48 protein-coding genes (1 of these 48 only partly in view) are annotated in these 56,427 nt (G+C 64.3%); 21 read left to right on the plus strand and 27 right to left on the minus strand.

The window, feature by feature from the left end:
• Positions 1–129 precede the first annotated feature (129 nt).
• The 4 genes from recJ to ARC39_RS11250 form a co-directional block, all read right to left on the minus strand.
• On the minus strand, positions 130–1,872 hold the full coding sequence (recJ, locus tag ARC39_RS11235) for a single-stranded-DNA-specific exonuclease RecJ (RefSeq protein WP_068114488.1): 1,743 nt from the start codon (positions 1,870–1,872) through the stop codon (positions 130–132).
• Positions 1,873–1,880: 8 nt separating this feature from the next.
• Positions 1,881–2,843, minus strand: a complete 963-nt coding sequence (gene glpX, locus ARC39_RS11240; RefSeq protein ID WP_068114490.1) for a class II fructose-bisphosphatase — start codon at positions 2,841–2,843, stop codon at positions 1,881–1,883.
• A 123-nt stretch (positions 2,844–2,966) separates the two neighbouring features.
• Positions 2,967–4,253 carry a homoserine dehydrogenase gene (locus ARC39_RS11245; protein WP_068114492.1) on the minus strand — a complete coding sequence of 429 codons (1,287 nt, stop codon included), beginning with the start codon at positions 4,251–4,253 and terminating at the stop codon, positions 2,967–2,969.
• A gap of 74 nt (positions 4,254–4,327) precedes the next feature.
• On the minus strand, positions 4,328–4,660 hold the full coding sequence (locus ARC39_RS11250) for a hypothetical protein (protein WP_068114494.1): 333 nt from the start codon (positions 4,658–4,660) through the stop codon (positions 4,328–4,330).
• Positions 4,661–4,766: 106 nt separating this feature from the next.
• Between ARC39_RS11250 and ARC39_RS11255 the strand changes: the two genes are divergently transcribed.
• Positions 4,767–5,447: a TetR/AcrR family transcriptional regulator gene (locus ARC39_RS11255; protein ID WP_078059241.1), complete on the plus strand. Its 681-nt coding sequence runs from the start codon at positions 4,767–4,769 to the stop codon at positions 5,445–5,447.
• Here ARC39_RS11255 and ARC39_RS11260 read toward each other — a convergent pair.
• The 5 genes from ARC39_RS11260 to ARC39_RS11280 all read right to left on the minus strand — a co-directional run bounded on the left by ARC39_RS11260 (position 5,428) and on the right by ARC39_RS11280 (position 11,441).
• Positions 5,428–6,339, minus strand: coding sequence for a pirin family protein (locus ARC39_RS11260; RefSeq protein ID WP_068114496.1), 912 nt, complete (start codon positions 6,337–6,339; stop codon positions 5,428–5,430). The genes ARC39_RS11255 and ARC39_RS11260 overlap by 20 nt on opposite strands.
• A gap of 107 nt (positions 6,340–6,446) precedes the next feature.
• Positions 6,447–7,052, minus strand: a complete 606-nt coding sequence (locus ARC39_RS11265; RefSeq protein WP_068114498.1) for a TadE/TadG family type IV pilus assembly protein — start codon at positions 7,050–7,052, stop codon at positions 6,447–6,449.
• Positions 7,053–7,068: 16 nt separating this feature from the next.
• Positions 7,069–7,653, minus strand: coding sequence for a TadE/TadG family type IV pilus assembly protein (locus ARC39_RS11270; protein WP_068114501.1), 585 nt, complete (start codon positions 7,651–7,653; stop codon positions 7,069–7,071).
• 267 nt (positions 7,654–7,920) lie between these two features.
• On the minus strand, positions 7,921–9,591 hold the full coding sequence (locus ARC39_RS11275; protein ID WP_068114504.1) for a TadE/TadG family type IV pilus assembly protein: 1,671 nt from the start codon (positions 9,589–9,591) through the stop codon (positions 7,921–7,923).
• Between the two features lie 227 nt (positions 9,592–9,818).
• On the minus strand, positions 9,819–11,441 hold the full coding sequence (locus ARC39_RS11280; RefSeq protein WP_068114506.1) for a pilus assembly protein TadG-related protein: 1,623 nt from the start codon (positions 11,439–11,441) through the stop codon (positions 9,819–9,821).
• A 373-nt stretch (positions 11,442–11,814) separates the two neighbouring features.
• Here ARC39_RS11280 and ARC39_RS11285 point away from each other — a divergent pair, with 373 nt between their 5' ends.
• Complete coding sequence (locus ARC39_RS11285) at positions 11,815–13,245, plus strand: Glu/Leu/Phe/Val family dehydrogenase (protein ID WP_068115150.1); 1,431 nt, start codon at positions 11,815–11,817, stop codon at positions 13,243–13,245.
• Between the two features lie 284 nt (positions 13,246–13,529).
• Here ARC39_RS11285 and ARC39_RS11290 read toward each other — a convergent pair whose 3' ends face one another.
• Positions 13,530–13,826, minus strand: a complete 297-nt coding sequence (locus tag ARC39_RS11290) for an SH3 domain-containing protein (RefSeq protein WP_068114509.1) — start codon at positions 13,824–13,826, stop codon at positions 13,530–13,532.
• A gap of 198 nt (positions 13,827–14,024) precedes the next feature.
• Between ARC39_RS11290 and dnaG the strand changes: the two genes are divergently transcribed.
• From dnaG to ARC39_RS11305, 3 genes are all read left to right on the plus strand, one after another.
• Positions 14,025–16,013 carry a DNA primase gene (gene dnaG / locus ARC39_RS11295; protein ID WP_068114511.1) on the plus strand — a complete coding sequence of 663 codons (1,989 nt, stop codon included), beginning with the start codon at positions 14,025–14,027 and terminating at the stop codon, positions 16,011–16,013.
• 127 nt (positions 16,014–16,140) lie between these two features.
• Positions 16,141–18,141 carry an RNA polymerase sigma factor RpoD gene (gene rpoD, locus ARC39_RS11300; protein ID WP_068114512.1) on the plus strand — a complete coding sequence of 667 codons (2,001 nt, stop codon included), beginning with the start codon at positions 16,141–16,143 and terminating at the stop codon, positions 18,139–18,141.
• 269 nt (positions 18,142–18,410) lie between these two features.
• Positions 18,411–18,698 carry an HlyU family transcriptional regulator gene (locus ARC39_RS11305; protein WP_068114515.1) on the plus strand — a complete coding sequence of 96 codons (288 nt, stop codon included), beginning with the start codon at positions 18,411–18,413 and terminating at the stop codon, positions 18,696–18,698.
• 95 nt (positions 18,699–18,793) lie between these two features.
• Here the strand turns inward: ARC39_RS11305 and ARC39_RS11310 are convergent, their stop codons facing one another.
• From ARC39_RS11310 to ARC39_RS11325, 4 genes are all read right to left on the minus strand, one after another.
• Positions 18,794–19,789 carry a glycosyltransferase family 2 protein gene (locus tag ARC39_RS11310; protein WP_068114516.1) on the minus strand — a complete coding sequence of 332 codons (996 nt, stop codon included), beginning with the start codon at positions 19,787–19,789 and terminating at the stop codon, positions 18,794–18,796.
• Positions 19,790–19,822: 33 nt separating this feature from the next.
• Complete coding sequence (locus ARC39_RS26485) at positions 19,823–20,068, minus strand: putative quinol monooxygenase (RefSeq protein ID WP_368085972.1); 246 nt, start codon at positions 20,066–20,068, stop codon at positions 19,823–19,825.
• Positions 20,059–21,624: a glutamine-hydrolyzing GMP synthase gene (gene guaA / locus ARC39_RS11320; RefSeq protein ID WP_068114519.1), complete on the minus strand. Its 1,566-nt coding sequence runs from the start codon at positions 21,622–21,624 to the stop codon at positions 20,059–20,061. Before guaA ends, ARC39_RS26485 begins: the two co-directional genes overlap by 10 nt.
• Before the next feature lie 180 nt (positions 21,625–21,804).
• Positions 21,805–22,707 carry a LysR family transcriptional regulator gene (locus ARC39_RS11325; protein ID WP_149866397.1) on the minus strand — a complete coding sequence of 301 codons (903 nt, stop codon included), beginning with the start codon at positions 22,705–22,707 and terminating at the stop codon, positions 21,805–21,807.
• 116 nt (positions 22,708–22,823) lie between these two features.
• On the opposite strand from ARC39_RS11325, the gene ARC39_RS11330 reads away from it, so the two are divergent.
• Positions 22,824–23,801, plus strand: coding sequence for an NAD(P)-dependent alcohol dehydrogenase (locus ARC39_RS11330; RefSeq protein WP_068114523.1), 978 nt, complete (start codon positions 22,824–22,826; stop codon positions 23,799–23,801).
• Positions 23,802–23,942: 141 nt separating this feature from the next.
• Positions 23,943–25,481 (plus strand): trimethylamine methyltransferase family protein, encoded by a 1,539-nt coding sequence (locus ARC39_RS11335; RefSeq protein WP_068114526.1) that lies wholly within the window; start codon positions 23,943–23,945, stop codon positions 25,479–25,481.
• 50 nt (positions 25,482–25,531) lie between these two features.
• On the opposite strand, the gene ARC39_RS11340 is transcribed toward ARC39_RS11335, so the two are convergent.
• Complete coding sequence (locus ARC39_RS11340; RefSeq protein ID WP_068114528.1) at positions 25,532–27,994, minus strand: penicillin acylase family protein; 2,463 nt, start codon at positions 27,992–27,994, stop codon at positions 25,532–25,534.
• Between the two features lie 140 nt (positions 27,995–28,134).
• On the opposite strand from ARC39_RS11340, the gene ARC39_RS11345 reads away from it, so the two are divergent.
• Complete coding sequence (locus tag ARC39_RS11345) at positions 28,135–29,007, plus strand: NAD(P)-dependent oxidoreductase (RefSeq protein WP_068115151.1); 873 nt, start codon at positions 28,135–28,137, stop codon at positions 29,005–29,007.
• A gap of 183 nt (positions 29,008–29,190) precedes the next feature.
• Here ARC39_RS11345 and ARC39_RS11350 read toward each other — a convergent pair whose 3' ends face one another.
• The 7 genes from ARC39_RS11350 to ARC39_RS11380 all read right to left on the minus strand — a co-directional run bounded on the left by ARC39_RS11350 (position 29,191) and on the right by ARC39_RS11380 (position 38,572).
• Complete coding sequence (locus tag ARC39_RS11350) at positions 29,191–31,275, minus strand: bifunctional sulfate adenylyltransferase/adenylylsulfate kinase (RefSeq protein WP_068114529.1); 2,085 nt, start codon at positions 31,273–31,275, stop codon at positions 29,191–29,193.
• Between the two features lie 457 nt (positions 31,276–31,732).
• Positions 31,733–33,013: an amidohydrolase family protein gene (locus tag ARC39_RS11355; RefSeq protein ID WP_068114531.1), complete on the minus strand. Its 1,281-nt coding sequence runs from the start codon at positions 33,011–33,013 to the stop codon at positions 31,733–31,735.
• Complete coding sequence (locus tag ARC39_RS11360; RefSeq protein WP_068114533.1) at positions 33,013–33,957, minus strand: ABC transporter permease; 945 nt, start codon at positions 33,955–33,957, stop codon at positions 33,013–33,015. The genes ARC39_RS11355 and ARC39_RS11360 overlap by 1 nt, the downstream gene beginning before the upstream one ends.
• Positions 33,958–33,961: 4 nt before the next feature.
• A complete protein-coding gene (locus tag ARC39_RS11365; protein WP_068114535.1) occupies positions 33,962–35,008 on the minus strand; it encodes an ABC transporter permease in 1,047 nt (348 codons plus the stop codon).
• On the minus strand, positions 34,998–36,533 hold the full coding sequence (locus ARC39_RS11370; RefSeq protein ID WP_068114537.1) for an ABC transporter ATP-binding protein: 1,536 nt from the start codon (positions 36,531–36,533) through the stop codon (positions 34,998–35,000). Before ARC39_RS11370 ends, ARC39_RS11365 begins: the two co-directional genes overlap by 11 nt.
• Positions 36,533–37,564, minus strand: coding sequence for a BMP family protein (locus tag ARC39_RS11375; RefSeq protein ID WP_068114539.1), 1,032 nt, complete (start codon positions 37,562–37,564; stop codon positions 36,533–36,535). Before ARC39_RS11375 ends, ARC39_RS11370 begins: the two co-directional genes overlap by 1 nt.
• 183 nt (positions 37,565–37,747) lie before the next feature.
• On the minus strand, positions 37,748–38,572 hold the full coding sequence (locus ARC39_RS11380) for a MurR/RpiR family transcriptional regulator (protein WP_236545243.1): 825 nt from the start codon (positions 38,570–38,572) through the stop codon (positions 37,748–37,750).
• A gap of 138 nt (positions 38,573–38,710) precedes the next feature.
• Between ARC39_RS11380 and ARC39_RS11385 the strand changes: the two genes are divergently transcribed.
• The 7 genes from ARC39_RS11385 (at position 38,711) to ARC39_RS11415 (ending at position 46,361) form a co-directional block, all read left to right on the plus strand.
• A complete protein-coding gene (locus ARC39_RS11385) occupies positions 38,711–39,244 on the plus strand; it encodes a TRAP transporter small permease (protein WP_068114542.1) in 534 nt (177 codons plus the stop codon).
• The gene (locus tag ARC39_RS11390) at positions 39,244–40,527 is read left to right on the plus strand and encodes a TRAP transporter large permease (RefSeq protein ID WP_149866398.1); all 1,284 of its coding nucleotides are present in this window, start codon (positions 39,244–39,246) and stop codon (positions 40,525–40,527) included. The genes ARC39_RS11385 and ARC39_RS11390 overlap by 1 nt, the downstream gene beginning before the upstream one ends.
• A gap of 38 nt (positions 40,528–40,565) precedes the next feature.
• A complete protein-coding gene (locus ARC39_RS11395) occupies positions 40,566–41,603 on the plus strand; it encodes a TRAP transporter substrate-binding protein (protein ID WP_068114544.1) in 1,038 nt (345 codons plus the stop codon).
• A 67-nt stretch (positions 41,604–41,670) separates the two neighbouring features.
• A complete protein-coding gene (locus ARC39_RS25595) occupies positions 41,671–42,912 on the plus strand; it encodes a diaminopropionate ammonia-lyase (protein ID WP_068114546.1) in 1,242 nt (413 codons plus the stop codon).
• On the plus strand, positions 42,909–44,138 hold the full coding sequence (locus ARC39_RS25600) for a M20 family metallo-hydrolase (protein WP_068114548.1): 1,230 nt from the start codon (positions 42,909–42,911) through the stop codon (positions 44,136–44,138). The genes ARC39_RS25595 and ARC39_RS25600 overlap by 4 nt, the downstream gene beginning before the upstream one ends.
• The gene (locus ARC39_RS11410; RefSeq protein ID WP_068114550.1) at positions 44,135–45,052 is read left to right on the plus strand and encodes an N-carbamoyl-D-amino-acid hydrolase; all 918 of its coding nucleotides are present in this window, start codon (positions 44,135–44,137) and stop codon (positions 45,050–45,052) included. The genes ARC39_RS25600 and ARC39_RS11410 overlap by 4 nt, the downstream gene beginning before the upstream one ends.
• A 136-nt stretch (positions 45,053–45,188) precedes the next feature.
• Entirely contained in the window at positions 45,189–46,361 is a 1,173-nt protein-coding gene (locus tag ARC39_RS11415; protein WP_068114552.1) for an iron-containing alcohol dehydrogenase, read from the plus strand.
• Positions 46,362–46,410: 49 nt separating this feature from the next.
• Here the strand turns inward: ARC39_RS11415 and ppk2 are convergent, their stop codons facing one another.
• On the minus strand, positions 46,411–47,259 hold the full coding sequence (gene ppk2, locus ARC39_RS11420) for a polyphosphate kinase 2 (RefSeq protein ID WP_068114554.1): 849 nt from the start codon (positions 47,257–47,259) through the stop codon (positions 46,411–46,413).
• Between the two features lie 305 nt (positions 47,260–47,564).
• Here ppk2 and ARC39_RS11425 point away from each other — a divergent pair, with 305 nt between their 5' ends.
• Both ARC39_RS11425 and ARC39_RS11430 read left to right on the plus strand, forming a co-directional pair.
• Positions 47,565–49,538 carry a sensor histidine kinase gene (locus ARC39_RS11425; RefSeq protein WP_068114556.1) on the plus strand — a complete coding sequence of 658 codons (1,974 nt, stop codon included), beginning with the start codon at positions 47,565–47,567 and terminating at the stop codon, positions 49,536–49,538.
• A gap of 96 nt (positions 49,539–49,634) precedes the next feature.
• Positions 49,635–49,862: a sulfurtransferase TusA family protein gene (locus tag ARC39_RS11430; protein ID WP_068115155.1), complete on the plus strand. Its 228-nt coding sequence runs from the start codon at positions 49,635–49,637 to the stop codon at positions 49,860–49,862.
• A 66-nt stretch (positions 49,863–49,928) separates the two neighbouring features.
• Here ARC39_RS11430 and ARC39_RS11435 read toward each other — a convergent pair whose 3' ends face one another.
• The 4 genes from ARC39_RS11435 to ARC39_RS11450 are packed head-to-tail and all read right to left on the minus strand — an operon-like array spanning position 49,929 to position 53,635.
• The gene (locus tag ARC39_RS11435) at positions 49,929–51,659 is read right to left on the minus strand and encodes a molybdopterin-binding protein (protein WP_236545244.1); all 1,731 of its coding nucleotides are present in this window, start codon (positions 51,657–51,659) and stop codon (positions 49,929–49,931) included.
• A complete protein-coding gene (gene mobB / locus ARC39_RS11440; protein ID WP_068114557.1) occupies positions 51,656–52,150 on the minus strand; it encodes a molybdopterin-guanine dinucleotide biosynthesis protein B in 495 nt (164 codons plus the stop codon). The genes ARC39_RS11435 and mobB overlap by 4 nt, the downstream gene beginning before the upstream one ends.
• Positions 52,147–52,758, minus strand: a complete 612-nt coding sequence (gene mobA, locus ARC39_RS11445) for a molybdenum cofactor guanylyltransferase MobA (RefSeq protein ID WP_068114559.1) — start codon at positions 52,756–52,758, stop codon at positions 52,147–52,149. The genes mobB and mobA overlap by 4 nt, the downstream gene beginning before the upstream one ends.
• Entirely contained in the window at positions 52,751–53,635 is an 885-nt protein-coding gene (locus tag ARC39_RS11450) for a formate dehydrogenase accessory sulfurtransferase FdhD (RefSeq protein WP_068115158.1), read from the minus strand. The genes mobA and ARC39_RS11450 overlap by 8 nt, the downstream gene beginning before the upstream one ends.
• A gap of 71 nt (positions 53,636–53,706) precedes the next feature.
• On the opposite strand from ARC39_RS11450, the gene ARC39_RS11455 reads away from it, so the two are divergent.
• From ARC39_RS11455 to ARC39_RS11470, 4 genes are all read left to right on the plus strand, one after another.
• Positions 53,707–54,243, plus strand: coding sequence for a DUF2478 domain-containing protein (locus ARC39_RS11455; protein WP_068114560.1), 537 nt, complete (start codon positions 53,707–53,709; stop codon positions 54,241–54,243).
• 192 nt (positions 54,244–54,435) lie between these two features.
• Positions 54,436–55,140, plus strand: a complete 705-nt coding sequence (locus tag ARC39_RS11460; RefSeq protein WP_068114562.1) for an ABC transporter permease — start codon at positions 54,436–54,438, stop codon at positions 55,138–55,140.
• Positions 55,137–55,850 (plus strand): ATP-binding cassette domain-containing protein, encoded by a 714-nt coding sequence (locus tag ARC39_RS11465; protein ID WP_068115160.1) that lies wholly within the window; start codon positions 55,137–55,139, stop codon positions 55,848–55,850. The genes ARC39_RS11460 and ARC39_RS11465 overlap by 4 nt, the downstream gene beginning before the upstream one ends.
• Positions 55,847–56,427, plus strand: partial view of an ABC transporter substrate-binding protein gene (locus ARC39_RS11470; protein WP_068114565.1) — the 5' portion only. It continues 247 nt past the right edge of the window; the window shows 581 of its 828 coding nt (coding positions 1–581); its start codon is at positions 55,847–55,849; its stop codon lies beyond the right edge, outside the window. The genes ARC39_RS11465 and ARC39_RS11470 overlap by 4 nt, the downstream gene beginning before the upstream one ends.

Genomic DNA, 56,427 nt, shown 5'->3' on the forward strand with positions numbered 1-56,427 from the left:
GTCCTAACCGATAGACGAACGGACCGTGTCGGCAGTGACGCGGTATTTAGGAAACGTCGCCGAGGCGCGCAAGCGATTTCTCACACTGGTTCTCAGAAAGTGCGTGGAGCGCGTCGCGCTGTTGACGGCTCACGCCTCTGCGGCATCCTCCAGCCGGAGTTGCGGGGCGCGGCGGCCGTTCCATTCGTTGATTTCCAGGCGTCCGGCCAGGTGGAAACGTGCGCCGCCGTGTCCCTCCAACCGCGCGCCCAGCGGAGTATCGAAGGCGCCAAATGAAATGGCGTCCATCCGCGCGCCGAGCCCGTCGCCGAAACTCACCTTGAGGTGGCTTTCACCAACCCGCCGGGCGTGGAGAATGGCCATGTCGGGCAGGGCGAAGCGTGGGGCAGGGGCCGCCGCGCCGAAAGGACCCGCGGCCTCGATCCGTTCGATCAACTCGATGGTGACCGCTCCCGGCATCAGTAGCCCGTCGAGGTCGAGGTCCCTCGGGCCACCCGCGCCTGCGCCTTGCCGTTCGAGGAGTTCCGCCAGCCGATCCATGGCCGGTTCCAAAAGGTCGGCCGCCACGGTCAGCCCGGCTGCCATCTTGTGTCCGCCGCCCTTCAGAAGCAGCCCCTCCTGCGACACCCGGTGGATTGCGGCACCGAGATCCACACCGGTGACCGAGCGGCCCGAGCCCTTGCCTTCCTGATCCGCCAGGCCAATGACAACCGAGGGGCGGTTGGTTGCCTCCTTCAATCTGGAGGCGACGATGCCGACGACGCCGGGGTGCCAGCCTTCGCCGGCGGCCCAGACCAGTGGGCCGTCCAGCCCGCGCGCCTCGGCTTGTGCCATGGCCTCCTCGGTCACGCGCGCCTCGATATCGCGGCGCTCCCGGTTGAGCCCGTCAAGACGCTCGGCCAGTGCTTGTGCCTCTGCCAGTTCGTCGGTTGCCAGCAGCCGAGCGCCGAGGTCGGCCTGACCGATGCGCCCGCCAGCGTTGATCCGTGGCCCCAGCAGGTAGCCCAGGTGATAGGCGCGCGGCGCTTCTTTCATGCCGGCGATATCGGCGAGTGCCCGGAGGCCCGGCCGCTCCCGCCGTGCCATCACCTTTAGCCCGCTGCGCACAAGCGCCCGGTTGACGCCGATCAGCGGAGCAACATCCGCGACGGTCGCCAATGCCACAAGGTCGAGCAGCGCCATCAGGTCCGGCCCCCGCACGCCCGCCGCGCGCATGCGGCGGTTCACCTCAACCAGCAGCAGGAAGACGACACTGGCGGCACAGAGATGCGCCAGTGCACCGCTTTCGTCCTGGCGATTGGGATTTACCACGGCGAGCGCTGGCGGAAGAGTCTCGCCGCCTAGGTGGTGGTCGAGAACGACCACGTCGGCGCCGTCGGCGGCAGCCAGCGCGTCGTGAGAGAGCGTGCCGCAATCGACGCAGAGTATCAGGTCGTGATTGGCAGCAAGGTTCTTCATTGCCGCCGGGTTGGGGCCGTACCCCTCGTCAATCCGGTCCGGTACGTAGAGCGTCGCCGGCCGTCCAAGCTGGCGCAGCCACGTCAGCAGCAACGCGGCGGAACTGCCGCCGTCGACGTCGTAATCGGCGAATACGGCGATCCGTTCACGACGCTCCACGGCAGATTGCACGCGGGCAGCGGCCGGCTCCATGTCCTTCAAGCTGCGCGGGTCCGGCAGCATGTCACGCAGCTTGGGATCGAGGAAGGACTGCACATCCGCGTCGGCCACGCCTCTCCGGGCCAGCGTATGGCAAAGCGGCTCGGGCAGGCGGGTTGCCTGCGCGAGCGCCTCGGCGCGGCGTTCCTGTTCGAGGCTCGGTCCGACCCAGGTCCGGCCGGTGAGCGACTGCTCGACCCCGAGAAACGCCGCCATGACCGGGATTACACCGGGTTGGAATAGGTGATGTGGCGCACCGAACCGGTCTTCGAACGCATAAGCAGCGTTTCGGTCGTGAACCGGTGCGGCTCGCGCTTCACGCCTGGCAGCAGGTTGCCGTCGGTAACGCCCGTGGCGGCAAAGACTACATCGCGCGTGACCATCTCGTCGCGGCTGTAGATCTTGTCCAGGTCATCGATGCCGGCCTTGCGGGCGCGGGCGATTTCGTCCTCGTTGCGGAACAGCAGCTTGCCGTACATCTGGCCGCCCATGCACTTCAATGCGGAAGCCGCCAGAACACCCTCCGGCGCGCCGCCAGAGCCCATATACATGTCGATGCCGGTTTTGTACGTGTCCGCGCAGTGCATGACACCGGCCACGTCGCCATCGGTAATCAGGCGGATCGCGGCACCGGTGGAGCGCACCTCCCTGATCAGGTCATCGTGGCGGTCACGTTCCAGAATGCAGACGTTGATATCGTCGTTGTCGCATCCTTTCGCCTTGGCGAGGGCGCGAACGCGCTCCGCCGGTTCCATCTTGAGCGTGACCACATCCTGAGGGTAGCCGGGGCCGATCGCCAGCTTGTCCATGTAGACGTCGGGCGCGTGGAGCAACGAGCCGCGCGGCCCCATGGCAACCACTGTCAGGGCGTTGGGCATATCCTTGGCGGTGAGGGTCGTGCCTTCCAGGGGGTCAAGCGCAATGTCCACCTCCGGCCCTTGGCCTTCACCGACTTCCTCGCCGATATACAGCATCGGCGCCTCGTCCCGCTCTCCTTCGCCGATCACAACCACGCCCCGAATTTCCAGCTTGTTGAGCTGTTCGCGCATGGCGTTCACCGCGGCCTGGTCGGCGGCTTTCTCGTCGCCGTGGCCGATCAGGTGGGCCGAGGCCATCGCGGCGGCCTCGGAGACGCGGGCCAGTGCCAGCGAAAGCATGCGGTCATGGAACTCGGGCGGGTTATGCATATTCAGCAGTCCTGTCTGGTAGAATGAGACGTGTTCGCACTCGGGGTAGCGGTGCAGGGAGGTGCCGCCAAGCGCCGTTAGCGCTATAGCGTCAAACGGCCTCGCTTTTGAGCTGCCACTGCATCAAACGTCCTCGATACGTATCGCAACCGCCTCGCCTTGAACCACGCCGGTGCCGGGCAGGTACCGCAAAGCGCTGTCGAGCGCGTCGCGCGCGGTCTTGTGCGTGACGATGACGACCGGGGCGGTGGTGTCGTCGTGGCGGGTCTGGCGCATGCGGTCGATACTGATGCCCGCGTCGCCCAGCACGGTTGCCACCTTCGCCATTGCGCCGGGTTTGTCGATAAGCCGCATCCGGAGGTAATAAGGTGCCGGAGCGGATGCGCGGGCCGGGCGAGCGATTTCGAGCCCGTGCGCCGGTTGCCCAAATGTCGTGAGCCTTGTGCCGCGCGCGATCTCTATCACGTCGCTCATCACCGCGCTGGCGGTCGGACCTTCGCCGGCACCCGCGCCACGGAGCACGATCTGCCCGACCGCGTCGCCTTCCAGCACAACCATGTTGGTGCCGCCTTGCAGTTGCCCAAGCGGGCTGTCGGCGGGCACCAGGCAAGGCGACATGCGTTGTTCCAGCCCGCGGCCGGTCATCTGCGCCACGCCGAGTAGCTTGATGCGGAACCCCATATTGGCGGCCGTACGGATGTCCTCAATGGAGATCTGCTGAATGCCTTCCAGTTCAACGGCGTCGAAATTCACCTGCGTGCCATAGGCAATCGCGGCCAGCAACGCGAGCTTGTGCCCCGCATCGATGCCGCCGACGTCGAGGTTCGGGTCGGCTTCCAGGTAACCCAGTTGTCGCGCCTCCTCGAAGACGTCCTCGTAGGGCAGGCCCGCTTCTTCCATCCGGGTCAGGATATAGTTGCAGGTGCCGTTCATGACCCCCATGACACGCGTCACCTCGTTGCCGGCGAGCCCTTCGGTCAGCGCCTTGACCACCGGAATGCCCCCAGCGACGGCCGCTTCGAAACGGATCACGTGACCGGCTGTCTCGGCGCGTTCGGCAAGGTCCTGTCCGTGGATCGCCAGCATCGCCTTGTTGGCTGTCACCACGTCCTTGCCCGCCGCAAGCGCGGCTTCCGTCGCCGCCTTGGCGGGACCGTCGGCACCGCCCATCAGTTCCACAAAGACATCGACGTCCTCGCGGGTCGCCAGCGCGACCGGATCATCCTCCCATCCATAGCCGCCGAGCGAAACGCCGCGATCCTTGTTTCGCGAGCGTGCGGAAACGGCGACAATCTGGATTGGTCGGCCGGCACGGGCGGCAAGAAGGTTCGCCTTTTGCCGGACGATCTTCACCACGCCTGTGCCGACGGTGCCCAGCCCTGCAATGCCGATGCGAAGGGGTTGGGTCATGTGCGCGTCTCCGGTTCTAGGGTTTGGCAACTACAGAGGCCGCTCCGCAGGCGGCCCGGCGTGACTTAGCGCGATCAGGTGTCAGGCGCAACGATGGCCGCGGCCTGCCTCAGCCGGGCATGGGCAGCGTCGATATCGGCGCGATCTGCGTCCCCGATCACCGGTTCGGACAAGCCCGCCGTGCGGTCCTGCAAGGCTGCCGCGCGCGATTGAAGCGCCGCCTGATCCATCTCGTCCAACGATCCATCGCCAGCGGCCGCCAGAAGCGGGCGGTTATCCGATAATTCCGGCTGCGGGGCTGACAGCGCTTCCTCCGACAACGCGGCGTCGAGTTCGGGAAATTGTGCGCAGCCGCCAAGCAGAACTACGGTCATCAGCGGTACGGCAGGGCGCAAGAACAGGAGCATCGGGCCTCCGGAGCAGGGTCGGCGCACCCTATCTGTCGCGGCGGCGCAAGGGCAAGCGGTGCGCATACCCTTGAATTGAACACCCGTTCAGTAGATGGTTGCCACAATGGCACGCAAGACAGGATCACACGCCGAAATAACCGGGCCGCGCATTCGCGCAGCGGCCCTCCGGCTGTTCGCCCGCCACGGATATGCCGCCGTCTCCATGCGGCAGATCGCTGGCGAGGTTGGAGTGCAGGCTGGCGCGCTCTATACCTACACGCCCGACAAACAGGCGTTGCTCTTCGATCTCATGCGCGCGCACATGGAGCATCTTCTGGAGACCTGGGCTGCCGAACGGGTTAGCGACGGTGCGACCGATGCGACCGATCCGGTCGCGCGGCTTGAGCGGTTCACCCGATTCCACATCCGGTACCATCTCGATCGGCCGGACGAGGTGTTCGTTTCCTACATGGAACTGCGCAATCTGGAGCAAGACAATTTCCGTGCGATCGAAACCCTGAGGCGCCAATACGAGAACGAACTGGACGACATCCTTGCCGCCGGTCGGACCGAGGGGGTTTTCGAATTGCCCAACACCAAAGTCGCCACACGCGGGTTGATTGCCATGTTGACGGGTGTCAGCACGTGGTTCCGGGATGGCGGGACCCTGAGCCGGGGCGACGTCGAAGATATATACTGGGACATGCTGCGCCGATCCGTCGGCGTCCAATGCGACGACGCGACCGCGCCCGGTTCGACCGGACGCGGTGCCGTTTGTACGTCGCCTAGTGCTGCGCGCGGATAAAGGTACCGTTGCGGAGTTCGCGGAATGCCGTTTCAAGCTCGGCACGCGTGTTCATCACGATCGGTCCGTGCCACGCGACTGGCTCCTGGATCGGCGCGCCGGAAATCAGCAGGAAGCGGACGCCCTCCGGGCCGGCTTGAACCGTGACTTCGTCGCCGTTGCCGAAACGCACAAGCGTGCGATTGCCGGACATGTCGCGGATGTTGACCTCCTGGCCGGCGACCTCTTTTTCAAGAAGCACGCCAGTGGGCTGCGAGGCATCGGCAAAAGCACCTGCGCCCTCGAAGATGTAGGCGAAGGCCCGGCGGTAGGTATCTACCGGGAAGGTCTTTTTCACACCTGCCGGTACGGAGATGTCGAGGAATTGTGGGTCCGCGGCGATCCCGTCCACCGGTCCGGTTTTCCCCCAGAAGGAGCCCACGACGATCCGCACACGGGTGCCGTCGTCATCGACGATTTCCGGGATTTCACCGCCCTGCACGTCCTGGTATCGCGGTGCCGTCATCTTCAGCGATGAGGGCAGATTGGCCCAGAGCTGGAAGCCATGCATCTGACCAGATGCGTTTCCCTCGGGCATTTCCTGGTGCAGGATGCCGGAGCCGGCGGTCATCCACTGCACGTCGCCGGCGCCAAGTCGACCGGTGTTGCCGAGACTGTCGGAATGCTCGACAGTGCCACTCAGCACGTAGGTGACGGTCTCGATGCCGCGGTGTGGGTGCCACGGGAATCCTGCCGAATAGTCTTCTGGTCGCTCGTTGCGGAAATCGTCGAGCAAAAGGAATGGGTCGGTCTCGTTGGCATCGCCGAAACCGAACACGCGGTTCAGGTGGACGCCGGCGCCCTCGATGGTGGGGACGGCCCGGCTCGTATGATCAACGGGTCTGATGGACATGAGTGCGGTTCCTTTCGCAATGAAAGGTAGGGCGCAGGCATGGCTTCGGCAATATGCACATGTGAGCACCCATACAGCGCCCATTGTGCACTATTGCAATCTAGGGATTAGTTGTTGTTGTTGCAGTCCTGGAAGGTGTCGTCGCCGTTGTCCCACTTGAGCTGGCCCGGACGCGGCCGGGTAAAGACGACATTTTCGAGCTTTTGCGACCCAAGGCCCACATTGAAGGCCGGATTGTAGATCATGAAGGTCTCGGTCATGATCAATTGGTCGGCGTTGTCGAAAATCGGCACGATGGAGTTCTTGCCCTGAACATCTGCATCGGTGAGTTCCACGCGACCGGTTGTGGCCTCCGACCAGCAAACCGCCAGTTGTCGGGAGTCGTCGGCGTTGCAGTTTGCCGTGCACTCAATCACCGACACGCGGAGTTGGGTCGGGTGGTTCCCCTTGGTCAGGTAGTCGTAGACCTCGTCCAGCCCATCGAAGTAATCCCGGTCGACCCCGTTGCTTTCGCGGCTGAGCATGTCGGAGATCGTGTAGGTGGCATTCAGGTTGAGGTTCTGCATCCGGAACGCGTCGAACCAGACGAACGAGCCCACGTATATGTAGCAAAGCGCCGGCAGAATGATCGCGGTTTCGACGGACATCGCGCCATCGTCACGCACCAGGAAGCGGCGCAGGGTCTCGATTGGGCGGGGCAGGGTGGACAGCATGGTTTCGTCTCCCTCCTCAACTCGGCTCGTTGACGAAAGCGGTCATGGAGACCAGCGCGTAGTACTCGTTGTCGACGTATTGCAGCTTGGCGCCCAGTCCGCTCAGGGGGAAGATCGGCTTCTGCTTCGAGCAGACCCGAACCATCATGAGGTCGTTCTTGAGCCCCGAGTTAAAGCTCGCGGGGGGGCTGACCTCGGCATTCTTGTCCGCACAGGTCACCGCAGTCGACAGCGGCTCCCAGGTAACAGTCGAAACCTTGTTCAATTCGATGAACAGGTTGCTCTCGCAGTCGGGCAGAATACCGGCCGCGTCGCAGATCACGGTTTTCATTTGGTCATGAACTGCCAGCTGTGCCAGCTTCGCCTCGTCGGAATCTCCAGTGGGGATGTCCCATTGCCCGAGACGCAGGCTGCGCACGGTCAGGTCGACCGCACGGTCGAGCATCACCTGCCGCACCATGAGTAGACCGACCTCGAAGGCCGACATGAACAGCACCATGAAGATCGGAAAGAGGATCACGAACTCAATCGTCACGTTTCCGTCTTCCCGCGCGAAGCGCGGGCGCAGGCTGGAAAACCAGGATGTGTCGGTCCGCTTCATACTACCGGCCTAACAGGTCACTCGATCGGTGATGCCGGATGGCACCCCCGGAAGACCTGGCGGAATGGGTCCGGATCGCGGTCTGGACGGTGCAAAATGCACAAAAAATCTGTCCATGCGCCCAAATCCCGGGCCCGGATCCCGGTCTGTTCCGGGGGTCTTCAAATTAGAGGAAATATTACGGGTGTGGCGGAAATTGGGCGACAGCCGCGCGGAACTGCGAATTTTGCACAGTATCGCGACAAATCCTGTCGCCCGTTTTCTCGCCTATTGGGTCAGCCGAAGCTGGTTGATCTGGCGCGCAATGGCGTTGAACGCGGTGGAGATGTCGAGGCTGCGCACGTCGTAGAAATAGCTCTCCGCAGTGGCGCAATCTGCCAGTGTCGCGTCGCCCTGACCACTCGTGTCCATACCGATGGTGAAGATCGTGACGCCGGCGTTCTTGGCGGCCGTGCAGATGTTCGAGGTCCGCGTGTTCTTGGTGCTGCTGTTGTAGCCTTTGACGATCTGGTTGAAGTAAGTGCTGCTGTTACCGCCGATCGCCGGTTCCTTGATGTAGTCGGTGAAATAGTCGACGCGCATCTCGTCCCAGAGTTCGGGCCACGTGAACCTTTCCGCGTCGTCGCCGGCTTCCGAGTACCAGCGATCGTCGCACTGGCGCCAGTAGGGACGGCCGGAGGGACCGCTGCCGGGATCGTAGTAGGCGTAGGAATCCTCGGTGGTGGTCTTCGTGATCCACTTGTTCCTCTTCCTGCTCCAGTATGTCTCGGTTGTCGTGCAACTGATGCTGTAAACGGGGGAGTCACCGTTCCGGTAACCGTCCTTGATGTCGTATTGCTGTGTATTCGCACCGTCCGACATTACGACGAGCACCTTCATCGTGTTGTAGCGGCTGTACTCGAACGGCTGTCCGCGCAGCGCGTCGTCGGCAACGCCTTCGTCGGCGAGGTCGGTCAACACGTCACGCATGCTGGGGTCGAGCAGGGCGGCCCCCCATTTCGTCCCGATCTCGATGGAGGTCCAGCCGTTGGCGGTCATGTCGTCGATCCGACCCTTCAGGTAGGTCGCGTCGGTGGACCAGGGCGTGATGTGCCGACTGTCATCCACCGGGCAGATCAGGTTGGAATTGCTTGGCTTGTAGCTGTTGCTACTCGCCGACTGTCGGTCGAAATGACCCGTTTGCCGGTAGGTCGTCGTGCTCGGCATGTCGACGGCGTAGAAATCGGCATCTTCGAATGTCACACAATGGGAGTAGTTGTGATCCGCGGTCGTGGAAATTTGCCCCAAAAGGTCCGAGCCGGCGCTCACTTGGGTTGCAAATGGGACGATTGAGATCGCGGTGGTGCTGTCGGTTTCGGTATCGTCGCGCGCCACGGCGTCGATGAAGTCGCGCGCAGCGGGTTTCAGCAGGCTCAATCGGGTGCCCCTCATCGAGCCGGAATTGTCGAGAACAAGGGCGATTTCCAGGTCGCCGATGCTCTCCGTGGCGGTACCGGACGCAGGCGCGGTCAGTGTTTCGATACCCACCATGTCCATGAACATCGTGCCAATCTTCGCACTGGCGGTTGCGCTGACCGTACGCGCGTTGACGTTCGCGTCCACATCGACATCGTCAAGATAGTCTTCCAGACCGGCCTTCTTGAAGTAATCCTCCACCACATCCTCGGCGTCGAGGCTCTGGTCGAGGCTCGCCGCAGCGAGAACCGCGCGATCCAGCGTGTTCTGCAACTTGGCGCGAGCATTCTCGAAACGCACCGTGTCGATGGCCATTCCCACGGCCATCAGCATGCAAAGCAGGATGTAGAGAGTGAAGACGACGAATGCACCGTCCTCGTCCTGGCGGAAACGGCGGACGCGCTCGATCAGCGAACGTGTCTGGGCAGTGATTGCGTTGGGGGAGCGGCGGTGCGTCGGATTCAGGGACGGAGCGGGCAGCATTGTAACACCTGACGTTAACTCGTTAAGAGGGGCTCCGGCTGGAACCTACGTGGTGAACAAAGCCCTACGGGCCCGGCAGAAATATGACCCTGCGTGGGCAGGGGCGGACAGTTTCGTGAAATCCCTGTGACGACTTGCGCGTCCAGTGCGGGCTCCAGCCCGTCCCTAAGTGGCCGGAGCCGCGCCGGGTATTGCGCGCTCCGACCCTTCGGATTCTGGTCAACTGGTTAGTTGGTCAGGCGAAGTTGGGTGATTGTCCGGGCAACGGATTCGAAGGCATTCGCAATGTCCACCGATTGCACGTCGTAGAAATGCGCGGGGCTCGTGGCGCAATCCGAAAGTGTTGCGTCTCCCTGACCGTAGGTATCCATGCCGATCGTGTAGACGACCACACCCTTCGCCTTGGCAGCGGCACAGATTTTGGAGGTTCGCGTGTTCTTGGCCGACGAACTCACGCTCATCACGATCTGGTTGTAATATGTGCTCGCGTTTCCGCCGAGGGCGACCGAAGCGAGGTTCTCGGTGTACCATTTCACCGACGATTGCTTCCAGACCTCGGGCCAGGTCAGACGTTCCACGTCATCCGGGTCGTCCGCAGGGGTCGAGAACCAGTATCCCTCCTTGAACCGGTAAAACTTTTCGGTTCCTGCCCGGTTTTCGTCGTAGAAGACATAGTTGTCGCGGTATGTCTTACTCGTCCCGACCTTGTGGTAGAGTGTGGAGTCACCTTTGCGGAAGGGCGATTTGACATCGTATTGGTTCGTATTCGCACCATCCGACATGATGACGAGGAATTTCTGCGTCGCCCTGCGCGTGTAGTCGAACGGCTGGCCGCTGAATTCAGACGTCACCGATCCGCTTTCGATCATACCGGACAACGCGGTGCGTGCAGAGGGGTCGAGCAATGCCGCCCCCCATTTCGCGCCGATTTCGATGGAGGTGTATGCGCCGCCCTGGCTTTGCGTATCCATCGCGTCGATCTTGGCCTTCAGTGAGGTGGAGTTGTTGGACCAGGGGGTGATGTCGCGGCTGGCCAATGTCGAGCAAACCCTCTCTGACTCGCGTACGGTTGAACGCGTGGTTCGCGGGTCAAAATGGGCCGTGCGGTCCAGAGACGTCGTGGTCGGCATCGAGACGGTCTCGAAATCGGCGCTCTTGAAGGTCACGCAATGGGAATAGGAATGCTCGCCGGTGACGCCAGTATAGTAGGACAAAAGTTCAGATCCCACCGTGACCTGCGTGGAAAACGGGACAATCGAGATTGAGATTCTTTTTTCAGCAGTGTCCGCATCGAGAACTGTTTCGACGAATTGCTTGGCCGCCGGTTTGAGCAGTTTCAGCCGGTAGTCGCTGTTTTGCCCCATGGAACCCGAATTATCGAGCACCAGGGCAATTTCCAGGTCTGTCACCGATTCTTCCGCCGTTCCGCTGGCAGCAGCCGGCAGCGAGTCGATCCCGACCATGTCCATGAACATTGTCTTCACGCCGGTGCTGGTCCAGGAGGACACGATCTTGTCGTTCACCGCCTGGTAGGTCGACACGTGAATGTCGTCGCGGCTCAGCCCGATGCGCCCGAGGTGGTCGTAGATGACCTCCTTCGGGTCCAGCACCTGTTCGAGGTCGGCCGCGGCAAGCACGGCGCCGTCGATGGTATTCTGCACGCGAATGCGCTGGAACTCTGCCCGCACGGTATCGATCGCCATGCCGACCGCCATGAGCATGCAGAGCAGGATGTAGAGCGTGAAGACGATAAGGGCCCCGTCCTCGCGACGCGAGAACTCCCCAAGGCGCTTGCGCGCGGCGCGAACCTTGCGCGCACGGCCTTCCGAAGCTGTGGACGTCAGCAGCATTATTGGCACCCTTCTACCCCCGTCGGCATGGGCGCCCCCAACCCAGGTTTCCTTTTTGCCATGAACTGGCCGCGTTGGTCACGACTCTGGCGCTCAATTGTGTCGGATTTCCGGCATGTTGCGGCGTTTCTGTGGAAATCTTGCCGCATTGGGCTGCGCGACGGTTTCCGCGGTGAGGACGGTTTCTGCGCAAGCCCGGAATTGTTGCGCAGCGTCGTTGGCATTGAGCCCACGATCCGCCGGTTGATTCGTCGCGAGCAGGCGAAATTGACGTGTCTTGGCGGGCGTTCCGTCCTAGGGTCGGGGGAGCGGCGCCCACGTGTGGACGAACCGTTCGCGCTCAATGCCCGGCGCCGGAGGGAGGATGCCGACGATGACAGAAAACCGGGAGCCGACGTTTCGCGAATCCGTCGACCTCATGTTCAACCGTGCGGTTTCGATCATGGATCTGCCACCCGGGCTCGAAGAAAAGATCCGGGTCTGCAATGCAACCTACACGGTGCGGTTCGGTGTGCGTCTGCGCGGTCGAATCCAGACGTTTACCGGCTATCGCTCGGTGCATTCCGAGCACATGGAGCCGGTGAAGGGCGGTATTCGTTATGCGCTGGCCGTGAACCAAGATGAGGTTGAAGCGCTGGCGGCTCTTATGACCTACAAATGCGCGCTCGTGGAAGCGCCGTTCGGTGGCTCCAAGGGTGGTCTCTGCCTGGATCCGAGCCAGTACGAGGAACACGAACTGGAGCAGATCACCCGGCGGTTTGCATACGAACTGGCCAAGCGCGACCTGATCGACCCGTCGCAGAACGTTCCGGCGCCCGACATGGGCACAGGCGAGCGCGAGATGGCTTGGATCGCCGATCAGTACCGGCGCATGAACACGTCCGATATCAATGCCAGCGGCTGTGTTACCGGCAAGCCGATCCACGCAGGAGGCATCCATGGGCGCGTGGAAGCCACCGGCCGTGGCGTGCAATACGCCTTGCAGGAGTTTTTCCGCCACCCGGAAGACATCGAAAAGGCTGGGCTTGAGGGAACGCTTGAGGGCAAGCGGGTGATCGTGCAGGGGCTGGGAAACGTCGGATACCACGCCGCGAAGTTCTTGAGCCAGGAGGACGGGGCCCGTATCGTTGCGGTTGTCGAGCGAGACGGCGCATTGATCGACGACATGGGGCTGGACGTTGAGGCGGTGCGCAACTGGATCAGCGCGCATCACGGCGTGTCGGGCTACGCGGATGCGAAATACGTGGCCGACGGCGCCAAGGTGCTGGAAATGGAATGCGACATCCTGATACCGGCGGCTCTGGAAGGCGTGATCAACGTCTCCAACGCGGATGCGGTGCAGGCGCGGCTTATCATCGAGGCCGCCAACGGGCCGATCACAGCCGGCGCCGACGAGATCCTGCGACGCAAGGGTGTGGTGATCATTCCCGATCTCTACGCGAATGCCGGTGGTGTGACGGTTTCCTATTTCGAGTGGGTCAAAAATCTCAGCCACATCCGCTTCGGGCGGATGCAGCGGCGGCAGGAAGAGGCGCGCCACCAGCTGCTGGTGAACGAGTTGGAACGGCTGGACCGGTATCTTGGCGACAGCTGGTCGATGACGCCGCATTTCAAGGAGAAGTACCTGCGCGGGGCCGGGGAACTGGAACTCGTGCGCTCCGGTCTCGACGATACGATGCGCATCGCCTACCAATCGATGCGCGAGGTCTGGCACGCGCGTGACGACGTTACGGACCTCCGCACGGCGGCCTATCTGGTGGCGATCGACCGGGTGGCGCTGAGCTACCGCGAGAAGGGGCTCTGAGACACCGGTAAGATGTCTCACCGTGGGACATCAGCCGGGGTCAATGATTCCAGGGGCTTATGGGCGTGAATTAACGCTTTGTTCAGATGTTGGCTTCGCATGGGGCGTGTTTCGGCCGCGCGGAGTCCGGAGCCCGGAGCGCGAAACAGGAGGGCCGTCAGGTCGCCGCGCATCGCCAGCCCGCCCGCATGGCGGCGATAGAGGGACGTGGCGGGACGTTCGGAGGGTCTCCGGCAAAGGGGCGGGACAAGGCGCTGCCACCCCAACCGACCATCGCCGCCGCGCTACCTGTCTTTCAGGTAGTGCCCGGAGACATAGCCCGTGAGGCCGCGCGCCTCTTTCAAGGTCACTTTGCACCACGGCGTGCCGCCGATCCGGTCGCAGCCGTGGTTGCGCAGTGCCGTTCCGTCGGGCAGGCCGACAATGACCCTGTAGCCGGTGCCGGGGCCGCTGCGCAGCTTGAGCATTTCCCCCTCTTCGAGGCCTGTCACAAGGACGGTTTCCGCCGTGGCCGTTTGCGGGGCCAGTAAGATTGACCAACTTGCCAGGGCCAGAGCCCCAAGACTTTGTGCCCGTTTCATCGGCGTTTCTCCTGCTCGGATGTGTTTTGACCTCTTCTAGCATGGCGCGTTCGCGAAGGGCAGGGTTGCGGTCGACGGACGCGGCGGAAATCCACCCGTAAAGCGGTCGCATCGGGAGAGGAAAAAACCTGCCGGTGAGGGCGCACGGATCGCGGAACGCCACTGGACTCGCCCCGCGCCGGGACCGATATTGAGACGATGTCCCTGCCACCCGGATTCCTCGACGAGCTTCGCGCCCGCACCTCGCTTGCACAGGTGGTCGGACGCAAGGTGATGTGGGACGCACGCAAGTCGAATCAGGGCAAGGGCGACATGTGGGCGCCGTGCCCGTTCCATCAGGAGAAGACAGCCTCCTTCCACGTCGATGACCGCAAGGGGTACTATTACTGCTTCGGCTGCCATGAGAAGGGAGATGCGATTTCGTTCGTGCAGGAGACCGAAAACGTAGGCTTCATGGAGGCCATCGAAATCCTCGCGCAGGAAGCGGGGATGCAAATGCCCGCCCGGGACCCGAAGGCGCAGGAAAAGGCCGACCGGCGCACGGAACTATCGCGGGTCATGGAGGAGGCGGTGAAGTTTTACCGCCTGCAACTCCAGACGGGCGCCGGTGCGGCAGCACGGGCGTATTTGCTGGAGCGGCGCGGCCTGTCACCGGACGCCATTGCCCGTTGGGAAATCGGATTCGCGCCGGAGGGCTGGCAGAACCTCTGGGATCACCTGGCCGCCAAGGGGATCGCCCCGGACCTGATCCTCGGTTGTGGACTGGCCAAACCGTCCGACAAGGGGCGGCAACCCTATGACACGTTCCGCAACCGGATCATCTTCCCGATCCGCGACGGGCGCGGCCGGGCCACGGGCTTCGGCGGACGGGCAATGGACCCGAACGACAACGCCAAGTACCTCAATTCGCCGGAGACCGAGCTCTTCGACAAGGGGCGCAGCCTGTTCAACCAGGGTCCCGCTCGGGAGGCGGCCGGGAAGGGCCAGCCGCTCGTGGTCGCCGAGGGTTACATGGATGTCATCGCGCTCTCCGAGGCAGGGTTCGGTGCCACCGTCGCGCCGCTTGGCACCGCGATTACCGAGGACCAGCTGCGCCTGCTGTGGCGCATCCATGACGAGCCCATCGTCGCGCTCGACGGAGACACCGCCGGCCTGCGTGCCGCAATGCGCCTGATCGACGTGGCACTGCCGTTGCTGGAGGCGGGGAAATCCCTGCGCTTCTGCCTGCTGCCGGAGGGGCAGGACCCCGACGAGCTGTTGAAGGCCAAGGGGCCGGAGGCGATGCAGGCGCTGCTCGACGCGGCGCAGCCGATGGTGGCGCTGCTCTGGCAACGGGAGACCGAGGGAAAGGTGCTCGATAGCCCGGAACGGCGGGCAGCGCTGGACAAGGCGCTGCGCGCCGTCATCCGGCGAATCGCCGATCCTGCGATTCGCGCCCATTACGCCGAGGAGATCCGGCATCGGCGCGGCGAGTTGTTCGGCTTCGGAGCGCAGCGGCGCAGTGGCGGGTCGGCATGGACGCCGCGACGCGCCGCGCGCGGCCGGGCGCCGGACGCCGTGCCGGTCGCCGGCACGCGCGCCTCGCTTCTTGCCGGAGCGGACGAGGCGCAGACGCTGCTTCTGCGAGAGGCGGTGATCCTCGCCACGCTGATCCGGGCGCCCTGCCTGCTGGAAGAATTCGGTCACGCGTTGGAGGAGATGGACTTTGCCGGTCCCGGCCATGCCGCGGTCGCGGCACTTCTGCTTTCATGTGACCCGCAGGACACCCAGGCGGGGATCGAGGAGAAGATCCTTGCAGGTCTTGGCCCCGAAGCCCTTGAAACACTGCACGCGCCACGCCATGTGTCGCTGGCCCCGTCGGTGCGAAAGCCCGGTGACACGGAGCTGGCCCGCCTGTGCCTGACAGAGGAATTCGCCAAACTTGCCGCCCTGCGCGGCGCCGTGCGCGAGATTGAAGAGGCGGTGGCCGGTTTTGCCGAGGCGCCGGAAGCCTGGATAGACCATCGCCTGAGCCTGTCGGCGCGGGCACGTGAAATGGCCGGCCGGAATCAGGACAACGACAGGGCCGACTTTGATATTGCCGAGAACGGTGCCCGCATTGACCGGGACGAACGCTCGGATCTGGACGCGCTGCTCAACGCCATCGGGCTGGACGGGCCCGGCGGCGGCACCGGGCGGCAGGAGTGACAACAATGGCCCGGTACTTGGAATTCCGGGCCAGCACAGATATGGCGGGTGGCGCTCAGCGATTCGTGCGCTATTGATTCGTTTCAATCGCGAAAACGAATCAGCCTCCCGCGAACAGGAGATCTGAATGGCAGCCAAGGACACCGAAGACCGCAAGCCCGACGACGCCGAGCAGGAGATGACGCTCGACATGAGCCAGGCGGCGGTCAAGAAGATGATCGCGGAAGCCCGGGAGAAGGGCTACATCACCTACGATCAGCTCAATCAGGTGCTGCCGCCGGACCAAGTCTCCTCCGAACAGATCGAAGACGTGATGTCCATGCTCTCCGAGATGGGCATCAATGTCATCGAGGGTGAAGAGGCCGAGGAGGAAGAGGGCGGCGAGAAGAAGGGCGGTTCGACCGACGTTGTGGAAACGTCGACCTCCCGCGAGGTTGCCGTCGCCACCACCGAAACCGAGAAGCTGGACCGGACAGACGACCCGGTGCGCATGTACCTGCGCGAGATGGGCTCGGTGGAACTGCTCAGCCGCGAGGGCGAGATCGCCATCGCCAAGCGCATCGAGGCCGGTCGCAACACGATGATCGCCGGGCTCTGCGAGAGCCCGCTGACCTTCCAGGCCATCACCATCTGGCGCGACGAACTGCTGGCCGAAGAGATCCTGCTGCGCGACGTGATCGACCTGGAGACGACCTTCGGGCGCGGCATGGAAGAAGACGGCGACGACGCCGAGGAACCCGTTGTTGAGGGGATCGCCGTCGAGGCCAAGCCGGAGGCGAAGTCGGAGGAGCCGGAGTACGACGCCGACGGCAACCCGATCAAGCGCGAGGACGATGACGACGACGACGAGCAGGCCAACATGTCGCTCGCCGCGATGGAGGCCGCGCTGAAGCCGCGGGTGCTCGAAATCCTCGACCGCATCGCCCGCGATTTCTCCGATCTGGAGGAGATGCAGGACGCGCGGATGTCGGCGACGCTGAACGAGGACGGATCGTTCTCGGCCGGCGAGGAGGCGCGGTATCAGAAGCTGCGCTCGGAGATCGTCGAACTGGTCAACGAGCTGCACCTCCACAACAACCGGATCGAGGCGCTGATCGACCAGCTTTACGGCATCAACCGCAAGATCATGTCGATCGACAGCTCCATGGTGAAGCTGGCCGACCAGGCGCGCATCAACCGGCGCGAGTTCATCGAGGCCTACAAGGGCTACGAGCTGGACCCGACCTGGATGGAACGCATGGGCGACAAGCCCGGCCGCGGCTGGGCGGCGCTGTTCGAGCGCTCCACCGAGAAAGTCGCCGAGTTGCGCAGCGAGATGGCCCAGGTCGGCACCTATGTGGGTGTGGATATCCCGGAATTCCGCCGCATCGTGCAGCAGGTCCAGAAGGGCGAGAAGGAAGCCCGTCAGGCCAAGAAGGAAATGGTCGAGGCGAACCTGCGCCTCGTGATCTCGATTGCCAAGAAATACACGAACCGCGGCTTGCAATTCCTTGATCTCATTCAGGAAGGCAACATCGGCCTGATGAAGGCGGTGGACAAGTTCGAATATCGCCGCGGCTACAAGTTCTCGACCTACGCGACCTGGTGGATCCGTCAGGCGATCACCCGCTCGATTGCGGATCAGGCCCGCACGATCCGTATCCCGGTGCACATGATCGAGACGATCAACAAGCTGGTCCGCACCGGGCGCCAGATGCTGCACGAGATCGGCCGGGAACCGACGCCGGAGGAATTGGCCGAGAAGCTGCAGATGCCGCTGGAGAAGGTCCGCAAGGTGATGAAGATCGCCAAGGAGCCGATCTCCCTCGAAACGCCGATCGGCGACGAGGAGGACAGCCAGCTTGGCGATTTCATCGAGGACAAGAACGCCGTCCTGCCGCTCGACTCAGCCATTCAGGAGAACCTGAAGGAGACCACGACGCGGGTTCTGGCCTCGCTCACGCCGCGTGAGGAACGGGTTTTGCGGATGCGGTTCGGCATCGGCATGAACACAGACCACACGCTCGAAGAGGTCGGACAGCAGTTCAGCGTGACCCGCGAGCGGATTCGGCAGATCGAAGCGAAAGCGCTGCGCAAGCTCAAGCACCCGAGCCGGAGCCGGAAGCTGCGGAGTTTCCTCGACCAGTAGTGTGGCCGACGTACCTGGGCGACGAACAAACGGTCAGCCATCTGGACAAGCCGGCGGAGCGTTGGTGCGGTGGGAGTCGCCCGGCGCGGCTACGCAGTAGGCTTCGTGACCGGCAACGTCATGGATATCGACCTCCCAGTCCCCCGAGATTTTCGGAACGGGGGTATTCGACGCCTACCTGCACCGGCACTATGGAACGCGGATGCCCAATGGGTGGCGGTGCGCCATCCCGGACGGAGGGTCCTGCAACAAACCGGGAAAGGTAGATCATGTCGCTATTGTCGAGACTCTTTGGTGGTGGTTCGGGAGCGAGCGGTGGTTCGGGCGCGAAGGCCGATCCGGAGACCTACAAGGATTTCAATATCTTCGTCGAGCCGATCAAGGACACGGGTGGCTACAGGGTTTGCGCCCGGATCGAGAAGGATTCGGAGGGCGAGGCGCGGAGCCACATGATGATTCGCGCGGACGTGTGCAACTCGGAAGATCAGGCGCGCGAGATTTCGAGCGCCAAGGCGAAGACCTTGATCGACGAGATGGGCGAGGCGATTTTCGACTAGGCGCGGCAGCCTCACCGGCCATTGTCGCGCAATGCGTGGCTGTCCGCATCCTTCTGGCCAGACGGGGTGACGCCGGCCAATACCACGCCTCGTGGTCAGAAGCCGCGCGCGATTCCCGCGTGCTGAAACGCGTCAAAGCCAGTGTAGCGGTGCGATGAATTGCAGAGGAACGAGCCATTGCCTGCGGCCATGGTGGCGAGCAGGCGGTCGAGCAGGCGGTACTGGCCGGAATTCTTCGTGTAGGCGCCAGTGGCCAGCGCAAACTCGACCTTGGCAACCAGTGCAGGCGTGAATTTGTAGTGTCTGATCGGCAGGACGATCCGCGCGCTGCGCGCCTTCGCGATACTGTGTTCGTTTCGCAATTTGCGCCCCGCGTTCCACTTGACGAATGCGGCCTTTCTCAACCGATGCAGGAACGGGGCAGTTTGGCCGTAGAACAGGTTCGTCAACCGCCGGGCGGGCGGTATTGGCTTCGTCCGAATCCCGTATTTTCGACAGAGGCGCTCACGCGCGCCGCCGTAGATCTCAAGCGGAGGCCCGAATGGATGGGGGAGCAGATGCGGAACGGCATCGAAGTACCAATCCTGTTGGGGTGAAAACTCAACATCACTACGCAACTCACTGATAACATGTACGTTGATTGGATACATGTCGACCATCGCGCCGTAGGCTAGATCGTGGCCCTCGCGTTCCAGGCGGGCCGCCAGCGCAGGAAAACTCATGCCGTCCGGAAGGTCGATGAACTCGTCAATGTCCACGTGGAGCGTCCAGCAGTCATCGCTCCAGCGGGACAGGAGTTCGCGCCGCCAGAGCATCTTTGCCTTGGTCCTTCGCCCGTCCGGACCTGTCAGTTCGTCGCCGTAGCGATAGGGGCTGCGCAACAGGGTCACGTCGGGTTGGGCCAGAGCATATTCACGTGCTCCGTCGTCCGAAGCGTCGTCCAACAGCACAAAGTGGTCCACGCCAAGCCGACGGTAGTGGTCCAGAAATGCCGGCAGGAAATAGATCTCGTTGCGCATGAGCGCCGACAACGTGAATCCGGATGCGCCGGATTTCGCATGCTGCACAATCTGAAGGAGTTCCGAATTCATCAGGTATGTGTCTTCGATCTTGTGGCTGTACCGCTAACCAGCGGCACCGCGCGACATGTCCGGGGCTGCGCCGTGGAAGACATGATTATCGAATGTGGGTCTGTCGTGAAACCGCTCTGAAACGCGATAACGCGCCGGGATACGCGGAGTTTGCGTCAGGTCGATGCCGAAACAGTCGACCGCCTCCTGCGTTGGGCGGACGTGGTCGGGCAGAGCGCCCAACATCTCCTCCCGTCGGTCACGCGGTACCTCAAAGTGCCGGTGGAGTCTTACTCCCACTCGATCGTGCCCGGCGGTTTGGAGGTGATGTCGTAGGTGACACGGTTGATCCCGCCGACCTCGTTGATGATCCGCGTCGCGGTCTCGCCCAGGAACTCGTGGGTGAAGGGGTAGTAATCGGCGGTCATCCCGTCGACGCTCGTCACGGCGCGGAGCGCGCAGGCGTAATCGTAGGTGCGACCGTCGCCCATGACACCGACGGTGCGGACCGGAAGGATGGCGACGAACGCCTGCCAGATCTCGTCGTAGAGCCCGTGCTTGCGGATCTGGTCGATATAGACGGCATCGGCCTCGCGCAGGATGTCGAGCTTGGCGCGGGTGATCTCGCCGGGGCAGCGAATGGCGAGGCCCGGGCCGGGGAAGGGGTGGCGGCCGATGAAGCTTTGCGGCAGGCCCAGTTCCCGCCCCAGGGCGCGAACCTCGTCCTTGAAGAGTTCGCGCAGGGGCTCAACGAGTTTCAGCCCCATCTTTTCCGGCAGGCCGCCGACGTTGTGGTGGCTCTTGATCGTGACCGAGGGGCCGCCGGAGAAGGAAACGGATTCGATCACGTCCGGATAGAGTGTGCCCTGCGCGAGGAATTCGGCGCCGCCGACCTCGTTGGCGTGTTCCTGGAAGACGTCGATGAAGAGCTTGCCGATGGTCTTTCGCTTCACTTCCGGGTCGCTGACGCCTTCGAGCGCGCCCAGGAAGCGCTCGGAATCGTCGGCGGCGATGAGCGGGATATTGTAGTTGTCGCGGAACATCGAGATGACTTCCTCGGCCTCGCCCTTCCGCAGGAGGCCGTGGTCGACGAAGACGCAGGTGAGCTGATCGCCGATTGCCTCGTGGATCAAGACAGCCGCGACCGAACTGTCGACGCCGCCGGAGAGGCCGCAGATCACCTTGCCGTCGCCGACCTGTTCGCGGATCTTGGCGATGGCTTCCTCGCGGTAGGCGCCCATGGTCCAGTCGCCCTTGAAGCCGGCCATTTTCACGAAATTCTCATAGAGTTTCGCGCCGTTCGGCGTGTGGTGTACCTCCGGGTGGAACTGGACGGCGTAGAATTGCCGCGCCGGATCGGCGGTGATGGCGAAGGGGGCGCCGGGGGAGGTGCCGCAGACCTCGAAGCCGGGGGCGATCTCGCTCACGTGGTCGCCGTGGGACATCCAGACCTGTTCGCGTTCGGCCGCAAACCAGCCGTCCAGCAGGGGGAGGCGTGCCGCGGTCGGCGTGACATAGGCGCGGCCGAACTCCGCCGTGGCATGTTCTCCCGCCTCAACCTTGCCGCCAAGATCCTGCATCATCACCTGCTGGCCGTAGCAGATGCCGAGGATCGGCACGCCGAGGTCGTAGACCCCTTTGGGGGGGCGCGGGCTGCCCTCGCGGGTCACGGAATCCGGTCCGCCGGAGAAGATCACCGCGCGCGGCGCAAATGTCGCCAGAAATGCGTCGCTGACGTTCTGGTACGGGTGGATTTCGCAATAGACATTGAGCTCGCGAAGGCGGCGCGCGATGAGCTGCGTCACCTGGGAGCCGAAGTCGATGATCAAGAGGCGGTCGTGGATCGGGTCGGTCATGGCGCCTGACTATGGGGCCGCGCCTCCACGTGCAAGGGGCCAGACGGAGCGCCCCATCGAAAGAACAAGAGCGCGCTGCGTGGGCGACGGTTTTCTACCCGCGCGGCCCCGGATTGCGGCGGGGTGCCGATCTGCCGCGCTTGGGGCGCGACGCTGGTACGGGGGACAGGGCGCGGTTCCTCACGCGGGAGCGTGCGGCGCTTCCAAGTATGCGGCGAGCAGGTCGAAAACGGTCCGGATGCGGCGACTGCGTGCGAGGTCGCGGTGGGCCACGAGCCAGATCGGAAAGGTGATCGGGGCCATGTCGGGCAGAACGCGCGACACCCCCGGTTCCGCGTCGCCGAGGCCGGTCGGTACCGCGCCGATCCCCGCGCCGGCCCGGATCAAGGCCCAGTGTACCAGGTGGTTGGCGGCGATCATCGGGAAATTCGACGCCGACAGCGAAAGGCCCAGTGAATTGAGCTGCTCGATGTACCGTGTGTCCCGGTCGAAACCGATGAAATCGGCCGTAGAGAGCGCTTCCGCGGTGATCGGCTGCGGGAGGCGCGCGATATACGCGTCGCTGGCGAACAGATGGGCGGTGTCGTCGCGAAGCCTGCGGGCGATCAGGTCCGGATCGGTCGGCCGCGTGTTGCGAATTGCGATGTCGGCCTCGCGCCGGCGGAGGTTTTGCACCGTGTTCGTGGCGACGATCTCCACCTCGATGCCCGGATGCTGCTGGCGCAGGCGGGTCACAAACGGGGGCAAGAGCCAGGCGGAATAGGTATCGCTCGCCGTCAGGCAGACGTGCCCCTCGATCTGTTGCGATTGTCCGGCCGCGCCACGGGAGAAATTGGCGGCCGCCTCGCCCATGCCGCGCACGTGATCGAGCAGATCGAGCCCGGCCGGGGTCAGTTCGAGACCGCGGCCGGAGCGTTCGAAGAGCGCAACGGACAATTCCTCTTCCAACGCGGCAACCTGCCGGCCGAGCGTTGGCTGCGCCATTCCGAGGGCGCGCGCAGCCGCCGACAACGAGCCTTCCTCCGCGGTGACGAGGAAGGCCCGCGCCCGGTTCCAGTCGAATCTCACAGAGCGCCAATCCATGCCTTTTTGCATAGCAGATCGCCGAAACTCGTCAATTTCATCTGCGCTTCGGCATGGGTAAATCGACCGTAAGAGAGAAACGGAACGAGACACAGAGACGCGAAAGGAACCGGACCATGAAAGCGATCAAGTACGACCAATACGGACCGGCAAGCGTGCTGGACCTTCGCGAGGTTCCGCGACCCGAACCGGGACGCGGCGAATTGCTGGTTCGGGTGGCGGCAAGTGCGGTCACCACTGCCGACTGGCGGTTGCGGGCATCGGCCTTTCCCGGCGGGCTCTGGCTGCCCGGGCGTCTGATGACCGGCCTGCGGCGACCGCGCAAGAATATCCTCGGCGGCGCCTTCGCTGGCGAAGTGGTGGCGCTCGGCGAGGGCGCGGAGACCGAGGGCTTTTCCGTCGGTGATCCCGTCTTCGGGTTTTCCGGGTTCGGGGCCCATGCCGAATACCTCGCGATGCCGGCAAGCGGCGCGGTGGTGAAAAGGCCCGAGGCGCTTTCCCCAGCGGAGGCGGCGTCACTGCCGTTCGGTGGATTGTCGGCATTGGTGTTTCTTCGCGATGTCGCCAAGGTGCAGCCGGGGCACCGGGTGCTGATCGTTGGCGCCACCGGTGCAGTGGGCGCCCTTGCCGTTCAGATCGCCCGGGCCCTGGGCGCGGAGGTGACCGGGGTGAGCAGTACACCGAACCTGGGACTGGCGCGCGAACTCGGGGCGCAGCACGTGATCGACTACCGCACCGAGTCCATCGCGGAGACGGGGCGCCGTTTCGATGTGGTGTTCGACACGGTCGGAGCGTTGGATTTCGCCGCGGCGCGCGGCGTGTTGGCTGCTGGCGGAGTTTTCGCGCCACTCAATTTCGGGCTGAGGGAAATGGCGCAAGCGCTCTTCAATCCGCTGCGGCGCGATGCGCGTCTGGCGTTGGCCGTGAGCGGTGATCGGAAGGCGGACCTTGAAGAACTTGCCGGTCTTGTTGCCAGCGGCAATCTGCGGCCCGTGGTCGATCAGGTCTATCCACTGGCCGAGGCCCGCGCTGCGCATTTGGCCGTGGAGAGCCGCCACAGACGCGGAACGGTGCTCCTTGCCATGCCGGATTAAGGGCAGGCGGCGCATCTGGCATACGCCACCAAGCTGCCGCGGGATGTCGCTTTTCTCCCTTTCAGGCCGCAATTTCGCGCCGGAATGGGTGCTGGTGCGGGTAGATTTGTCCGCAACAACGAGCGTTGATGAGGAATGACCATGGCGGAAGAGAAGGCGCGGCGGCGCGGGCGCGGCGGCGGCGGGGCGGCCCGGCGGGCGGAGCGTACGGCCACGAAGATCGACTGCGCCAAGGTCATCTCCCGCGCGATTCCCAACATGGAAATGCTCTCCGAGGACGCGCTGGCAATCATCGAACACAACGCGGAAACCGTGCTGGAGGAAATCGGCGTTGCATTCGTCGAGAACCCGGCGGCGCTCGAACGCTGGAAAGCGGCGGGGGCAGATGTGCAGGGGGAACGGGTTCATATCCCAAGGGGTCTCGCGCGGAAGCTCTGTGCGACGGCGCCCGAACGCTTCGTCCAGCACGCCCGCAATCCGGAGCGCTCGGTGGAAATCGGCGGTCGAAACCTTGTGCTTGCGCCGGTCTATGGCCCGCCCTTCGTGCGCGACCGCGATGGCGGGCGCCGCTATGCCACGATGGAGGATTTTCGCAACTTCGTGAAACTCGGCTACATGTCGAGATGGCTGCATCATTCCGGCGGCACGGTTTGCGAACCCACCGACGTTGCGGTGAACAAGCGTCACCTCGATATGTTGCTCGCCCACATGACGCTCAGCGACAAGCCCTTCATGGGCTCCGTCACGGAGCCGTCGCGGGCGCGGGATTCGGTCGCGATGTGCGAGATCCTCTTTGGCGGGCTCGACGGGCGCACGGTGATGACCTCGTTGATCAACATCAACTCGCCGCTGACCTTCGACGCCACGATGATGGGGGCGCTGGAGGTCTATGCCGAGGCCAACCAGGCCTGCATCATCTCGCCCTTCATCGTCGGCGGGGCGATGGCACCGGTCTCGGTCATGGGCACGCTGACGCAGGTGCTGGCCGAGGTGTTGGCAGGCGTTGCCTATTCCCAGCTTCTCCGGCCCGGCGCGCCGGTGATCTTCGGCGCCTTCGTGACGTCCATCGACATGAATTCCGGTGCGCCCACGTTCGGCACGCCGGAGGCGGCGCAGATCACCTACGGTGCGGGGCAACTCGCCCGGCGGCTCGGGTTGCCCTACCGGTCGGCGGGCGCCTTCAACGGCTCCAAGTTGCCGGATGCGCAAGCCGCCTATGAATCCGCCAATTCGCTGAATGCCGGTCTGTTGTCCGGGGTCAATTTCATGCTCCATGCCTGCGGCTGGCTGGAGGGCGGGCTGGTCGCCTCCTTCGAGAAATTCGTGATGGATGCCGACCAGCTTGGCGTGCTGCACCGCCTGGCCGCCGGCGTCCCTGAGGACGAGGAGGCGCAGGCGATGGACGCGATCCGCGAAGTGGGGCCGGGGGGGCACTACCTCGGCTGCGCCCATACCCAGCGGCACTTCAAGGACGCGTTCTGGCGGAGCGACCTGCTGGATTACAAGCCCTTCGAGACATGGGAGGAGGAAGGCGCACGCGATACCTTCGCGCTGGCCTCTGAGCGTGTGGAGAAGCTGCTGGCGCAGTATCAGGCGCCGGCGATGGACGACGCCACGAGGCAAGCGCTGGAAGACTTCGTCGAGAAACGCAAGGCCGAAGAGCCCGACGCCTTCGTCTGAGCGCGCCGGAGGGGGCAGGGACCCGGTGCGCAGCGCATCCGGGGCTTTGTTCAGCGCGGAAAGAGCCGCGTGATCCCCACCGCCCCGGCGCGTGCGAGTTCCGGGTTCAGCGACATGGGGATGTATTCTCCCTGCCGCCACAGTTCGCCCAGATCGTCGTAGTGCCGGCTGAGCGGGTGGCCAGACTGGCCGGTGGCCGTCACGAAGACCGACGAATCCGGGTCCGCGAAATCGTAGACGCCCCGGAACCCCGCGGCATGGACATTTGCGAAGGGGGTTGGACCCTGACCGCTGGTTTTTGCCCGTTGCAGCGTGTTGTCGCCGCCCGATGTGGATTGCCGGATATTGACGAACCAGCGGAGCACCGGGATGTCTCCCAGCACCTGATGATTGTGCTGGGCTTCGTGGGCGTCGCCCCAACGCAGGCTTTCGAGCGCCGATCCGTAGGTTTCCCCGATCCACAACAGGGCCTCGTCCAGGGCGATCCGAGCGGTATCGGTACAGGTCTCGATCATTGTCGATTGCTTGATGTCGCACCAGGCCGCCGCCCCGTCGATATCCCGGAAGACCCGTTCGATGAAGATCGGATCGGGGTGGACGAAGGCGTCGGAAAGCGGGCCGATCTCGTCAACGATCAGCTTGTGCTGCAGGCGTTTGAGCCAGGCGGCGTAGATCAGCGGCTCCGGAAGGTGCTCGTTCATCTCGCCGTTCCAGTTGGCGAGCAGTTCAAGCGCCAGTTGGCGCTGGCGTTCCGGCGTGCCGTCTTCGGCCGCTTCGCCGGTGTACCACAGGTCGCGCGCGATCAGCGGCAGCAGAGACCGGGCGGTGACCGACACCGTGTCGAGCTGTGCCGCGATGAAACTCTCCCGCGTATGTACGTCGCGCTCGGCCATCAGCTTGCGCCAGCGCTGGATGCGCTGCGTGTCGCCCCAGGTGAAACTCACGTGGTCGGGAAAGGGGGCGTCGGTGATGCGGTTGTTGGTCGTGCCAACGACGCCGGTTGCCGGGTCGATACTGTGCGGGTTGGTTTCGAAGGCCTTCGTGCCGCGCCAGCGGTTCGCCTGCTCCCAGCCCAGGGAGGGCAGGCGGCCGCGGCTGAAATGCGCCGCGTCGCGGTTCGGGATCCTGCCAAAGAGCTGCATCGCGATCGCCGTGCCATCGGCGAGCGCCATGTTGAGGGCCGGCGCGACGTAATCGTGCCCGGCCGCGCGTCCCTCCTCGACCGAGCCCGCGCGCATCAGTTTCATCCCGGCGCTCACAGAGCGGTCGGCGGCGTCGAGCCCGGTCCAGGCGAGCGCGGCCACGTGACCGGCCGGCGTGATCTGTGCCAGATCGAAGTGGTTTCCGGGCAGCACCGGCCCGTTCTCGGTCCAGCGCAGCGTGATGGTGACCGGGTCGGCCTCCTTCACGCGGATGATCGAGCGTTCGGTGCGGAAGGGCCGCCATCCGTCGGGGGTGCGATACTCCTGGCGGTTGGCGGGGTTCAGTTCTTCCATGTAGAGATCCTGGTCATCCGCATGGGCGACGGTGATTCCCCAGCCCAGATTCTCCGAGCGCCCGCTCAGCACCACGGGCATGCCCGGGATCGTGCCGCCGATCACCCCGCCGGACGAGAGCTCCAGCCGGGCCAGATACCAGATCGTCGGTGCGCTCAACCTCAGGTGCGGGTCGTTCGCGAGAAGCGTGGCGCCCGCAGCCGAGCGTTCCGGCGCCGCGGCCCAGGCGTTCGACGCGCCGGCCATGCCGGGCGCATGGAACGGCGCGAGCGGTGGTGGCGCCCAGGTGGCAGCCTGCGGGTGGCGGGGAAGGTCGGGGAAAAGCGCGCCATAATCTGCCGACAGCGACCCTTCGAGCCCGTCGGGAACATCGGGCATCAGGTCGGCAAGGCGGGCATCCGACAACACCAGCGCCGCCCGTGCGCGCAACACCTCGTTCTGCATGTGCCCGGTCATGTCCAGCGCCATCAGCTTTTCGATCGCCAGCGTGTCTGCGGGCTGCCACGGCGCGATTTCCGGCGTGAACAGGAAGAACTCCGGGGCGCCGCGTCCAAGGGCCTGTGCGTTCACCGTGTCGATCCAGGCATTCACCCCGGCGGCGTATGCTCTGAGCGCGGTGAGGGTTTCGCCGTCCTGCGCCGCCACGGAGCTGCTGGCGAGGCGGTAGATATCGAGCCGCCGCATCAATTCGTCGGTCTGGACGGTGCGGGCTCCGAACAGTTCCGAGAGCCGCCCCTGCGCGGTCCGCCGCATCAGCGTCATCTGCCAGAGCCGGTCCTGGGCATGGGCGAAGCCGAGGCCAAAGAACACGTCGGCGTCCGTCTCGCCGAAGATATGCGGCACGTTCGCGTTATCGCGCACGATCTCCACCGGCGCATCCAGCCCGGCCAGCCTGTACTCGGCGTCATAGTCGGGCAGGGAGCTCGCGGCGAAGTAATAGACGAGCACCGCCGCCCCCGCAGCCAGTAGCGCGACGACGGTGAAGAGCCGCAAAGTCCAGCGGAAAACCCGATCCATTCTGCCCCTCTCTATTGACCGGCGGTCCCAGCCGGGTAGGTCTGGGAGAAACCTAATGCGCCCGGACGATGGGGGAAACCGCCAAGCGGTCCCTTTGCCGGGGCGCGGCAGGCGAAACAAGGCTGACGAAAGGGAAGAGCATGGCAAAGGTCGCGTTTCTGGGCTTGGGGGTAATGGGCTATCCGATGGCGGGGCACCTGGCGGCGGCCGGGCACGAGGTGACGGTCTACAACCGCACCGCCGCCAAGGCGGACGCATGGGTCGCCCAGCACGGCGGCGCGGCGGCGCCGACACCGGCCGAGGCAGCGAAGGGGGCGGAGTTCGTCCTATCCTGCGTGGGCAACGACGACGATCTGCGACAGGTCTGCACCGGCGCTGACGGTGCCTTCGCCGGCATGGCCGCAGGCAGTGTCTTCGTGGATCACACGACCGTTTCCGCTGCCGTGACGCGGGAGCTCCATGCCGCTGGCAACGAGATGGGGATATCCCTCGTCGATGCGCCGGTTTCCGGCGGGCAGGCGGGGGCGGAGAACGGCCAGCTCGTCGTGATGTGCGGCGGCGATGAGGATGCCTACAAGCGGGCCGAACCCATTATCGATTCCTTCGCCAAGGCCTGCCGCCGGATGGGAGAGAGCGGCGCCGGCCAGCTGACCAAGATGGTCAACCAGATCTGTATCGCCGGGCTGGTGCAGGGGCTGTCCGAAGGGTTGCACTTCGCCGAGAAGGCGGGGCTCGACGGGCGCGCTGTGATCGACGTGATCGGCGGCGGCGCGGCCGGTTCGTGGCAGATGCTGAACCGCTACGAAACCATGCTGGACGACCATTTCGAGCACGGGTTCGCGGTGGACTGGATGCGCAAGGACCTCAACATCTGCCTGTCCACCGCCGACGAGACCGGCGCCAGCCTGCCGGTCACGGCACTGGTGGACCAGTTCTACAAGGACGTGCAGAAGATGGGCGGCGGCCGCTGGGATACGTCGTCGCTGTTCAAGCGGCTACGCGCCATGGGGTGACCTTGAGGCCTCGGTCGGCCGGGGCAACCGGCGCGGCCGAGAGCACGGCGGTTTCGACTTGATTGTGTGCCCGTTCGCGCCCCGTTCCGATGTCTGCCTCCGGACGGGCGTTGTCGTCTCCTCGCAAGAACGCCCCGCCGAATCGACGGGGCGTTCGATGCTTGATCTTTCAGGTCAGTGCCGTCAGGAGGCGGCGCCGATCAGGCCCATGCTCTCCAGTTTCAGCAGGACCTGCTGGGCGCAGTAATCCACGTCGACCGTTTCGGTATCCAGACGCAGTTCGGGGGTCTCCGGCACGTCGTAGGGATCGGAGATCCCGGTGAACTCCTTGATCTTGCCCTCGCGGGCCAGCTTGTAGAGCCCCTTGCGGTCCCGGCGCTCGCATTCCTCGATGGAGGTGGCGACATGCACTTCCACGAAGGCGCCGTATTGCTCGATCTCCTCGCGCACGGCGCGGCGGGTCGTTGCATAGGGCGCGATCGGCGCGCAGATGGCGATACCGCCGTTCTTGGTGATCTCCGAGGCGACGTAGCCGATACGGCGGATGTTCAGGTCGCGGTGCTCCTTGGAGAAGCCCAGCTCGCTGGACAGGTTCTTCCGCACGATATCGCCGTCGAGCAGCGTCGTCGGGCGGCCACCCATTTCCATCAGCTTGATCATCAGCGCGTTGGCGATGGTCGACTTGCCGGAACCGGAGAAGCCGGTGAAGAACACGGTGAAGCCCTGCTTGGCCCGCGGCGGACGGGTGCGGCGCAGCTCCTTGACCACGTCGGGGAAGGAGAACCACTCGGGGATTTCCAGCCCCTCGGACAGGCGGCGGCGCAGCTCGGTGCCGGAGATGTTGAGGATGGTCACGTCATCCTTGTCCGCGATCTCGTCCATCGGTTCGTATTGGGCGCGGTCCTGCACGTAGACCATGTGTTTGAAGGGCAGCATCTCGATGCCCATTTCCTCTTCGTATTTCTTGAAGAGGTCCTGTGCGTCGTAGGGGCCGTAGAAATCCTCGCCGGCGGAGTTCGAGCCCGGGCCGGCATGGTCGCGGCCGACGATGAAGTGGGTCACGCCGTGGTTCTTGCGGATCAGCCCGTGCCAGACCGCCTCGCGCGGGCCGGCCATGCGCATGGCCAGCGGCAGGAGCGACATGGTGGTGGTGGCGGCCGGGTATTGGTCCAGCACCGCCTCGTAGCAGCGCACGCGGGTGAAGTGGTCGATATCGCCCGGCTTGGTCATGCCGACGATCGGGTGAATCAGCAGGTTGGCCTGCGCTTCCTTGGCGGCCCGGAAGGTCAGTTCCTGGTGGGCGCGGTGCAGCGGGTTGCGGGTCTGGAAGGCGACGACCTTGCGCCAGCCGAGCTTGCGGAAGTAGGCGCGCAACTCGTTCGGCGTGTCGCGGCGGGCGCGGAAGTCGTAATGCATCGGCGCCTGGATGCCGGTGATCGGGCCGCCGAGATAGACGGGGCCGGCATGGTTGTGCAGGTAGTTGACGGCCGGGTGGGCATCGTCGTCGGCGCCGAAGACCTTCTCGGCCTCCTTGGACTTGTTCGGGGTCCAGTTGTCCGTGACCGACATGATCGCCAGGATCACGCCTTCGGGGTCACGCAGGGCGATGTCCTGACCCGCTTCGATGCTGCCGGCGAATTCCTCGCTCACGTCCAGCGTGATCGGCATCGGCCAGAGCGACCCGTCGGCGAGACGCATGTTTTCTACGACACCGTCGTAGTCTTCCTCCGACAGGAAACCCTTCAGCGGGTTGAAGGCGCCGTTCATCAGCAGTTCGAGGTCGCAGATCTGGCGCGGAGACAGATCCCAGCTTGGCAGCTCGGCCGCTTCCACCTTCAGTTTCTGAGCGCTCTCGTAGCTCACGTAGAGCTCGGGGATGGGCGCATGTTGGTTCTGCATCGTTGTGGTCCTGTGTTGAAAAGGGTTGAGACCGCTCGTTGTGCCGGTCAGTTCTGCATGAAGGGCGTCGTATTCCGCGAATTTGCGCGCAAGAAATTTGTCGCGCAGGCGGGCTTGCTGGACGGCGCCGCGGTTGGTGATGGAATAGGCGAAGCGCTGGCGCTTGTCGGGGCCGTCGCGCTCGGTGACATTTACAAGGCCGGCATCCGTTGCCGCACGAAGCTGTGCGTTCAGCCGCCCCAGCGACACGCCAAGCGCCGTCGCCGTGGCCCGTTGCGATGCTTCCGGCGCAAGGTCGAGCTGGCGCAGCAGTCGGAAGAGGAGGTCCTCATCCTCTGGTGTCGTGGCTTTTTCGCGGAGGGGCGGCATCGGCGACTCATGATGTGTTCACGGGTGAACGCATGTCATGAAACCGACCGGACGCAAAGGGGGGGGGACCCCGGCAATTGGGCGATTTGGCGGACTGCTGCCGGCACGCAACACATGCGCGTCTGGCTGTAAGGCGGGCGGGCACGGTCCGTGGGGAATGGGAATGATTGCGCGCGGGGCCGAAACGATGGGTCCGGCGGCGCGGGCCGGTCGTGGCCAGTGCGGGGCGGGTTCAGGCCGGGATTCGATCCGGTATCCTCCGCGCAGGCCGCGCATCGCCGGTCCGTGGGGCGGCGATGGACGGTTGGGCGGCAGCGTTTTATCTCCGAGATCCCGAACGACCTCGGAGCGTGTCGCTTGCGGTGACGGATCGCCGGCCTGACGGCCTCGGTTCCGTGCCGGAGGGGCGGTGTGCCGGACGCGTCTTTCTGGCCGAAGGGTACGGGGTCAGATCACTCTAGGCGCTGTGGCGGCGACGGACGCTGGGCGGGCGACCCTCCAGAGTGAGCTGGCTGTCGTTGCGGGCCTTGGTGGAGACGACGCGGCCCTTGGAGATCACGGCGAGCCGGTCGGGGCGGAGGCGAACCGCCTCGATGGGGTCGCCCGCATCCAGAACAACGAGCGAAGCGGTGTTGCCCTCGGCGAGACCGTAGCCGTCCAGATGGAGGATTGCGGCATTCTCCGTTGTCACCATGTCGAAGCAACGACGCATCTCTTCGGGTGCGGTCATCTGGGCAACGTGAAGGCCCATGAAGGCGACATCCAGCATGTCCCCGGTGCCGAGGCTGTACCACGGGTCGCGCACGCAATCCTGGCCCCATCCAACAGTGATGCCCTGTGCGTGCATTTCCTTCACCCGGGTCAGCCCCCGCCGCTTGGGGAAGGTGTCGTGGCGCCCCTGCAGGACGATATTGATCAGCGGGTTGGGAATGGCAGTGATCTCGGCCTCTGCGATGAGGGGCAGCAGCTTGGAGACATAGTAATTGTCCATCGAATGCATCGAGGTCAGGTGCGAGCCGGCGACGCGCCCGTTGAGGCCCAGGCGCTGTGTCTCGTAGGCGAGCGTTTCGATGTGACGGCTCATGGGATCGTCGGTCTCGTCGCAATGCATGTCGACGAGAAGGCCGCGTTCGGCGGCGATTTCGCACAGCGCGCGGACCGAGGCGCGGCCCTCGTCCATCGTGCGCTCGAAATGCGGGATGCCGCCGACCACGTCCACGCCCATGTCGAGCGCCCGGAGCGTATTGGCGCGAGCGGTCGGATCGCGGAAGAACCCGTCCTGCGGGAAGGCAACGAGTTGCAGATCGAGATACGGTTTCACGCGCTCGCGGACCTCAAGCATCGCGGTGACGCCCTTCAGTTCATCGTCGCAGGTATCCACGTGGCTGCGGATGGCCAGAAGTCCGAGGCTCACAGCCCAGTCGCAATAGGCCAGCGCGCGGTCGACCATGGCGTCCACGGTCGTACTGGACTTCAGTTCCCCCCAGAGCGCGATTCCTTCGAGCAGCGTGCCGGAGGCGTTTATCCGGGGTGTGCCGTAGCTGAGCGTCGCATCCATATGAAAATGCGGATCGACGAAGGGTGGGGAGACGAGGTCTCCGGTGGCGTCGATCTCCGTGCCGGCGGTCGATCCGGAAAGATCCCCGACGGCGGCGATGGTGGCGCCGGTGATGCCGATATCCGCGCGTGTACCATCCGGGAGCGTTCCGCCCGTCACGAGGATGTCGAATTCGGCCATTAGCGTTCTCCGCGGTTGTAAGGTACCATCAGCGCCTCCGGCACTTCGGCGCGCCGCGACATGAGCACGAGCGCGAGGATCGAGAGCACATAGGGCACCATGAGGAAGATCTGGTAAGGCACCACGGCGCCCAGCGGCGTCTGCTGCATCCGGATCTGGAGCGCATCGAAGGCCGCGAAAAGGATCGCGCCGAGCAATGCCTTGCCCGGTCGCCAGGCGCCGAAGACGACCAGCGCGATGCAGATCCAGCCGCGCCCGTTCACCATCTCGAAGAAGAAGGAGGAGAAGGCGGACATGGTCAGGAAGGCGCCGCCCACGGCCATCAGCCCGGAGCCAGCCACCACCGCGCCCATGCGGATCGCGGTTACCGACAAGCCCTGCGCCTCGACGGCCGACGGGTTCTCGCCGGCGGCGCGCAGTGCGAGGCCGAGCGGGGTGCGGTACAGGACGAAGCCCACGACCGCCACGGTGGCGAGCGCCAGGTAGGTGAGCGGGGTTTGCGAGAAGAGGGATTCGCCCAGCAGCGGCAGATCCGAGAGCACCGGTATATCGACAGGCTGGAACGGCTCGATACGCGGCGGGCTCGTGACCTCGGGCAGCGCAAGGCGATAGGCGTAGTAGGCCGAGGAGGTCGCCAGCAGCGTCACCCCGAGGCCGACCACATGCTGTGACAGCCCCAGCGGGACAGTGAGCGTCGCGTGGAGCAGGCCGAAGAGCATGCCGGTCGCCATGGCCACCATCACGCCCGGCCACAGGCCGAGCCCGGCATAGACGGCCATCCAACCGGCGAAGGCGCCGATAACCATGATGCCCTCGATACCGAGGTTCAGCACGCCCGCGCGCTCGCAGATCAATTCCCCCATGGTTGCGAAGATCAGCGGCGAGGCGATCCGCAGGACGGCGCCCCAGAAGCTTGCGGTCATCAGGATGTCGAGGATCTCCATTGGGCTATCCCCTCACCAGGTTGAATCGCGTCATCAGGATCGCGACGACCATGAACAGGAGCGCCGTTGCGAGAGAGATATCCGCAATATACGTAGGGACTTCCGCGGCGCGGCTCATGCTATCGGCGCCGACGAAAATGCCCGCCACGAAGAGCGCGGAGACGACGACGCCGAGGGGATGCAACAGGGCCAGCATGGCAACGATGATCCCGGTGTAGCCAAAGCCGGGCGACAGATCGAGCGTCAGGTTGCCCTTGAGGCCTGCCACCTCCGAGTAGCCCGCGAGCGCCGCGAGGCCGCCCGACAGGAGCGCTGTCTTCAGCAGCACGCTCCGCACCGGAATGCCGGCAAACCTGGCCGCTTCGGGGTTCAAGCCCACGGCGCGGATCTCGTAGCCGAGTGTCGTCCTGACCTGGATGAACCAGACGACAACAGCGGAAATGAGGCCGAGCGCAAACCCCCAGTGCAGCCGGAGCCCGTCGACGATCCGCGGCAGGCGCGCATCGCGCGGGAGCGCCTCGGATTTCGGCCAGCCCATGCCCATCGGGTCCTTCAACGGGCCTTCGAGCAGCATCGAGATAAACAGCAGCATGATGAAATTCAGCAGCAGCGTCGTGACCACCTCGTCGACCCCGAGCCGGACCTTGAGCATCACCGGGAGCAGCAGCATCAGCGCACCGGCCGCCACCGCCGCCATCGCCATCACCGGAATGGCAACGGGGCCGGGCAGGCCGAGGCGGGTGCCGACCAGAACTGTCACGAGGGCGCCCGCGTAGAGCTGCGCTTCGGCGCCGATGTTCCACAGGCGCGCGCGGAAGGCGACCGCGACCGCAAGCCCGGTGAAGATCAACGGCGTCGCGCGGTTCAGCGTCTCCAGCACCGCGAACTTCGATCCCAGGGCGCCATTGACGATCAGGCCGAGGGTGGCCAGCGGGTTGGCCCCTGCCAGCATGGCGAGCAGCGAGGCGACGAGAACCGTCAGCGCCAGCGCGATGGCAGGGAAGCCGAGGGTGCGTCCGAGTGTTTGAGAGGCAACGGGTTCAAGCCGCATGGTCGAATCCTTGTCCGGCCATCCACACGCCGAGTTCTGCCGGGGTTTTGGAGCCGCGTGGAAACTCCGGCGATACGCGGCCCTCGGAGATGACGTGAATGACATCCGAAAGCGCCAGGATCTCGTCGAGGTCTTCGGAAATGAGCAATACCGCCGCGCCCGCGTCGCGCGCGGCGATCAGCCGTTCCTGCACGTAGGTCAATGCGCCGATGTCGAGCCCCCGGACCGGCTGATTGGCGAGAATGATCCGAGGCCCGGCCTCCAGAACACGGCCCAAAATGAGCTTCTGCATGTTGCCGCCCGAAAGCAGACGGATCCGCGCGTCGGGACCGGGGCAGCGGACATCGTAGCGGGAAATGATCTCCTCGGCGTGATGGCGCGCCTTTCCCCAGTTCATGATACCGCTGCTGCTGAACGGCGGGGCAGGGTACCCCTCCAAGACGGTATTCTCCGTCAGGGAGAAATCCGCGATCGACCCCTGTTTGTGGCGATCCTCCGGAATTCTCCCGAGCCCGGCATTGAGCGCGGCCCGGGGCGACCATGTCTGCACAGGTTGACCGAACAGGCGCATCTCGCCGCGCTCCGGCGTGGCAAGGCCGCCGACCAGATCGGCCAGCGCGGCCTGTCCGTTCCCGGACACGCCCGCGATCCCGGTGATCTGCCCGGCCCGCAGCGACAGGTTTGCGCCGTCCAGTCCTACGCGACGCCCCTCGGCGGACAGGGATACATCCGCGAGTTGCAGCAATGTCTCGCCGGGAGTGCGGGCTTCGGCGCGCGGCAGCGTCACTTCGGCGCCGACCATCATCTCTGCGAGCTTGTGGCGATCGGTGTCCCGGGTCGCAACCTCGCCTGCCAGGCGGCCGTGCCGCAGCACGATCACGCGTTCGGAAATCGCCATGACCTCGTGCAGCTTGTGGGAAATGAAGATGACCGACAAGCCGCGCGCGACCGCCTTGCGCAGGGTGTCGAAGAGCGCGTCGCTTTCCTGTGGGGTCAGAACGGCGGTCGGCTCATCGAGAATCAGGATGCGCGCATCGCGATAGAGTGCCTTCAGGATCTCGACCCGTTGCTTCTCGCCCACCGAGAGCGATTTTATCTGCGCGTCCAGATGCACTTTGAGCCCAAAATCCCGTGACAACACTTGCAGCCGTGTCCGGCCCCTGGATTTCGCGAGCCCCATGCGCCAGAGCGGTACCGTGCCAAGGAGCACGTTCTCCAGAACGGTCATGTTCTCCGCCAAAGTGAAATGCTGATGCACCATGCCCACGCCGGCGGCCAGCGCGGCACCGGGTGCGCCCGGCGGCATGACCTCTCCGAACACCTCGACGGTGCCTGCATCGGCCGTGTAGTGGCCGAACAGGATGTTCATCAGGGTCGTCTTGCCCGCGCCATTCTCGCCCAGCAGTGCGAGGACTTCGCCCTCGTGGAGGGCGAAGCCGACATTGTCGTTGGCGGTGAGTTGGCCGAACCGCTTGGTGATGCCGTTCAGCCGTAGCACGACGCCCCGGGAAGGGGGGACGGTCATCAGGCGGACGTCGGCTCTTCGTCGTTGATCTCGACTTCGAAATCGCCGGAACGAATGGCCGCTTCGCGCTCCGCCACGAGGTCCAGCGCCTGCTGCGGCACCTTGCCCTCGAAGGTTCCGAGCGGCGCCAGCGAGCATCCGCCCTCCTTCATGAAGCTGTAGAGGCCGTAATTCGCGGCTTCGAACGTGCCGTCGGCAACCTTTGCCAGCGCCGCCTGGAGCGTGGGTTCGAAATGCCACAACGCCGATGCGACGACGGTCTCCGGATAATCCGCCTGCGTGTCGATGACGTTGCCGATGGCGAGAATTCCGCGCTCCTGCGCCGCGTCCGAAACACCGAAGCGTTCGGCATAGAGAAGGTCGGCGCCGTTCTCGATCATCGCGAAGGCGGTTTCCTTCGCCTTGGGCGGGTCGAACCATGACCCGATGAAGCTGACCTGGAAGGTGGCGTCGGGTTTGACCTCGCGAACGCCGGCCATGAAGGCGTGCATCAGACGGTTGACTTCGGGGATCGGGAACCCCCCGACCATACCAATATTGCCCGTTTCTGTCATCGCCCCGGCAATGATTCCAGAGAGATAGGAGGCGTCCTGAATGTAATTGTCGAACACCGAGAGGTTCGGATAGGCGGGATCGTCGAGGAAGGAAGACCCCAGCAGGAACGCCGTCTCCGGGTAATCCAGCACGACCTCGCGCGCCTCCTGCTCGACACCGAAAATCTCGCCGACGATCAGCTTCACGCCTTGCTCGGCGTATTCACGCATCACGCGCGGATAGTCCGTGTTCGCCGTATTCTCGCTGAACGTGTAGGTGATCTGACCGGCCGCCTTCGCGGCTTCTGCGGCGATATGGATGCGGCTGACCCATTGCTGTTCAACCGGTACGGTGTAAATGCCGGCAACGCTGATGGGTTCTTGCGCCCAAAGACGCTTCGGCAAAAGCCCAAGCCCTGCCGCCGTTGCTGCCCCGCCAGCTCCAAGCAATAGCTGCCGGCGATGCAAACCTGCGGCATCGAAGGTTTTTCTTGTCATGGTAGCCCCCTGTTCCGAGTCGTCTTGATGTGCGCCAATCTCGACTGTCGTTTGCCGGATGGAACAGTCTGAAACTGGCACGAAGGACGGGCTGTGGGAAGATGCGATGAAAATGTGCAGAACTTTTCCCGGACATCATTTTTTGAGCACCCGTGATACCAGTCAGGGTTGCGTGGCGCGTGGTTATTCCAATTCGTCCAACTGCTCTCGGAGCTCCTCGACGCGTTCGAGGTGTTTTTGCCCCCGCTCGCTCAGCGCCCGGTTGGCTTCCACGATCAGCAATCTGAGAACCGACATCGCGCCGGCGTAGCTGTCGGCGAATTGCGGCGTGTCCACGACGCAGTCCAGCGTCCACGTTGCGAATGCGGGCGCTTCTCGAATGGTCTGGTCGGCAATCAGAACGATGCGGGCGCCGCGCGCAGAGATGGCCTCGATTGTCTTCATGAAGCCACTCGGACGCCGCCTCAACCCTATGACAATCGCGAGATTTCCCTCTTCCAGCGCGGCGATGCCTTCCGACCGCGTCTGGCCCGGCAACAGAAGCGGCGCCACGCCGGGCCGCATCTGTGCCAGTTGGGCGGTGATGTACTGGGCAAGGAAGTGGCTGTTGCGGTAGCCCAATGTGCGGATGCGTGGGGCCTCTGCGATCGCGGCACCGATTTCCTTGACCGCAATCGGGTTCAGTCGTGAGAGTGTCGCGTCGATCAGGGCGATTTCCTGCGCGGCGACGACCGACAGGGGGTCGGCTCCCTGTTTCTGCGATGCGCCGGTGTAGAGCGGTGATCCGGTTGCGCGCATCCGGCGTGCGTCCTGCCGCGCCGCGTCAAAGCTGGCGTAGCCGAGACGACGGAAAAAGCGGCTGACGGTTGCGTTCGAAACCTGCGCCAGTCCGGCGAGCTCGGATCCGGACAGCACGGCGAGTTCTGCGGGACTGTCGAGGATTGCGTCTGCGATCAGTCGTTCGCCGTCTGACAAGCCCGCGTATGCTTCGTGAATGCGCCGAACCATGCTATGATCCCCTGAATTTGCCTGAGTTTTGGGCATTCTCGGTTTCCTCGCGGTGAAAATTGAATTTCATCTTTTCATTTCGAGAGAAAAACAATTTTCATTGGTGCGTCAAGTTCCGCAATCTGGGGGATTCGCGCGGTGTCGAAGATTGCCAGCAGAGCGAAAAGCTGGAGCCTTCGGGTCAACTGGCTCGTCGAACGGGTCTGTGTCGCGCTGCTGGTTGTTCTGGTGCTCGACGTCTGGCTCGGGGTGCTGGTGCGGTACGTCATTCCCCTGCCACTGACCTTTACCGAGGAACTTGCCCGCTACCTGATGATCTGGATGGCCTTGCTGGCGGTGTCTTCGGGTATCGCGCATCGCGAGCACATCGGCGTCGAATTCCTGTTCGGTCGCTTGCCCGCGCGGGTCCGGCGCTGGCTGGCCGTCACCTTCGACGTGATCGCGTTCGCCTTCTTCTTCGCGCTGTTCTTCTACGGGATCGGCTTCGCGGTGAAGGGCTTCTCGCGGATCACGATGATTTACGCAATTCCAAAGGGTTACCCGTTCATGGGCGTGCCGCTCGCGGCCGCAATGGCCTGTGTCCAGCTCGCCCTCATCGGTATTCACGATTTCTTCGCGGAGAAGGCACCGGAAGCGACGGGCGCGACGCTCGCAATGCAGGGAGACGAGTGATGGGGACGGTGCTTGTCGCGGTCGCGTTCTTCGGTCTGATGGCGCTCGGGATGCCGGTCGGGTTTTCGATCGGGGTGGCCGGGATGATTGGCATCCTCGACATGGGGCCGCGCTTCATGCAGATGGCGCCGGACCGTGTGTTCGCGGGGCTGGACCTCTTTCCGTTCCTCGCGATGCCGTTCTTCATCCTTGCAGGCGAGATCATGAACCGCTCGGGCATCACCCAGGGTCTCGTGAAACTGGCCGATGCGCTGGTGGGTTGGATGCGGGGCGGCATGGCCCATTCGAACATGGTGGCCTCGGTGATGTTCGCTGGCATCACCGGCTCGGCCACGGCGGATGCGGCGGCCTTCGGCAACACGCTGGTGCCTGCGATGCAGCGCGCGGGCTACTCGCGTCCCTATGCGGCGGCGGTGACCGCGGCGGGTTCGATCATCGGGCCGACGATTCCGCCCTCGACGCTTGCGATTATCTACGGCTCGATCATGGGGGTCTCGATTGCCGGGCTCTTCGCGGCTGGCATCCTGCCCGGCCTGTTGATCTGCGGTATCTGCATGGGGGTCATCGCCTTGACCGCCCGGCGGAAGAACCTGCCCAAGGGCGAGGGGCGGCCGAGCCTCTGCGCCGTCTGGGCGGCGTTGAAAGAGGGGATACTAGCCGCCTTGCTGCCGATCTTCATTCTCGGCTCGATCCTTGGCGGTTTCGCCACGCCGACGGAGGCCGCCGCGATTGCCGTGGCCTATGCGCTGTTCGTCGGCGGGGTGATCTATCGCGCGCTGTCCTGGCAGGACCTGTACGAGATCGGGGTTCGCACGACGCGGATCACCGGGGTGATCTTTCTCATCATTGCCTCGGCCTCCATTCTCGGCTGGTGGATGACCTTCAACCGTATCCCCCAGGCGATTGCCTCTGGCATGCTCGCGATTTCAGACAATCCCCAGGTGATCATCGGCCTGATCCTCATCCTGTTGCTGGTGATTGGACTGGTGATGGATATCAACGCGACATTGATCATCCTCGCCCCGGTGCTCGCGCCGCTCACGCTGCAGATCGGCATGGAGCCGGTCCACGCGGGGATCATGATCATCCTCGCCCTGAACATCTCGCTCATGACGCCACCTGTCGGGGCCTGCCTCTTCGTGCTCGCGTCCGTCACGGGTGAAAAAGTCGAGAGCATCACGCGCGAGCTGTGGCCGTTCATCCTCGCCGAGGTCGGGATCCTGCTGCTTATCGCCTACTGGTCGAACCTGACGCTTTTCATACCAAGAATGCTGGGACTTTGAGTTCCGGCGCCACCTCCCAACAGGAAAGGACACTCTCAATGACACTTCTCAGGACGGCGTCCGCCGCACTCGTCGGTATTTGCATGGCGGTCGGCGCGCAAGCGGCCGACATCACCATTCGCCTGGCGCATCTCAACCCGGAAGATCCGTTCGAATCCCATTCCGGCGCCATGGCGTCAGTGTTCAAATCCCTCGTGGAATCCAACTCCAATGGCCGTATCGAGGTGCAGCTGTTCCCGAACGGTCAGCTTGGCAAGGATAACGAGGTGATCGATCAGGTCCGCTCCGGACTGGTCGAATCCACTATCTCGTCCTCGGGCGGCATGGCGCAGCACTACCCGCTGGTCGGCGTCTTCGACATTCCCTTCGCCTTCCCGAATATCGGCGTCGCCTCGAAGGTGATCGACACCGACAGTTCTTTCGGCATGAAATTCGTCGAGGATCTGGAGGCCAAGACCGGCCTTGAGGTGCTGGGGCTGATCGATTCCGGCGGGTTCTTCGCCTTTACGTCGAGCAAGGGGCCGATCGCGTCGGTGGCCGACATGGAAGGCCAGCGGATTCGCACCATGACCCTGCCGACGCATGAGGCGATCATTGCGTCGCTCGGCGGCCAGCCCACCGCACTGCCCTGGGCCGAGGTGTACACCGCGCTCCAGACCGGCGTCGCGGATGGCCAGATGAACCCGGTGCCGATCATCGCCTTTGCCAAGTTCGACGAGGTACAGAAGTACCTTTCCGTCACCAATCACCTCATCACGCCCTATATCTGGACGATGAATCCTGACTTCTTCAACGGTCTCAGCGAAGAGGACCAGTATCTCGTCAAGTGGGCCGCCGACGTCGCAACCGACGCCGGACGCTCCATGAGCCGGGTAATCGAAGCCTCCGAGAAAGGGTTGCCGGCGCTGTCGGCCAAGATGGACGTGAATGTCGTCACGCCGGAAGAGCAGGCGAAATTCGCCGAGGCGGCCCAACCGGCGGTTCGCGCCCTGATCGAAGAGAGCTACGGCGAAGAGGGCACCGCGATGCTCGATGCGATGCTCGCTTCCATCGACGAGGAAAAGACGGACTTCTGATCCCAACACACCGGCCCGGGCGGTGCGCCCGGGCCACTGCCGGAACGGCACGATTTTCGAGGAAAGAATGAGCACCGAGATCCAACGCGCTCCGGGCCAACCGGAGGCTTTTACATTGCATCTGAACAAGGCCGCGCAACGCGCGCTCCCGTGGACAGGCGCGCAGGACGCGATACTCAGCGACGCGGGCTACGCGGTTGCGAAGCAAACGATCTCCGGCTGGCCGGGATATGCGCGCAGCCCCCTAGAAGAATTGCCCGGGCTTGCGGCCGATCTCGGCGTGTCCAGCATTCACTTCAAGGACGAAGGCGGGCGCTTCGGCCTGGGCAGTTTCAAGGCGCTCGGCGGCGCCTATGCGGTTGCCCGGCTCCTGCAGTCGGAAATGGGCAAGTCGCTTGGACGCGCGGTGGGGATGGAGGAAGTCACGGGAATCGCCCACCCCGATCTTGCCGGTAAGATAACCGTCTGTTGCGCCACCGATGGCAATCACGGTCGGTCGGTTGCCTGGGGTGCACGCACATTTGGCTGCGCCTGTGTGATCTTCATCCATGCCACGGTTTCCGAGGCCCGCAAGACGGCGATCGAAGCCTATGGCGCGGAGGTCCGGCGCTGCGACGGAAACTACGACGACAGCGTCCGCGAAGCGCAGGAAACCGCGACCGCCGAAGGCTGGTTCGTGGTCTCCGATACGTCCTACGAAGGGTATATGGACGTGCCCAAGGACGTGATGCAGGGCTATGAGATCATGGCCGGCGAGGCGTTCGATGAGCTTGAAACGCCGCCGACGCATATCTTTCTGCAAACCGGCGTGGGGGGGATGGCCGCCGCGGTGACAGCGCAGGCGAAACGCCGGTGGGGTGCGAAACGGCCTGCGATCATCCTCTGCGATCCAGACCAGTCGGCGTGCTATCTCGAGTCGTTCCGGGCGGGAGCGCCCGCGGCGGTCCATGGCGATCTGGACACGCTCATGGCGGGTCTGGCCTGTGGAGAGGTCTCCGCGCTCGCGTGGGAGATCCTGCGCGACCACGCCGACGCCGTCGTCGCGCTCACGGATGATGCGGCCGTTGGCGCCATGCGCAGGCTGGCGCGGCCGAGCGCCGGTGACACGCCGATTGTGGCCGGCGAATCCGCGGTTGCGGGTGTCGCCGTGCTGACGCTGCTCATGGCGGATGCCGAGGCACGGGACATGCTGCAGCTCGACAATCATGCGCGCGTTCTTTTCTTCGGAACGGAGAGTGACACGGACGCTGAACTCTATGAGCGGTTGGTCGGCATGAGCGCCGCAGAAGTCCGGGGGAGCACTGGATGACGCCGGAGGTTTCTCCTGCACGCTTGATGGGACGTGTCGAGGCCCTTGGCCGGATCGGGGCGCTCGATGGCGGCGGGGTTTGCCGCCTTGCGCTCACCGATGCGGACAAGGCCGGGCGCGACTGGCTTGTGAGCGAGATGCGCGACCTGGGCATGTCCGTCTTCGTCGACGCGATCGGCAATATCTGGGGTATTCGCCCCGGCCAGCGGGCCGGAGCGCCAGTCATGGTCGGCTCCCATATCGACTCGGTTGCCACCGGTGGCATCTACGACGGCGCGCTCGGCGTGCTGGGTGGATTGGAGGTTGTGACCGCGCTGAACGTGGCGGGGATCGAGACAGAGACACCGGTCGCGGTTGCCGCCTTCACCAACGAGGAAGGGGCGCGGTTTGCGCCGGACATGATGGGGTCGGGCGTCCATCAGGGCGCGCTTGTGCTCGAGGAAATGCTGACCGTGCAGGCGACCGATGGTTCTGGCGTCGTGGGCGAGGAGTTGGACCGGATCGGCTACCGGGGCAACGACGCCCCCATCACGCCGGCGGCCTATCTGGAACTGCATATCGAACAGGGCCCGGTGCTGGAGGCCGAGGGTGTGCGCATCGGTGCCGTGACCGGCGTCCAGGGGATCCACTGGACCGAGTTCGTGGTCGAGGGGCAGACCAATCATGCGGGCACAACGCCGATGGCACTGCGCCGGGACGCGGGGCAGGTGGCGATGCGGATTGGGCTGGAGGCGGACCAGATCGCCGCGGATGCCGGGCCGCCGCAGGTTGCCACCGTCGGCGTGTTTGAAATATCGCCGGGGCTGGTCAACGTGGTGCCGGAGCGCGCCCGGCTCACGGTCGACCTTCGCAACACCGACGGCGCGGCGCTGGTGGCCGCGACCGAGCGGTTGATCGGCCGGGCGGAGGCGTTCGCGGCGGAGGCCGGCTGTGTCCTGACGCACCGGCCGCTCGCCCGCTTCGCGCCGGTGGAGTTCGACGCACGGCTGGTGGACAGGGTCGAGGCTGCGGCCCGGACCCGGCAGTTGAGCGTCAAGCGGATGCCGTCCGGCGCCGGGCACGATGCGCAGATGTTTGCGCCGAATTGCCCGACGGCCATGATCTTCGTCCCGTCGCAAAACGGGCTCAGCCACAATATCAAGGAACATAGCGAAGAGGCGGATATCGTGGCGGGCACTCAGGTTTTGCTCGATCTCGTGTGCGACCTCGCGGGAGCGTCCTCATGACCCGGAAATTCGTCGTTGCCGGTGCGCAACTCGGACCCATTGCCAAGAATGAACCGCGTAGCGAGGCCGTGGCCCGCATGTGCGCACTCATGCGTGTCGCCCATGCCCGCGGTGCCGCGCTGGTTGTGTTCCCAGAACTGGCGCTCACCACTTTCTTCCCGCGCTGGTTCATGGAAGATGCCGCGGAGATCGACCGGTGGTTCGAAACCGAGATGCCGAATGGAGATGTTGCGCCGCTCTTCGACCTGGCGCGGGAACTGGGCATCGGTTTTCATCTTGGCTACGCCGAGCGCACCCCCGAGGGGCGGCATTTCAACACCGCCATCCTGGTGTCGGAGCGTGGTGAAATCGTCGGAAAGTACCGGAAGATCCATTTGCCCGGACACCGCGAAAACGAACCCTGGCGCCCGTTTCAACATCTCGAAAAGCGCTACTTCGAGAAAGGCGACCTGGGATTTCCCGTCTTCGAGGCCTTCGGCGGCAAGGTCGGCATGTGCATCTGCAACGACCGCCGCTGGCCCGAGACGTGGCGCGTGCTGGGTCTTGGCGGGGCGGAACTCGTGGCGCTCGGCTACAATACACCGCTGCATTACCCTCCGGCGCCGGAACACGATCACCTTCAGTACTTCCACAACGAGCTTTCGATCCAGGCCGGGTGCTACCAGAACGGACTTTGGGCGGTTGCCGTGGCCAAGGCAGGCTTGGAAGAGGGCAGCGAATTGATCGGCGGGAGCATCATTGTCGCGCCAACCGGCGAGATCCTCGCGAGGGCCGCCACGCAGCGCGACGAGGTGATTTGCGCCGAGGTCGACCTGGACCGCTGCGCCGAGATCCGGGCGAATGTCTTCGATTTTGCGCAGCATCGGGAACCGGAGGATTACGCAGCGATTACGCGCCCGAAATCCGGGGCGTGACCGGAGACGGAACGGCGTCGGCTTCCGTCACTTCGAAAACCTCTCCCGGTCCGAAACCGTTGCGGAAAACACTGGTCGCGCGGGCTGGGAAACGTCAGTCTGGCACGACGAACGCATCGGCGGAGCGGAGGCGCATATGCAGGACTTCACCTTCAACACCACGCCGTCTGTGCGTCAGATCGCGGGCGGTTCGGCGCGGTTGGGCGAGATCCTGGCGGACATGGTGTCCGTGCCGAAGGGAGCGGCCGTTTTGTTCGTCACCGATCCCGGACTCATGGCACTTGGACTGGCTGACGCGGCATTGGCGGATCTTGAGTCCAATGGCTTTGCGGTGACGCTTTTCGACCGGGTCGAGCCTGACCCCAAGGCGAGCACGGTTCAGGACGCGACGGCGATTGCGAACGATGCCGGGGCCGCCTGCGTGGTGGGCTTCGGCGGCGGCTCCTCGATGGATGTCGCGAAGGTCGTGGCGCTTTGTCTGGGAACGGACCAGCCGCTCGATGAGATGTACGGTGTGGGCATGGCGCGGGGCAGGCGTGCGCCCCTCGTATTGGTTCCGACAACGGCGGGGACGGGCTCGGAGGTCACGCCCATCTCCATCCTGACCACCGGCACAGCGGAGAAAAAGGGGATCAGCTCTCCGCTCATCCTGCCGGATATCGCGCTGCTCGATTGCGATCTGACATTGGGCCTCCCGCCGAGCGTGACAGCGGCAACGGGCGTGGATGCGATGGTGCACGCCATCGAGGCCTACACGTCGAAATCCGCCAACAACAACGTCCTCAGTCAAACCCTTGCGACGAAAGCGCTGGATCTTCTTTCGGCGAATATTCGCGAGGCGGTTTTCAACGGCGGAAACCGGGAAGCGCGGGCTGCGATGTTGCTGGGCTCGCTTCTGGCCGGACAGGCCTTCGCGAACTCCCCGGTCGCGGCTGTTCATGCGCTGGCCTACCCGGTGGGGGCCTTGTTCAAGGTCCCGCATGGGCTCTCCAATGCCTTGGTGCTGGCCGAGGTCATGCGCTTCAATCTGCCGGTCGCTGGCCGGCAATACGCCGAGCTGGCACCGCACATCTTCCCGGATATTGACACAGCACGCGATAGCCAGGCCATCGCAGCCGAATTGATTGAGCGACTGGCAAGGCTCAACGGGGAACTCGGGCTGGAGCCGGGATTGCGGAGCGTCGGCATTGGTGCGGGCGATATCGACAGGCTTGCCGCCGACGCGATGAAGCAGACGCGCCTTCTGGTGAACAATCCGTGCGAGCTGACGGAGGCAGACATTCGCGGCATCTACCAGGCATCGCTCTGATTCCGCCATTCGGGCGGTGTCGCAAACCGCCCGCATGAGTTTTTTACGGTCAGAAGAGCTGTGGCACGACGTTCCTCGCCGGCAGTTCGGCCTGCACATCCTTGGGCTTCTTCTGGCGCTCTCCCAGATCCGGTGCGTTGAACGGTACCGCCTCGTAGGGAATCGAGGACAGGATGTGTGAAATGCAGTTGATCCGCGCGCTCTTCTTGTCGTCGGACGGCACGATCCACCAGGGAGCGTGGGAGGAATCCGTCCGGTTGAGCATCTCGACATAGGCGCGGGTATAGTCCCACCACTTCCGATAGGATTCGACGTCCATTGGGCTCAGTTTCCACTGTCGCACCGGGTCGTCGATGCGTTTGCGGAAGCGCTTCTCCTGTTCCTCTTCGCTCACGTCGAGGAAGTACTTGAGGAGGAGTATTCCGTTCTCGACAATGAAGGACTCGATTCGCGGGGCAACCTCGAGGAACCGCTCGACCGTTTCCGGCGGCGTGAACCCCATGACCCGCTCGACGCCGGCGCGGTTGTACCAGGAGCGGTCGAAAATGACGACTTCACCCGCTGCCGGCATATGCGCCATGTAGCGCTGGAAGAACATCTGCGTCTTCTCCCTGTCGCTCGGGGCGGGGAGCGCGACAACGCGGAATACCCGCGGGCTGACCCGTTCGGTTATGCGCTTGATCACCCCGCCCTTGCCGGCGGCATCCCTGCCTTCGAATACGATCACGATCCGGGCGCCTGTCTCCTTTACCCAGGATTGCAGGTGTGACAGCTCTTCCTGTAGCGCTTCGAGGCGGTCTTCGTAGGCGCGGTTACGCTCCGTCTTCGACATCTTCTCCGGTCTCTTTGCTGACGCTTTCCGGTCGACCTTGCCCTCCTTCTTGTGCTTCTTTCCCATCTTGAACCTCCATCGATGGTACGGTGTGGCAGCCGCCACCGGTCGGCCGGTGCGGCAGGCCTCACCTCGGTGATCCACTGTAGCGGGTTCGATTGGTTTTGATAGTGCAAGGCAAGTGAGCGCGCCGGTCGCGGGGCGGGTTTGGAAGGTGCCCGCAAAGCTCGCGCGCGCGTGCCCGCCCGAAGGCCCAAATCCGGGATCAAGACGATCGCTTGTATCGACGCTCGTATGGAATCCCGCATCGCTGTTCGCGTTGAGGGTCGCAATCGCTATTGTGCCCAAGCACGTATCATCAGAGTTGCCCCATGACTTCCGTTCGCCTGCGTCTGCTCGTCCTTGCCCTTGCGCCCCTCGTCGTACTGATGCCGGCGCTCCTCCTGATCGGCATGACACGCTGGACCGCTGACTATGATCGCGTGCTGATTGCCAATGTCGAAAGCGATCTGCGGATTGCGGAGCAATATCTGTCGCGGATCATGGCCGGGACCGGCGACGACCTGAGAGGCGTTGCCGAGTCGGCGGACTTTGCCGAAGTCCTGAATGCCGGAGATGCCGCGGTCGACGCATTCTTCACCCAGCGGCGCGAAATTCTGGGGCTCGACTTTCTGTATTACCTGCCGGCAGGGCGCGCCGCGGATGCCGCGGCGGAGTGGCCTGTCATCGCATCGGGGTTGGCTGGGCAGGCGGACACGCAGATCGACATATTCGGCACGGCGGATCTGTCGGCACTTTCCGAGGATCTTGCGGCGCGCGCCCGGATACCCCTGATCGAAACCGAAGCGGCCGTTCCGACGACCCGGACCGAAGAAGACCGGGGCATGGTCGTCCATTCCGCGAGCCCGGTTGTTCTGGCGGGGCAGGAGGGCGTGTTGGTGGGTGGCATATTGCTCAATCGAAACCTAGATTTCATCGATACGATCAACGCTCTGGTCTACCTCAATGCCGTCACGGGCGGAGAGCGGCAGGGCACGGCCACGCTGTTTCTCGACGATGTCCGGGTGTCGACCAACGTGCGCCTTTTCGAGGATGTTCGAGCCCTGGGGACAAGGGTATCGGCGGCGGTCCGCGGCGGCGTTCTGGACGGCGGGCGGACATGGCTCGACCGCGCCTTCGTGGTGAACGACTGGTATATCTCCGGATACCTGCCGCTGACCGACAGTTTCGGCGAGCGTGTGGGCATGTTGTATGTGGGCTTCCTGGAGGCGCCGTTCGATGCGGCAAAGCGCGAAGCCTATGTCTGGATGATGCTCGCGTTCGCCGGCGTCCTTGCCCTGTCGGTTCCGGTATTTCTGTGGCTTGCCAAGGGGATTTTCGCGCCGCTGGAGCAGATGACCGAGACGATGCGCCGGGTGGGGCAGGGCGACCTTTCGGCCCGGAACAATCACAGAGGGGCGAAGGACGAGATCAGCCTCGTGGCGGCCCACCTCGACGACCTTCTGGATCAGGTGCAGGATCGCGACCGCAAGCTGCGTGCCTGGGCCGATGAGTTGAATGACCGGGTGGACCAGCGAACCTCCGAGTTGCGGGAAGCCAACGAGAAGCTGGAGGAGACGTTTCAGCAACTGGTGATGAGCGAGAAACTCGCATCCATTGGCGAGATCACCGCGGGCGTTGCGCACGAAATCAACAACCCGGTCGCGGTGATCCAGGGAAACGTGGATGTCATCTATGAAACGCTCGGGTCGCAGGTCGAGCGGGTATCGACGGAACTGGGCCTGATCGACCGCCAGGTCGCGCGGATTCAGGCGATCGTTGGCAAGCTGTTGAAGTTTGCCCGGCCCAGCGATTTCTCCGACAACAATGAAACCGTTGAGTTGGCCGAGGTCGTTGAGGAGTGCCTGATCCTCGTCGGGAACGTGGTCATCGATGGTGGTATCGACGTCCGAAAGAGCTTTTGCGACGTCCCGGAAGTGCGGATAGATCCGGGCGAGATGCAACAGGTTGTGGTCAATCTCATCGTAAATGCGACCCAGGCCATGGGGTCGGAGGGGGTTCTTGATCTGACACTCCGGCGTGAAACCCGGGACGGATGCCCCGGGGCCTGCCTGATCGTCGGCGATAGCGGTCAGGGCATCCCGGAAGAGAAGCTGACCGCCGTTTTCGATCCGTTCTTCTCGACCAAACAGGCCGAGGGAACAGGGTTGGGGCTCTCCATTTCGCAAACTCTGATCCAGCGCGCCGGCGGTCTCATTTCGGCGCGCAACAAGGCGGACGGCGGCGCGGAATTCCGCGTCTGGCTGCCTGCCGCGGATGCGGACGATTTTCCGGGCATTGTATGAGCGCGCGCGCATCGCAGCCGATGTCGGGTGCCGCACATTCAGCTCTATCAGCGCATTCGCATCGACAGGCGAGCGGCGCTGGCCTATGTCTTGCTCATGACGTGGGATCAGGAACTCGACGCCAGCGGTCTGCTGTGCCCGTTGCCGGTGCTCAAGGCACGAAAGCGCCTCTCGGAGATGGCACCTGGGAAAGTGCTGCGATTGCTTGCCACAGATCCCGCTGCCGTTGTGGATGTTCCGCATTTTTGCAATGAATCCGGGCATCAATTGGTCGAGGCTAAAGAAGAAGATGAGGTTCAGGTTTACCTGATCCGACGCACCTGACCCACGGTTCTGACGCGGGGCATCTGGCTTCCTCGCGATGCCGGGATCGTTGCGCAGGAGGCTGTCTCAGATCCCGAAACTGGCGTAAGGCAGGTACCGGACGGGCGTTCCCGGCCGGACGTCTACGGCACCGTCGGGAAGTTCGACCAGCCCGGTCGCCCAACTCAGCCCGCTTATCCGCCCGGAGCCTTCGGAACGGAATACCTCGGCGGATCCGTCCGGGGTCAAACGTGCTCTGAGGTATTCCCGTCGGCCGGGCTTCTTGCTCTTGGAAAACGCGGCGGGCACACGGAAGCCCGTTGGTTTTGTCCATCCGGCGCCAGACATCAGCGACAACGCGGGCGCCGCGAAGATCAGGGAGCAAACGAGCGCGGCGACGGGGTTGCCCGGCAGGCCGAACACCGGGGTTCCCTGCCACATGGCGAGTGCAAGTGGCCGGCCGGGTTTCAGGGCGATGCGCCAGGACGACAGAACGCCTTGCGATGCGAGAAGTGCAGAGACGTGATCCTCGTCGCCCGCCGAGGCGCCACCGGATGTGAGGATGACATCGGCCCCCGCGGCGCCCTCGTTCAGCCGGGCCTCGATTGCCTGCGCGTCGTCCCGGACGTGGCCGAGGTCCACCGGCACGTATCCCCACGCTTTCGCGAGGTTCAGGAGCATCGGGCGGTTTGCGTCCCAGATTTGATGCGGAAGAGCTTTCAGGCCGGGGTCTGGAACGATCTCGTCACCCGTGGACAGCACGCCGACGCGGAGGCGCCGGTGCACAGCGACCTCGGCGATGCCAAGCGCCGAGAGCAATGCGAGGTCGGGCGCGCGCAGCCGGTGGCCTTCGGTTAGCGGGGGGGTGCCTTGTGCGACGTCCTCGCCAGCGGCGCGGGTGTTGGCGCCCGGCTTGACCGGGCCGTCGAAGACGACAGCGGCACCGTCTGTCGCCGTGTCCTCCTCCAGCACCACCGTATCGACGCCCTTGGGCAGGATCGCGCCCGTCAGAATGCGGATCGCCGCACCTTCCGGCACCTGTCCGTCGTAGGGTTGCCCGGCCGCCGCCCGTCCGGCGAGAAGCGGCAAGCGTTGCGGGCCATCGCCGGTGGCGGCATGGGCAAAGCCGTAACCGTCGACGGCCGAATTGGGCATCGGCGGGTTCGAACGGCGCGCGATCGGGGCGCTTGCCAGGACACGCCCGCCTGCCTCGGCGGTCCGGCAGGTCACCGTTTCCGTGACCGGAGACAACGCGCCGCGCAGGCGGTCGAGCGCCTCGTCCACCGGCACCCAGGCGACGCCCTGGGGCATGGCGAAACAATCGTCGCGCAGGTGGGGCGGGGCTTGCGTGGCCGGCAACGCAGACCGGATGGCGATCTCGTGGCCAGCGCCCAGCACCTGCGAGGTTGCTCCCGCAACTGGTGTCATAAGGTCGACAAGTTCCCCCCGCTCCTGAAGTGAATACAGCGCCTGCGCCATGAGGCGAGCAAGAGCCGCGGCCGGAGCCGTGCCGGGGTGGCTTGCACAATAGGCGTCGGTCTCGGCGGCGAGCGTATCCGGGTCGATCCGAGCGAGCAGTACCGATGCCGGTTCGGTTTCCTCGGGCCAGATGGCCGTGTCCGGGCCGAGTTGCGCGTGTAGTGTCGCCGGGTCCGTGGCCACTCCCAGCAAAATCGCGCCCTCGGAGACCCCCCCGAGCAGATCGGCAATCCGGTCGGCGGATGCGCAGGCGACAGCCGTGACGCTTTCAGCCGTGGCGATGCCCAGCCAGCCTGTTTCCTCGTCGTCGATCAGAACTGCCACACGTTCGAAAGTCAAAGCCCGACCTCTCGCAGAATGAAACCGGCGATACCGGCCGTGTCGTCCAGATCGAACACGGGGCGGCCACCACTCTGCACGGCGCAATCCGCCGCAATGGCACGGATCGTGTCGTCACGTTCCGCCAGCAGCGATTTCGCCACCGTCGAGCGGTAGGTTTCGATCTTTGGGTGCGGTTCGCGCTTGAACCCTTCGATCAGGACAAGATCGACCGGCGACAGCTTTTCCAGGAGGGCATCGAGCGGCGGCTCGGGCGCCCCCCGCAGCTCGTGCATCAGCGCCCAGCGGTTTGGCGAGGCGAGCATGACCTCCGTCGCGCCCGCCTCTCTGTGCCGATAGCTATCCCGCCCGGGCTGGTCGACATCTGTGCTGTGGTGGGCGTGCTTGATCGTCGATACCCGGTGTCCGCGTGCGGTGATCTCCGTGACCAGCCGTTCCATGAGCCCGGTCTTGCCGGTGTTCTTCCAGCCCGTCACCCCGAAGACCTTCATGAGGTCTCCAACAGGCGCTCGGCCTCCAGGATGTCCTGGGGCGTGTTGACGTTGAAGAACGGGTCATGGGGCGCCGTTTCGAATTCCGCCAGGCCGGCGTCGTGTCGGTCCGTCCAGATGACGATCTTGCGCAATCCCTGCTGCAGGGCGTCCCGAAGATCGTCGCGCAGGGCGACCGGCCAGAGGCCGAACGTCGGATGCCGCCAGAGCTTGCCGCTGTCGTCTCTCGATCCGGCCAATGCCAGCCCTTGCGGACCCGCCGCGGCGCGCAGCCGGTCCACGAGATCTTCGGGAAAGAAAGGCGTGTCGGCGGCAGCCGTGACGATGGCCGGGAGACCGGCACCGGCGGCCCAGTCCAGACCGGCCAACACGCCAGCGAGCGGTCCGGGAAAATCTGGCAGCGGGTCCGGCAGAACGGGCAGACCGAAAGCGTCGAACCGTGACGGGTCGCCATTGGCGTTGAGCGCCAGCGGGCCGACCTGCGGTGCCAGACGGTCAATCACATGGTCCAGCAGGCGCCGGTCGCCGATGCGGCGCAAGCCCTTGTCGCCGCCCCCCATGCGCGTGGCGCGGCCGCCGGCCAGAATGACACCGGCGATCTCAACCATCCTGCGCCGCTTTCCGTCGGTGTTTTGCGGCCTCGTCCGGCACGCCGGAAGGATCGGCGTCGCGGACCAGCCGGTCTTCGCCCGACAGGCACACGAAGCGCTGGCCGCGCATCCGGCCGATCAGTGTCAGCCCGACCTGTCGGGCGATTTCCACCCCCCAGGCGGTGAAGCCCGAGCGGGAGACCAGCGCCGGAATGCCCATCTGCGCCGTCTTTATCACCATCTCGGAGGTCAGCCGGCCGGTGGTGTAGAGGATCTTGTCACCCGGCGTTTCGCCGTGGCGGAACATGAAGCCGGCGATCTTGTCGACGGCATTGTGGCGCCCGACATCCTCCATGTAGACGAGCGGGCGGTCTTCGCGGCACAGAACGGTGCCGTGAATCGCCCCGGCTTCGAGGTAGAGCGAAGGCGTCGTGTTGATGGTCTTGGCCAGGGCGTAGAGCCAACTCGTCCGGATCTCCGCCGGCGGCAACCGGACGCCCTCCAGACCTTCCATCATGTCGCCAAAGACCGTCCCGACGGCGCAACCGCTGGTGCGGGTCTTTTTCTGCACCTTTTCCTCGTATGACGTCTCCCGCGCCGTGCGCACGACGACGGTTTCGATTTCCTCGTCGTAGTCGACCCCCGTTACCTCGTCGTCGTCCAGCAACATGCCCTGATTGCGCAGGAATCCCAGAGCGAGATAATCCGGATAGTCGCCGATCGTCATCGCGGTGACGATCTCCTGCCGGTTCAGGTAGATGGTCAGCGGGCGTTCCTCGACAACCGATATCTCCGTCGCGGCGCCGGTCTGGTCGGTGCCGGAGATCTTTCGCGTCAAACGGGAGTCCGAAGGGTTTGGAAGGATTGGGTAGTCCGGCGCTGTCACACTTCGGATCCTATGTGGGGTGTCTTTCCAGCTCGCGGCGCATCTTGTAGCCTGTGTCGGCGACATGCAAGGGAAGAGCCATGCTGGGGTATCTGGTGACGGATGGGCGCGGGGCAGCCGACGCCCTGATGCGGGAGGTTGCGAAGCGGCTTCAGTCGCGGGGGCTGAGCGTTGCGGGCGCCGTGCAGGTCAATCACGAGACCGATCCGGAAAAGAAATGCCACATGGATCTCCACGTGCTGACCGGCCGAACTGTGATCCGTATCAGCCAGGACCTTGGAGCGCTGTCAAAGGGGTGTCGGCTGGACCCGGATGGGCTGGAACGCGCTGTCGGGTTGGTTGCGGCGGCCCTTGAGACCGACCCGGACCTATTGATCGTGAACAAGTTCGGAAAGCAGGAGATCGACGGGCGTGGATTCCGCCCGGTCGTGGGTGAAGCACTGACGCGCGGTATTCCGGTCCTGCTGGCCGTGAACCCGGGAAGCCTCGATGCCTTTGAAGGGTTCGCTGCCGGCCTTGCGCATCGGTTGCCGGACAATGTCGAGCAGGTGGTTTCCTGGTGTCTTTCCCAGTCAATGCCGGATGACGACGGCGAATCTGTGTCGGGCATTGCGTAATGCGCGCCTGCTCCTGAGCCGCAAACACGCCAATTCGATCCAAAATATCCACGGACAAACTGTCCATTTCAGGTATTTGGTGTACCAGATCGCGAGACGATTTGTCGTTTGCGTCGCGTCAACAGAGAATGTGCTGGCATTGCCGGAAGCTGAGTGCCAGCCTCTGCACGGAAGAGGGAGGAGGATCGACATATGGTCGATCTTTGGAGCGGTCTGGTCCAGGCATTCTGGCTGGTCGCAACATTGGATTCGGAGTTGGTCGAGATCGCCATGCGGTCCTTGCGGGTGTCGCTCTCGGCGCTCGGTATCGCCAGCATAATCGCGATGCCGCTGGCCGCATTGCTGGCGGTCAAGCGATTTCGCTGGCGCCGGTTTGTCATAGCCGTTTTGAACGCACTCATGGGCCTGCCACCTGTGGTGGTGGGGCTCGTCGTCTACGTATTTCTCTCCCGCTCAGGGCCACTGGGCGTATTCGGTCTGCTCTTTACGCCGACCGCGATGGTGATCGCACAGGTCATCATTGTCGTTCCGCTGATCGCCAGCATATCGCACCAGGCCTTGCGTGATCTCTGGGAAGAATACCACGACCTGCTGATTTCTCTGAACGTCACCCAATGGCAGAAAATTCACACGCTGCTGTGGGACGCGCGCCGGGCATTGCTGACCGCGGCGCTTGCCGGTTTCGGGCGGGCAATCGGCGAGGTCGGGGCGATTATGGTGGTCGGCGGCAATATCGACCACGCGACCCGCGTGTTGACAACCGCCATCGCGCTGGAGACCGGAAAGGGTGATTTCGCGTTGGCACTGGCGCTTGGCTTCGTGCTGATCGCCCTGGCGATTTCCGTCAGCCTGACGATCCACTGGCTGAGCCGGACCGAACGGGAGGCCAAGTGGTGAGTGGGCTTTTTCCCGTTGTTCTGAATGGCGCGGCAACGGCCCGGCGGGGGCAGATTCTGGTCGGACCCGTGGATCTGACACTGAATGGCGGCGGTGTCTGCGTCGTCATCGGGCCCAATGGGTCGGGCAAGACATCGCTGCTGAGGATGATGCATGGCGCCGCGCGCCTGACGCACGGCAGCATCGACTGGGCCTGCCCGACGCCACAGGCGAGGCGGGCGCAGGCCTTCGTGTTCCAGCGCCCGGTCATGCTCCGGCGCACGGTGCGCGAAAACCTCGCCTATCCGCTTCGAATCCGGGGTGCCCGGCGGCGCGAGGCGCTGAAGACGGCCGGGGACTGGGCCGAAAGGGTCGGCCTGGGTGGCATGCTGGACCGGCAGGCGCCCGTCCTGTCCGGGGGCGAGCAGCAGAAACTCGCGTTGGCGCGAGCGCTCATTATCGAGCCGGAACTGCTGTTTCTGGATGAACCGTGCGCGTCGCTCGATGGTCGGGCGATGCGGGAGATCGAGGAGATACTCGTCACGGCCAGGGAGCATGGCACACGCCTGATCCTTTCGACGCACGACATGGGACAAGCGCGCCGGATGGCCGACGAGGTTGCCTTTCTGCTTCATGGAAAGGTTCACGAATTCGGCCCGGCGGCCGAGTTCTTCACACGGCCCGGAACGCCGCAGGCACGGGCATTTATCAACGGGGAAATCGTAGAATGATTAGGAATTTGATGGGCGTCGTCCTGGCGCTTGCGCTCGGCAGCGCCGCACAAGCGGCGGATGTCATGAAGATGGCCGTGACCACGTCGTTTCACAACTCGGGTCTTGCGGATGTCCTTCTGCCGGAGATCCAGACCGACCTCGACCTGGAGGTTCAATTGCTGGTTGTCGGCACCGGTCAGGCGCTGAAACTGGGGCGCGCGGGGGACGTGGACGCCATACTTGTGCATTCCCGCGCCGCCGAGGAGGCTTTCGTCGAAGAGGGGTTCGGAACCCATCGTCGCGAGATCATGTACAACGACTTCGTCGTCATCGGCCCGGCCTCCGATCCGGCGCAGATCGGCACCGCCGAGAGCGCGGTCGACAGCCTGCAAAAGATCGCCGCCGTCGAAGCCACGTTCGTGAGCCGGGGCGACGATAGCGGGACCCACAAGAAGGAACTCAACCTCTGGGGCAATGCCGGACTGGACGCCGAAGGTTTCGGCAAGTGGTACAATGCCGTGGGCGCCGGGATGGGAGCTGCCCTCAACACCGCTGCGGGGATGGACGCCTACATCCTGTCGGATCGGGCCAGCTG

The sequence above is a fragment of the Tropicimonas marinistellae genome (assembly GCF_001509585.1).
GTDB lineage: Bacteria > Pseudomonadota > Alphaproteobacteria > Rhodobacterales > Rhodobacteraceae > Tropicimonas > Tropicimonas marinistellae.

What these genes read in the sequence shown, in the direction of transcription:
- recJ (WP_068114488.1), bottom strand. Translation starts at nt 1,872, where the DNA reads ATGGCGGCGTTTCTCGGGGTCGAGCAGTCGCTCACCGGCCGGACCTGG.
- glpX (WP_068114490.1), bottom strand. Translation starts at nt 2,843, where the DNA reads ATGCATAACCCGCCCGAGTTCCATGACCGCATGCTTTCGCTGGCACTG.
- ARC39_RS11245 (WP_068114492.1), bottom strand. Translation starts at nt 4,253, where the DNA reads ATGACCCAACCCCTTCGCATCGGCATTGCAGGGCTGGGCACCGTCGGC.
- ARC39_RS11250 (WP_068114494.1), bottom strand. Translation starts at nt 4,660, where the DNA reads ATGCTCCTGTTCTTGCGCCCTGCCGTACCGCTGATGACCGTAGTTCTG.
- ARC39_RS11255 (WP_078059241.1), top strand. Translation starts at nt 4,767, where the DNA reads ATGGCACGCAAGACAGGATCACACGCCGAAATAACCGGGCCGCGCATT.
- ARC39_RS11260 (WP_068114496.1), bottom strand. Translation starts at nt 6,339, where the DNA reads ATGTCCATCAGACCCGTTGATCATACGAGCCGGGCCGTCCCCACCATC.
- ARC39_RS11265 (WP_068114498.1), bottom strand. Translation starts at nt 7,052, where the DNA reads ATGCTGTCCACCCTGCCCCGCCCAATCGAGACCCTGCGCCGCTTCCTG.
- ARC39_RS11270 (WP_068114501.1), bottom strand. Translation starts at nt 7,653, where the DNA reads ATGAAGCGGACCGACACATCCTGGTTTTCCAGCCTGCGCCCGCGCTTC.
- ARC39_RS11275 (WP_068114504.1), bottom strand. Translation starts at nt 9,591, where the DNA reads ATGCTGCCCGCTCCGTCCCTGAATCCGACGCACCGCCGCTCCCCCAAC.
- ARC39_RS11280 (WP_068114506.1), bottom strand. Translation starts at nt 11,441, where the DNA reads ATGCTGCTGACGTCCACAGCTTCGGAAGGCCGTGCGCGCAAGGTTCGC.
- ARC39_RS11285 (WP_068115150.1), top strand. Translation starts at nt 11,815, where the DNA reads ATGACAGAAAACCGGGAGCCGACGTTTCGCGAATCCGTCGACCTCATG.
- ARC39_RS11290 (WP_068114509.1), bottom strand. Translation starts at nt 13,826, where the DNA reads ATGAAACGGGCACAAAGTCTTGGGGCTCTGGCCCTGGCAAGTTGGTCA.
- dnaG (WP_068114511.1), top strand. Translation starts at nt 14,025, where the DNA reads ATGTCCCTGCCACCCGGATTCCTCGACGAGCTTCGCGCCCGCACCTCG.
- rpoD (WP_068114512.1), top strand. Translation starts at nt 16,141, where the DNA reads ATGGCAGCCAAGGACACCGAAGACCGCAAGCCCGACGACGCCGAGCAG.
- ARC39_RS11305 (WP_068114515.1), top strand. Translation starts at nt 18,411, where the DNA reads ATGTCGCTATTGTCGAGACTCTTTGGTGGTGGTTCGGGAGCGAGCGGT.
- ARC39_RS11310 (WP_068114516.1), bottom strand. Translation starts at nt 19,789, where the DNA reads ATGAATTCGGAACTCCTTCAGATTGTGCAGCATGCGAAATCCGGCGCA.
- guaA (WP_068114519.1), bottom strand. Translation starts at nt 21,624, where the DNA reads ATGACCGACCCGATCCACGACCGCCTCTTGATCATCGACTTCGGCTCC.
- ARC39_RS11325 (WP_149866397.1), bottom strand. Translation starts at nt 22,707, where the DNA reads ATGGATTGGCGCTCTGTGAGATTCGACTGGAACCGGGCGCGGGCCTTC.
- ARC39_RS11330 (WP_068114523.1), top strand. Translation starts at nt 22,824, where the DNA reads ATGAAAGCGATCAAGTACGACCAATACGGACCGGCAAGCGTGCTGGAC.
- ARC39_RS11335 (WP_068114526.1), top strand. Translation starts at nt 23,943, where the DNA reads ATGGCGGAAGAGAAGGCGCGGCGGCGCGGGCGCGGCGGCGGCGGGGCG.
- ARC39_RS11340 (WP_068114528.1), bottom strand. Translation starts at nt 27,994, where the DNA reads ATGGATCGGGTTTTCCGCTGGACTTTGCGGCTCTTCACCGTCGTCGCG.
- ARC39_RS11345 (WP_068115151.1), top strand. Translation starts at nt 28,135, where the DNA reads ATGGCAAAGGTCGCGTTTCTGGGCTTGGGGGTAATGGGCTATCCGATG.
- ARC39_RS11350 (WP_068114529.1), bottom strand. Translation starts at nt 31,275, where the DNA reads ATGCCGCCCCTCCGCGAAAAAGCCACGACACCAGAGGATGAGGACCTC.
- ARC39_RS11355 (WP_068114531.1), bottom strand. Translation starts at nt 33,013, where the DNA reads ATGGCCGAATTCGACATCCTCGTGACGGGCGGAACGCTCCCGGATGGT.
- ARC39_RS11360 (WP_068114533.1), bottom strand. Translation starts at nt 33,957, where the DNA reads ATGGAGATCCTCGACATCCTGATGACCGCAAGCTTCTGGGGCGCCGTC.
- ARC39_RS11365 (WP_068114535.1), bottom strand. Translation starts at nt 35,008, where the DNA reads ATGCGGCTTGAACCCGTTGCCTCTCAAACACTCGGACGCACCCTCGGC.
- ARC39_RS11370 (WP_068114537.1), bottom strand. Translation starts at nt 36,533, where the DNA reads ATGACCGTCCCCCCTTCCCGGGGCGTCGTGCTACGGCTGAACGGCATC.
- ARC39_RS11375 (WP_068114539.1), bottom strand. Translation starts at nt 37,564, where the DNA reads ATGACAAGAAAAACCTTCGATGCCGCAGGTTTGCATCGCCGGCAGCTA.
- ARC39_RS11380 (WP_236545243.1), bottom strand. Translation starts at nt 38,572, where the DNA reads ATGGTTCGGCGCATTCACGAAGCATACGCGGGCTTGTCAGACGGCGAA.
- ARC39_RS11390 (WP_149866398.1), top strand. Translation starts at nt 39,244, where the DNA reads ATGGGGACGGTGCTTGTCGCGGTCGCGTTCTTCGGTCTGATGGCGCTC.
- ARC39_RS11395 (WP_068114544.1), top strand. Translation starts at nt 40,566, where the DNA reads ATGACACTTCTCAGGACGGCGTCCGCCGCACTCGTCGGTATTTGCATG.
- ARC39_RS25595 (WP_068114546.1), top strand. Translation starts at nt 41,671, where the DNA reads ATGAGCACCGAGATCCAACGCGCTCCGGGCCAACCGGAGGCTTTTACA.
- ARC39_RS25600 (WP_068114548.1), top strand. Translation starts at nt 42,909, where the DNA reads ATGACGCCGGAGGTTTCTCCTGCACGCTTGATGGGACGTGTCGAGGCC.
- ARC39_RS11410 (WP_068114550.1), top strand. Translation starts at nt 44,135, where the DNA reads ATGACCCGGAAATTCGTCGTTGCCGGTGCGCAACTCGGACCCATTGCC.
- ARC39_RS11415 (WP_068114552.1), top strand. Translation starts at nt 45,189, where the DNA reads ATGCAGGACTTCACCTTCAACACCACGCCGTCTGTGCGTCAGATCGCG.
- ppk2 (WP_068114554.1), bottom strand. Translation starts at nt 47,259, where the DNA reads ATGGGAAAGAAGCACAAGAAGGAGGGCAAGGTCGACCGGAAAGCGTCA.
- ARC39_RS11425 (WP_068114556.1), top strand. Translation starts at nt 47,565, where the DNA reads ATGACTTCCGTTCGCCTGCGTCTGCTCGTCCTTGCCCTTGCGCCCCTC.
- ARC39_RS11430 (WP_068115155.1), top strand. Translation starts at nt 49,635, where the DNA reads ATGACGTGGGATCAGGAACTCGACGCCAGCGGTCTGCTGTGCCCGTTG.
- mobB (WP_068114557.1), bottom strand. Translation starts at nt 52,150, where the DNA reads ATGAAGGTCTTCGGGGTGACGGGCTGGAAGAACACCGGCAAGACCGGG.
- mobA (WP_068114559.1), bottom strand. Translation starts at nt 52,758, where the DNA reads ATGGTTGAGATCGCCGGTGTCATTCTGGCCGGCGGCCGCGCCACGCGC.
- ARC39_RS11455 (WP_068114560.1), top strand. Translation starts at nt 53,707, where the DNA reads ATGCTGGGGTATCTGGTGACGGATGGGCGCGGGGCAGCCGACGCCCTG.
- ARC39_RS11460 (WP_068114562.1), top strand. Translation starts at nt 54,436, where the DNA reads ATGGTCGATCTTTGGAGCGGTCTGGTCCAGGCATTCTGGCTGGTCGCA.